Source organism: Pseudomonas sp. AKS31, from assembly GCF_023634765.1.
Lineage (GTDB): Bacteria > Pseudomonadota > Gammaproteobacteria > Pseudomonadales > Pseudomonadaceae > Aquipseudomonas.
The window spans coordinates 378,521-434,379 of record NZ_JAMLFX010000003.1 but is presented as its reverse complement, the minus strand read 5'-3'; the positions used below and the strand labels follow the sequence as shown (position 1 = coordinate 434,379).

Below are 55,859 nucleotides of genomic sequence, written 5' to 3'. Positions count from 1 at the left end.
AACGGCCCATCGGGCAATTCAGCCAGGTGGGTGTCGCCGAACGGCAGCTCGACGCGCACCATCGCGTTGCGCTGCAGCTGTTCAATCAGGCTCAGTGCACTGGCTTCGCGCGCCAGCACATGGATTTCCAGATCACGTCCGCCGTGAGGTGCCGAAGCCATGGAGAACGCCGACTTTTCGCCGTTTTCGCGCTCGATCATCAAATACTGCCCGGCGTGATAGCGCGGTGGCTTGCCCGCCGGTGCACGCAGACGCACGCGCCAGGTGTCGCCACCGACCTCACGACATTCGATGACCTGACACGACAGGCTGCGCACCGGCAGTTCTCCCAGCGCGAGCACGCCATCCCACAGCAGGATGCAGTCTTCCAGCGGCTCGGCTATGCAAGTGTAGAACTCACCGTGGTCATGCACTTTGCCGGCCTGCTCGACGCGACCTTCAACCAGCAGCGCCGCGCACACGTGACAATTGCCGTTGCGGCAGCTTTGCGGGCAGTCGTAGCCCAGGCGCCGCGCGCCGTCGAGAATCCGCTCACCGGGCCGTATCTCAAGCACCGCTCCGGAAGGCTGCAGGGTTACACGCATCAATCTATTCCTAACTGATTCCAGATGGCATCGATCCGCTGGGTGACAGCGTCGTCCTTGACGATCACGCGGCCCCACTCGCGAGTGGTTTCGCCCGGCCACTTGTGGGTGGCATCCAGGCCCATTTTCGAGCCCAGGCCGGACACCGGCGAGGCGAAGTCCAGGTAGTCGATCGGCGTGTTATCGATCATCACCGTGTCGCGCTTGGGGTCCATGCGCGTGGTGATGGCCCAGATCACGTCGTTCCAGTCCCGAGCGTTGATGTCGTCATCAGTGACGATAACGAACTTGGTGTACATGAACTGTCGCAAAAACGACCAGACACCGAGCATCACGCGCTTGGCATGCCCCGGATACGACTTCTTCATCGTCACCACGGCCATGCGATATGAGCAGCCTTCCGGCGGCAGGTAGAAGTCGGTGATTTCCGGGAACTGCTTCTGCAGGATCGGCACAAACACTTCGTTCAGCGCCACGCCGAGGATCGCCGGCTCATCCGGCGGACGGCCGGTGTAGGTGCTGTGGTAGATCGGTTTGATCCGGTGAGTGATGCGCTCGACGGTGAACACCGGGAAGCTGTCGACTTCGTTGTAGTAGCCGGTGTGGTCGCCGTACGGGCCTTCATCGGCCATTTCGCCGGGATGGATCACGCCTTCGAGGATGATTTCGGCGGTGGCCGGCACCTGCAGGTCGTTGCCACGGCACTTGACCAGTTCGGTGCGGTTACCGCGCAGCAGACCGGCGAAAGCGTATTCGGAAAGGCTGTCCGGCACCGGCGTCACCGCGCCGAGAATGGTCGCCGGATCCGCGCCCAGGGCCACGGATACCGGGAACGGCTGGCCCGGATGCTTTTCGCACCACTCGCGGAAATCGAGGGCGCCGCCACGGTGGCTGAGCCAGCGCATGATTACCTTGTTGCGGCCGATCACTTGCTGACGGTAGATGCCGAGGTTCTGGCGGTCCTTGTTCGGGCCTTTGGTGACGGTCAGGCCCCAGGTAATCAGCGGGCCAACGTCGCCGGGCCAGCAGGTCTGCACCGGCAGCATCGCCAGGTCGACATCGTCGCCTTCGATGACCACTTCCTGGCACACCGCGTCTTTGACGACTTTCGGCGCCATCGAGATGATCTTGCGGAAGATCGGCAGCTTCGACCACGCGTCCTTCAAGCCCTTCGGCGGCTCCGGCTCCTTGAGGAAGGCCAGCAGCTTGCCGATTTCGCGCAACTCGCTGACCGACTCGGCGCCCATGCCCATGGCTACCCGCTCAGGGGTGCCGAACAGGTTGCCGAGCACCGGAATGTCATAGCCGGTGGGTTTCTCGAACAGCAGCGCCGGGCCCTTGGCCCGCAGCGTGCGGTCGCACACCTCAGTCATCTCCAGCACCGGCGAGACGGGAATCTGGATGCGTTTCAACTCTCCGCGCTGCTCAAGCTGCTGCACGAAATCCCGAAGATCCTTGAATTTCATTGACGATGGCACCCTCAAAATAGGCGTACATCCTACCTGCTCTGACGGGCAAACAGCAGCCCGTCAGAGCCCGGCATCAATCAATTGTCGCTGGTGCCCAGCATCAACGGCGCAAACAACGGGCTCAGTCTGGCGCTGCCAACGTCGGAAAGATGATCGGCATCCTTGTACTGCGAGTGGCCGTCGACATCGATGGCGCACAAGCCGTCCTTGCACATCAGCGGCGTCGGATCGATGACGTGGATGCCGGAATCAGCGGCGCTCATCGAGCCGAACAGGTTAGTGAAAAACTGCTGGCGCGCCAGATGTTCGTTGAGCGGACGACCGAGCCCTTCTGCCGAACGGCCGATGCGCGCCAGACTGGTCAGACGGTCGATGAAGCTCTTGTGTTGCAGCGGCACTTCCTTGAACAGCCAGACTTGTACACCCGCTTCACGCAGCTCGGCCACTTGCGCCTTGAGGGCGGCGGCCATGCGCTGCTCTGCCTGGCGTGGGTTGTCCTTGCGATCGAGCAGGAACTGTAGATCGCCATCGCCATCTTCACGACCATAAACGTAGAGGCTCCAGTTCGCCGCCAGAACCACGTCCTTGATCCCCAGACTCGTGATACGGTCCATGTTGCGCTGGTTGAAGTCTTTGCACTGAGGGCGCAAGTGGTCATCGATGATCGGCGGGCATCCAGTCAAGCTGTACAACCACACCGGCTGCACGTTGCGCCCGGCATTGCCTTCGATGGCCGGCAGCAATGCAGCGGCGTGACTGTCGCCCCAGAACATTTTTGTCGCCGCAATTTTCTGATCGCCACCCACAAGGCAGGATTTGGTCAGTGCCTTGTCCGTGCTCAGATGCATGCACTTCGACTGCCCGGCATTCCACTCGCGCGATTGCGCATATTCCAGCGCCTTGCCGGTCAGACGCTGTGGTATACCGTCTGCCGAGCGAATCACCGAGCCGGTGATCGCCAGCACGGTGATCGACACCAAACCGCCGACCAACACCGAATTACGACTGGCGAATACACGCTTCTCACGAAACGGCAGTTCGATGTAACGCAGGCTCAGCCAGGCCAGCGCCAACGCGAGTGCCATCCAGCCGATTGCTTCCAGCGGCTGGATGCCGTCGATGGAGATCGCGTTGGCGTACACGTAAACCGGCCAATGCCACAGGTAAAGCGAGTAGGACAGCAAGCCGATCCAGACCAGAGCCCGGACACTCAACAACCGGCCAGCCCACGTCGGGCCCTGGGCACCTGACCAGATCAACGCCGTCGTGCCCAATACCGGCAACAGCGCCGCCCAACCCGGGAACACTGTGGTTTTGTCGAAGGTGAAGATCGCCACCAGTACTGCCGCCAGTCCGGTCAGGCCGACAGACTGACGAAGCCACGGCCGCGCAACATGCTTGGACACGGGCAACACCGCCAGCATGGCCCCGCAGAGCAGTTCCCAAGCGCGGGTCGGCAGCGCAAAAAAGGCGAATTCAGGTCTGCGCTCGATGTAGATGATGTTCAAGCCGAACGACACCAGCAGGACGGCAAACAACATCCAGCGCCAATGGCGGACATACCGCATCAGCAACACCATCATCAACGGGAAGAAGATGTAGTACTGCTCCTCCACCGCCAGCGACCAGGTATGCAGCAACGGCTTGAGTTCCGAGGCGGGCGCAAAGTAGCCGTCTTCACGCATGAACAGGATGTTGGAAATGAACAGCGACTGGTAACGAATCGTCCGCCCCAGTTCGGCCAGGTCTTTGGCCGTCAGCAACAGCCAGCCCAACGCCAGTGTCACCACCACGACCACGGTCAATGCCGGCAAAATGCGCCGGGCACGACGTCCCCAGAAGTCGAGAAAACTGAAACGCTGGGCGCTGATTTCGCGGAACAGGATCGAGGTGATCAGGAAGCCGGAAATGACGAAGAACACATCAACGCCGACAAAACCGCCGCTGAATGTAGTGAATCCGAAATGAAACAGTACGACGGGAATAACCGCCAGTGCCCGTAATCCGTCGATATCACGGCGGTTGCCAAACGTGTGCATGAAAAAACCTTACCTGTTCTGGATACAAAATCCCTTGAAGGCGCGAAGTTATCAGCCGCGCAAACTTCAATCCAGATACAAATAATCCAAGGCAAAAAAAAGCGCCCTTTCGGACGCTTATTTTTTAACAGCTTGCGTATTACTTGCGCTTCATCGACAAGAAGAACTCGTCGTTGGTCTTGGTCGTTTTCAGCTTGTCGACCAGGAACTCGATGGCAGCCACTTCGTCCATCGGGTGCAGCAGCTTGCGCAGGATCCACATACGCTGCAGTTCGTCGTCGGCGGTCAGCAACTCTTCACGACGGGTACCGGAGCGGTTGATGTTGATCGCAGGGAACACGCGCTTCTCGGCGATCTTGCGATCCAGAGGCAGTTCCATGTTGCCGGTACCCTTGAACTCTTCGTAGATCACTTCGTCCATCTTCGAGCCGGTTTCAACCAGCGCGGTGGCGATAATGGTCAGCGAGCCGCCTTCTTCGATGTTACGCGCAGCACCAAAGAAGCGTTTTGGCTTCTCGAGGGCGTGGGCATCGACACCACCGGTCAATACCTTGCCGGAGCTCGGGATCACGGTGTTGTAGGCACGGGCCAGACGGGTGATGGAGTCGAGCAGGATCACCACGTCCTTCTTGTGTTCGACCAGGCGCTTGGCCTTCTCGATCACCATTTCGGCAACCTGCACGTGACGGGTCGGCGGCTCGTCGAAAGTCGAGGCAACCACTTCGCCGCGCACGGTGCGCTGCATTTCGGTCACTTCTTCCGGACGTTCGTCGATCAACAGCACGATCAGGTGAACTTCAGGGTTGTTACGGGCGATGTTCGCTGCGATGTTCTGCAGCATGATCGTTTTACCGGCTTTCGGCGGTGCAACGATCAGACCACGCTGGCCTTTGCCGATCGGGGCGCACAGGTCGATGACACGACCGGTCAAGTCTTCGGTGGAGCCGTTACCGGCTTCCATCTTCATGCGCACGGTCGGGAACAGCGGGGTCAGGTTCTCGAAGAGAATCTTGTTTTTCGCGTTCTCGGGACGATCGAAGTTGATCGTGTCGACCTTGAGCAGGGCGAAATACCGCTCGCCTTCCTTCGGAGGGCGGATCTTGCCAACGATGGTGTCACCGGTGCGCAAGTTGAAGCGGCGGATCTGGCTTGGCGAGACGTAGATATCGTCCGGGCCGGCCAGGTAGGAAGCGTCAGCGGAGCGCAGGAAGCCGAAGCCGTCCTGGAGAATCTCCAGCACGCCATCACCGGAGATTTCCTCGCCGCTTTTCGCGTGCTTTTTGAGCAGGGAGAAAATCACGTCCTGCTTGCGCGAACGGGCCATATTTTCTATGCCCATCTGTTCGGCCAATTCGAGCAGTTCGGTAATCGGCTTTTGCTTGAGTTCAGTCAGATTCATATAGGAATGACGTAATCATTTATGGAGGGGGGGAAATTAAGCTTTTGGCTTAATGAGGCCGCGCCGCAGAGAAGGCGACAGGATCGCGTACTTATTCGAAAAGGAGTGCGTCGGCGACGGCTAGCAGGGGGCAGTGGAGAAACCAGTGCGGGGCCGAATGTACCACCTGAGTTTCAGAGCGTCTAGCCCTGAATACGCAAAAAGCCCCGCTAATTTGCGGGGCTTTTTTTCGGGCACTTTACCGCGACGCTTAGATGTTGGCGTCGAGGAAAGCAGCCAGTTGCGACTTCGACAGGGCGCCGACCTTGGTCGCTTCAACGTTGCCGTTCTTGAACAGCATCAGGGTCGGGATACCACGTACGCCGTGCTTGGCCGGGGTTTCCTGGTTTTCGTCGATGTTCAGTTTGGCAACGGTCAGCTTGCCTTTGTAAGTCTCGGCAATCTCGTCCAGAACCGGAGCGATCATTTTGCAAGGACCGCACCATTCAGCCCAGTAATCGACCAGGACAGCGCCTTCGGCCTTGAGTACGTCGGCTTCGAAGCTAGCGTCGCTAACGTGTTTGATAAGATCGCTGCTCATGGAATTCTCCAGGTTGTAAGCAAAAAAACGTGGCCCATCATAGCCGCCCTTCCCCTGTTCAGGAAGCCGCAGTTGATTGAGTCTTGCTATGGCACTCGATGAGTTTGGGTATAGCTCAAGTCACGCCGTGGCGGGGGCAATGAAGGAAATTCCAGTACGCAGGGCGGCGTTGCGCACATGCTCCTGCATGGCTTTTTGTGCGGCACCGGAGGCCCGCCGCGCGAGGGCCCGGAGGATCTTGCGGTGTTCCTGCCAGGTTTCCATGGCGCGTTCGGCGCGGATGAACGGTAGTTTCTGGCTTTCGAGAAAGATCTCGGCGCTGGCGGTGAGGATGCTCAGCATCGCCTGATTACCGCTGGCCAGCAGGATCCGGCGGTGGAATTCGAAGTCCAGTTTTGCTGCCGCTTCAAAGTCACCGGCGCGCAATTGCTCACGCATCGCGGCGACATTGTCTTCCAGCGCATCCAGATCGAACGTGCTCAACGTGACCGCCGCCAGCCCCGCGGCAAAGCCTTCCAGCGCATAGCGCAATTGAAAGATATCCAGCGGCGAGGCTTGGGCCGCAAATGCCCAGCCCGGCGCCTGTGCGCCACGCGGCAACTCTACCGGCGACTGCACAAACACGCCTTTGCCCGGCTGAATGCTGACCACACCCAGCGCACTCAACGAGGACAACGCCTCCCGCAACGACGCCCGACTGACGCCCAACTGGAGCGCCAGATCCCGTTGCGACGGCAACGCATCGCCCGCACCGAAACCCTGTTCAGTGATCAGTTTGCGGATCGCTTGCAGCGCCACTTCGGGTACCGCACGGGAAATCGAGTTCATGGTTTTTCAGACGCGCCAGGCCAATGTGCGGCTAGTTGTAAAGCTATTCGCCGAGTCCGGCAAGTCGTGCCCCAGCAGGGTTCGGCGAACCACGCCGGTGCGCCATGGCAGTGCGAAAAACAACCTGACTGTTCAGACCAGTAAGACCGAACAAAGCCGCTGAAACTGCGGTCTGCCGGGACGATAGGCACGTATTGGCACGGCCCATGCTCTGTCCGATCGCAGAAATCACTTCCCGCCGATCCGGAGATTGTCCATGACCAAGCGTTACAGCGCCCTCCTCGCCGCTCTGTTTTCCAGCCTGCTGCTCAGCCAGGCCCCCGCTCACGCCGACGGTCTGGACGACGTGGTCAAACGCGGCACGCTGAAAGTCGCCGTACCCCAGGACTTCCCGCCATTCGGCTCGGTCGGCCCGGACATGAAACCTCGCGGTCTGGACATCGACACAGCGAAACTGCTGGCCGATCAACTCAAGGTCAAACTCGAACTGACCCCGGTGAACAGCACCAACCGCATTCCGTTCCTGACCACCGGCAAAGTCGATCTGGTGATTTCCAGCCTCGGCAAAAACCCCGAGCGCGAAAAAGTCATCGACTTCTCCCGCGCCTATGCACCGTTCTACCTCGCCGTGTTCGGCCCGCCAGATGCTGCGATCACCAGCCTCGACGACCTCAAGGGCAAGACCATCAGCGTCACCCGTGGCGCCATCGAAGACATCGAGCTGAGCAAAGTCGCCCCCGAAGGCGTGACCATCAAGCGCTTCGAAGACAACAACTCGACCATCGCCGCCTACCTCGCCGGCCAGGTTGACTTGATCGCCAGCGGTAACGTGGTGATGGTCGCGATCAGCGAAAAGAACCCGAAACGCGTACCGGCACTGAAAGTGAAACTCAAGGATTCCCCGGTCTACGTCGGCGTGAACAAGAACGAAGCGGCGCTGCTGGCCAAGGTCAACGACATCCTGACCACCGCCAAGGCTGACGGCGCCCTGGAAAAGAACTCGCAGACCTGGCTGAAAGAGCCGCTGCCGGCCGATCTCTGATCGACTGCGCGGGAGACCTTCATGGCTTATCAGTTCGATTTCATGCCGGTGGTGGAAAACACCGACCTGTTGCTGCGCGGGGCGCTGTTTACCCTTGAGCTGACGGCCATCGGTGCGCTGCTCGGGGTCGGTGTCGGAGTTGTCGGGGCTTTGGTGCGGGCGTGGAATATCCGCCCGTTCTCGGCAATCTTCGGCGTCTACGTCGAGTTGATCCGCAACACGCCGTTTCTAGTGCAGTTGTTCTTCATCTTCTTCGGTTTGCCGTCGCTGGGCGTGCAGATTTCCGAGTGGCAAGCGGCGGTGCTGGCGATGGTGATCAACCTCGGGGCCTATTCCACGGAGATCATCCGCGCCGGCATTCAGGCGATCCCGCGCGGGCAACTGGAAGCCGCAGCGGCGCTGGCGATGACCCGTTTCGAGGCGTTCCGCCACGTGGTGCTGCTCCCGGCGCTGGGCAAGGTCTGGCCGGCCCTGAGCAGCCAGATCATCATCGTCATGCTCGGCTCGGCGGTGTGTTCGCAAATCGCTACCGAAGAGCTGAGCTTTGCCGCCAACTTCATTCAGTCGCGCAACTTCCGCGCCTTTGAAACCTACGCGCTGACCACCCTGATCTACTTGTGCATGGCGTTGCTGATTCGCCAGTTACTGAACTGGATCGGCCGGCGCTATATCAGTCGAAGCAGGAGCAGCGTATGAGCGATTTCACCTTCTGGGACATCCTGCGCAACCTGCTCACCGGCCTGCAATGGACACTGGCGCTGTCGCTGGTGGCGTTCATTGGCGGCGGGATCGTCGGATTGCTGATCCTGATCATGCGCATCTCGAAAAATCCTGTGTCGAGCAACATCGCCCGCACTTGGATCGAGCTGTTCCAGGGCACGCCACTGTTGATGCAGCTGTTTCTGGTGTTCTTCGGTGTGGCCTTGGCCGGGATCGAAATCTCGCCGTGGATGGCGGCAGCGATTGCCCTGACCTTGTTCACCAGCGCTTATCTGGCGGAGATCTGGCGCGGCTGCGTCGAGTCGATCTCCAATGGCCAGTGGGAGGCCTCGGCGAGTCTGGCGCTCAATCCGCTGGAGCAACTGCGCTACGTGATCCTGCCGCAAGCGCTGCGCATCGCTGTGGCGCCGACCGTGGGCTTTTCGGTGCAAGTGGTCAAGGGCACCGCCGTAACGTCGATCATCGGCTTCACCGAGCTGACCAAGACCGGCGGCATGCTCGCCAACGCCACGTTTGAACCGTTCATGGTCTACGGCCTCGTCGCCCTCGGTTACTTCCTGCTCTGCTACCCCTTGTCCCTCAGTGCGCGCTACCTGGAAAGGAGACTGCATGCCTCTGCTTAGAATTTCCGCCCTGCATAAATACTACGGCGATCACCACGTGCTCAAAGGCATCGACCTCAGCGTCGAGGAAGGCCAGGTGGTGGCGATCATCGGCCGCAGCGGCTCGGGCAAATCCACCCTGCTGCGCACCCTCAATGGTCTGGAATCGATCAACGACGGCGTGATCGAAGTCGACGGCGAATACCTCGACGCCGCCCGCGCCGATCTGCGCAGCCTGCGACAGAAAGTCGGCATGGTCTTTCAGCAGTTCAACCTGTTCCCGCACCTGACCGTGGGCGAAAACGTCATGCTCGCGCCGCAGGTGGTGCAGAAAGTGCCGAAAGCCAAGGCTGCGGAACTGGCGCGTGAGATGTTGGAGCGCGTGGGTCTCGGGGAAAAATTCGATGCCTTCCCGGATCGGCTGTCTGGCGGTCAGCAACAGCGGGTGGCGATTGCCCGGGCGCTGGCGATGTCGCCAAAAGTGTTGCTGTGCGATGAAATCACCTCGGCGCTCGACCCGGAGCTGGTCAATGAAGTGCTCAGCGTCGTGCGGCAACTGGCCAAGGAAGGCATGACGCTGATCATGGTCACCCATGAAATGCGCTTCGCCCGCGAGGTCGGCGACAAACTGGTGTTCATGCACCACGGCAAGGTGCATGAGGTGGGGGATCCGAAGGTGTTGTTTGCCAATCCGCAGACGGCGGAGCTGGCGAACTTTATTGGCACGGTGGAAGCGACAGCCTGAATCTGCCTCATCCTTATCGTTCCCACGCTCCGCGTGGGAACGCAGCCAGGGACGCTCCGCGTCCCAAAAGCGGACGCAAAGCGTCCGGTGAGGCATTCCCACGCAGAGCGTGGGAACGATAACGTTCGGGGTGCGCGCTCCGGCGGTTTGAACCGTGCGCGTTGGCGCCAGCGTTTGATCGTGGCACGATGTCGAGGTTATCGACCGAGACCCCCTGACCATGCCGCAATCCCAAGCCAAGAATCTGTCCCTGATCGCCGCAATCGACCTGGGCTCGAACAGCTTTCACATGGTCGTGGCCAAGGCCCAGAACGGTGAGATCCGCATTCTCGAACGCCTCGGGGAGAAGGTTCAGCTCGCCGCCGGCATCGACGATGAGCGCCATCTCAACGAAGAATCGATGCAACGCGGCCTCGATTGCCTCAAGCGCTTTGCCCAACTGATCAACGGTATGCCACTGGGCGCCGTACGCATCGTCGGCACCAACGCCCTGCGTGAAGCGCGCAACCGCCTCGAGTTCATCCACCGCGCCGAAGAAATCCTCGGCCACCCGGTGGAAGTCATCTCCGGCCGTGAAGAAGCGCGGCTGATTTATCTGGGCGTGTCGCACACCCTCGCCGACACCCCGGGCAAACGGCTGGTCGCCGACATCGGCGGCGGCAGTACCGAATTCATCATTGGTCAGCGTTTCGAGCCGCTGCTGCGCGAAAGCCTGCAAATGGGCTGCGTCAGCTTCACCCAGCGCTATTTCAAGGACGGCAAGATCACCCCGGCCCGTTACGCCCAGGCGTACACGGCGGCGCGGCTGGAGATCATGAGCATCGAACACGCCCTGCATCGCCTGACCTGGGATGAAGCCATCGGCTCCTCGGGCACCATCCGTGCCATCGGCCTGGCGCTGAAGGCTGGCGGTCACGGCACGGGCGAAGTGAATGCCGAAGGCCTGGCGTGGCTCAAGCGGCGCTTGTTCAAGCTCGGTGATGTCGACAAGATCGATTTCGAAGGCATCAAGCCTGATCGCCGGACAATCTTCCCGGCGGGCCTGGCGATTCTCGAAGCGATTTTCGACGCCCTCGAACTGCAACGCATGGATCACTGCGACGGCGCGCTGCGCGAAGGTGTGCTCTACGACCTGCTCGGCCGTCATCATCATGAAGACGTGCGCGAACGCACCCTGACTTCGTTGATGGAGCGTTATCACGTTGACCTCGAACAAGCGGCGCGGGTTGAGCGCAAAGCCTTGCACGCGTTCGATCAGGTCGCGGTGGATTGGGAGCTGGATGACGGCATCTGGCGCGAACTCCTGGGCTGGGCGGCGAAAGTGCACGAAGTCGGCCTCGACATTGCGCACTATCACTACCACAAACACGGCGCTTACCTGATCGAACACTCGGATCTTGCCGGATTCTCCCGCGAAGACCAGCAAATGCTTGCCCTGCTGGTGCGCGGCCATCGCCGCAACATTCCCAAGGACAAGTTTGCTGACTTCGGTGACGACGGCGACAAGCTGATTCGCCTCTGTGTGCTACTGCGCTTTGCGATCCTGTTCCACCACATTCGTGGCACGCAGGCGATGCCGCAGGTGGTGCTGCATGCGAAGGGCAACAACCTCGATGTGGAGTTTCCGGAGAATTGGCTGGATGAGAACCAGCTGACTCAGGCGGATTTCGGGCTTGAGGCGGATTGGCTGACGCGGGTGGGGATTGTGCTTACGGTGCATTGAGTTATTGAGTCAGGCACAAAAAAGGCGATCCATTGGGATCGCCTTTTTATTGGGTTCGACTTGAGTGCAGAGGTGAACCTTCCCCCTCACCCCAGCCCTCTCCCGAGGGAGAGGGAGCCGATCTCCGTTGGCTTCAAAGCCTGAGTTCGACTCGGTAGTTCAGGTCGGCGTATAGCGTAAGACACCTCGGTCAGTCCCCTCTCCCTCTGGGAGAGGGCCAGGGTGAGGGGCTTTTGACCTTCAAGGCCTTAGCTGCTTACCGGAAGGATGGGGCTACCCAAGCGTTCCAGCAACGTCGCCTGCGCACTTCTCGGATTCTGATTTCCGGTTGGCGTGTTGCGGATGTAACGGCCATCCGACTGCAGGCTCCAGCTGTGGGTGTTGTCGGTCAGGTACAGCTCCAGCTCTTTCTTCACCCGGGTCAGCAGTTTTTTGCCTTCGACCGGGAAGCAAGTCTCGACGCGCTTGTCGAGGTTGCGTTCCATCCAGTCGGCACTGGAGAGGAACATCTGCTCGTCGCCGCCATTGAGGAAGTAGAACACGCGCGTGTGCTCAAGGAAGCGGCCGATGATCGAACGCACATGGATGTTGTGCGAAACCCCAGCAATGCCCGGACGCAGGCAGCACATGCCACGTACCACCAGGTCGATGCGCACGCCTGACTGGCTGGCCTTGTACAGCGCGCGGATGATCTTCGGATCGGTCAGCGAGTTGAACTTGGCAATGATGTGCGCCGGTTTGCCTTCGACGGCGAACTGGGTCTCGCGGGCGATCATGTCGAGCATGCCCTTCTTCAGGGTAAACGGCGCATGTAACAGTTTCTTCATGCGCAGGGTTTTACCCATGCCGATCAACTGGCTGAACAGTTTGCCGACGTCTTCGCACAAGGCATCGTCGGACGTCAGCAGGCTGTAGTCGGTGTAGAGACGGGCGTTACCGGCGTGGTAGTTACCCGTGCCGAGATGCGCGTAACGCACGATCTCGCCGGCCTCGCGACGCAGGATCAGCATCATCTTGGCGTGGGTCTTGAAGCCGACCACACCGTAAATCACCACCGCACCGGCCGCTTGCAGACGACTGGCCAGTTGCAGGTTGGACTCTTCGTCGAACCGCGCACGCAGCTCGATGACCGCGGTGACTTCCTTGCCGTTACGCGCGGCATCCACCAGCGCATCGACGATCTCGGAGTTGGCGCCGGAGCGGTACAGCGTCTGGCGCACCGCGAGAACGTGCGGGTCTTTCGCGGCCTGACGCAGCAGGTCAACCACCGGGGTGAACGACTCGAACGGGTGCAGCAGCAGGATGTCCTGTTTGCTGACGACGCTGAAAATGTTTTCGCTGTTCTGCAGCAGTTTCGGGATCTGCGGAGTGAACGGCGTGTATTGCAGCTCCGGATGGCTGTCCAGACCGGTGATGCTGAACAGACGGGTCAGGTTGACCGGGCCGTTGACCTGATACAGCTCGGTCTCGCTCAGGTTGAACTGCTTGAGCAGGTAGTCCGAGAGGTGTTTCGGGCAAGTGTCGGCGACTTCCAGACGTACCGCATCGCCGTAACGACGCGAGAACAACTCGCCACGCAGGGCGCGGGCCAGGTCTTCGACGTCTTCGGAATCGAGTGCCAGGTCGGCGTTTCGGGTCAGACGGAACTGGTAGCAACCCTTGACCTTCATGCCCTGGAACAGGTCATCGGCGTGCGCATGAATCATCGACGACAGGAACACATAGTTGTCGCCAGGACCGCCGACTTCTTCCGGCACCTTGATGATCCGTGGCAGCAGACGCGGCGCCGGGATGATCGCCAGACCGGAATCGCGTCCAAAGGCATCGATACCTTCCAGTTCAACGATGAAGTTCAGGCTCTTGTTCACCAGCAACGGGAACGGGTGCGTCGGGTCGAGGCCGATCGGGGTGATGATCGGCGCGATCTCGTCGCGGAAATAGCGGCGCACCCAGGTTTTGATCTTGGTCGTCCAGTGGCGGCGACGGATGAAGCGCACTTGGTGCTTCTCCAGCTCCGGCAACAGGATGTCGTTGAGGATCGCGTACTGACGATCAACGTGACCGTGCACCAGCTCGCTGATCCGCGCCAGTGCTTGATGTGGCTGCAAGCCGTCAGCACCAGCCTGTTCACGGGCGAAGGTGATTTGCTTCTTCAGGCCGGCGACGCGGATCTCGAAAAATTCGTCGAGGTTGCTGGAGAAGATCAGCAGGAACTTCAAACGCTCCAGCAACGGATAGGACTCGTCCAGCGCCTGTTCCAGCACGCGGATGTTGAATTGCAGTTGCGAAAGCTCACGGTGGATGTACAGGCTGCTGTCATCCAGGCCCGGGATCGCAATCACGGGCGCCGCCGCGACAGGTTCGGCGACTGGCGCCGGTGGCGCAGGCTCCAGTTCCGGCGGGGTCTCGGTGATTTGCTCGACCACCGGTTGAGCTTCTTTTACTGCAACTTCCGTGAGTCCTTCGGTATTCATTGAATGTTCCTGGGAGGGCTATTTCTGCTCTCGTAACAATTGAGCGGCGCGGACAGCAAAGTAAGTCAGGATGCCATCAGCGCCGGCACGTTTAAAGGCGGTCAGAGATTCGAGAATCACCGCCTCGCTCAACCAGCCATTCTGGATCGCCGCCATGTGCATGGCGTATTCGCCGCTAACCTGATAGACGAAGGTCGGCACTTTGAAGGCATCTTTTACCCGGAAAAGAATGTCCAGATACGGCATGCCCGGTTTGACCATGACCATGTCCGCGCCTTCAGACAAGTCGGCGCCGACTTCGTGCAGCGCTTCGTCGCTGTTGGCCGGGTCCATCTGGTAGGAAGCCTTGTTGGCCTTGCCGAGGTTCGACGCCGAACCGACGGCATCGCGGAACGGGCCGTAATAGGCGCTGGCGTACTTGGCCGAATAAGCCATGATCCGCACGTTGACGTGGCCGGCAATCTCCAGCGCTTCACGGATCGCCTGAATGCGACCGTCCATCATGTCCGATGGCGCCACTACCTGCGCACCCGCTTCGGCGTGGGACAGGGCCTGACGGACCAGCGCGTCGACGGTAATGTCGTTCTGTACGTAGCCTTCTTCGTCGAGGATGCCGTCCTGGCCGTGGGTGGTGAACGGATCGAGTGCGACGTCGGTGATCACCCCCAGTTCCGGGAAACGCTCACGCAGCGCGCGGGTGGCGCGCTGGGCGATGCCCTCGGGGTTCCAGGCTTCAGCAGCGTCAAGGGATTTCAATTCGGGCGGAGTGACCGGGAACAGCGCCAGCGCCGGAATCCCCAGCTCGACCCACTTGGCCGCTTCTTCAAGCAGCAGGTCGATGGTCAAGCGCTCTACACCCGGCATCGAGGCCACGGCTTCGCGGCGGTTTTCACCGTCAAGCACGAACACCGGCAGGATCAGGTCATCGACCGTCAGCACATTTTCCCGCACCAGCCGACGCGAAAAATCATCACGACGATTGCGACGCAGGCGGGTTGCAGGGAACAGACGATTGGCAGGGGTAAAGCTCACGGCAGACTCCTGAGCCCGCGCAAACGGGCGAGCGTGACAGTTATAGACGGCCATTATGACGAACAGATGACAGTTGTGTGAGACCTGTGACGCGTAGCCGCATTCCATTCTCAGTGTAGGAATTGTTCACGTCGAGACACATTTGGACACTTTCATGAATGTGTCCGAAGGGTTAGGCTGCGCGTTCATTTCGCCAGCACCCAGACAATGCTCCAACAATTTCTGCATGACTTTGGCTACTTTGCCTTGTTCCTCGGCACGTTCTTCGAAGGCGAAACCATTCTGGTGCTCGCGGGCTTCCTCGCGTTCCGTGGATACATGGACATCAATCTGGTGGTGGTCGTGGCGTTCTGCGGCAGCTATGCCGGCGATCAGCTGTGGTACTTCCTGGGGCGCAAGCACGGGCGCAAATTGCTCGCGCGCAAACCGCGCTGGCAGATGATGGGCGACCGCGCGCTGGAGCACATTCGCAAGCACCCGGACATCTGGGTACTGAGTTTCCGTTTCGTTTACGGATTGCGCACGGTGATGCCGGTGGCGATCGGTCTGTCGGGCTATCCGCCGGGACGTTATCTGCTGCTCAACGGTATCGGCGCGGCAATCTGGGCGACTGCACTGGCCGCTGCGGCTTACCACTTCGGTGCGGTGCTGGAAGGCATGCTCGGCAGCATCAAGAAGTACGAGCTGTGGGTGCTCGGCGCGCTGCTGATTCTTGGCGTTGGCCTGTGGCTGCGTCGCCGCTTCAAGAATGCGCGTCTGGCGAAGAAAATCTACGCCGACGAGCAAGCCGCGCAAGCTGCACTGCTGAATCAAGCCGAAGCGTCCCCTGCCGAACCAAAGTCGCCAGCCGAATAAATCGCTGGCGCTTTGCTACAGCCCGCCGGCATTGAGCGGGCTGGCCGACCCCTTCAGTCAGATACGTCACTTTTACCCTCGCTGCTCTGGTGCATTCAAGTTCTCCAGCGGCGTTCTCACGCCAAAAATCTAGCGCTCGTTACGCAGCAGGCAACCCCAAATAATGAACACCCCGCCGTTGTTGCGATCCATGTAGAAAGCGTTCCTTGCAGGTGCAGCCACCTCTTGAGGCTATGGCAACGCAGGACAATTTAGTGGACATTTAGCGCCATGAATCTGGAGAGAAACCCATGAGCAAAAAAGTTGCAGTGATCCTGTCCGGCAGTGGCGTGTACGACGGCGCCGAAATCCACGAAAGCGTCATCACCCTGCTGCGCCTCGACCAGCGCGGCGCGCAGGTGCAGTGCTTCGCCCCGAACATCGCGCAATTGCACGTGATCAATCACCTGACCGGCGAAGAAATGCCCGAGTCGCGCAACGTTCTGGTGGAATCGGCGCGCATCGCCCGCGGCAACATCAAGGACATCCGCGAAGCCGACGTCGACGATTTTGATGCGTTGATCGTGCCGGGCGGTTTCGGGGCGGCGAAAAACCTGTCCAACTTCGCCGTCGAAGGCGCTGGCTGCAGCGTGCAGCCGCAAGTGCTGGCGCTGGCCGAAGCATTTGCCGAAGCGGGCAAACCGGTCGGCCTGATGTGCATTTCTCCGGCGCTGGCGGCGAAGATCTACGGCCCGGGCGTGACCTGCACCATCGGCAATGACGCCGACACCGCCACGGCGATGAACAAGATGGGCGCCACTCACGAAGACTGTGCGGTGACGGAAATCATCGAAGACAAGGCGCGCAAACTGGTGACGACCCCGGCTTACATGCTGGCGCAGAACATCAGTGAAGCGGCTTCGGGGATTAACAAACTGGTCGACCGCGTGCTCGAACTGACCCACGAAAACGACGCCTGATCTCCAACTGCGTACAAAACCAAAGGTGGGAGCGAGCCTGCTCGCGAAGGCGGTGTGTCATTCAACTCTATATTGTCTGATACAACGCATTCGCGAGCAGGCTCGCTCCCACAGAGGATTTGTGTAGGGCTTAAGGTTTGCGCGTCAGTCGGGTGAGGATCCGGTCCAGCGCATTGGCAAACGCCTGTTTCTCGCGATCCCCGAACGGCGCCGGGCCGCCGCTCATCTGGCCTTGTTCGCGCAGATCAGTGAACAGGTTGCGCACGGCCAGGCGCTCGCCCATGTTCTGCGCGTCAAATTCCTTGCCGCGCGGATCCAGCGCCGCGACTCCCTTCTTCACCAAACGATCGGCCAGCGGGATATCGCTGCAAATCACCAGTTCACCCGGCACCGCGTGCTCGACCAGATAATCGTCTGCCGCATCCGGCCCGCTCGGCACCACGATCAGTTTGACGATGGCCAGCCCCGGCTTGATCTGCGGCTGCCCGGCCACCAGCACCACTTCGAACTGGCGCTTGAGGGCGAACTTCACCACCAGATCCTTCGCCGCCCGTGGGCAGGCGTCGGCATCGATCCAGACACGCATGTTCTTTACCTCTAAAAGCAAAAGATCGCAGCCTGCGGCAGCTCCTACAGGGTGCGCGTCGCGGCGTAACATTGCGACATGCCTTGTCCCTGTGGGAGCTGCCGAAGGCTGCGATCTTTTAGGAGTTACTCAATCAAGCAGCTGAAACCCGCCGCTTCTCCGCCACCCAGCTACGCCCATACAACACCACAATCGCCAGAATCGCCACCGCCTGCGCCGTCAGCGAATAGGCATCGGCATGAATCCCCAGCCAGTCGAATTCAAAGAACGCCACCGGCCGCGTGCCAAAGATCCCGGCTTCCTGCAACGCCTTCACGCCATGCCCGGCGAACACTACCGACAATGCGCACAGCAGCGCCGCGTTGATGCTGAAGAACAACGTCAGCGGCAGTTTCGCCGAACCGCGCAGGATCACCCACGCCAGACCGACCAGCAGCACCAGTGCCGTCGCGCCACCGGCGAGCACCGCGTCATGCCCGGCTGGTCCTGCCTGCAACCACAGGGTTTCGTAAAACAGGATCACCTCGAACAGCTCGCGATACACCGAGAAGAACGCCAGAATCGCGAAGCCGAAACGCCCGCCACCACCAACCAGACTGCTCTTGATGTAATCCTGCCAGGCTGCGGCGTGGCGACGGTCATGCATCCATACGCCCAGCCACAGGACCATGACACTGGCGAACAGTGCCGTCGCGCCTTCCAGCAGTTCACGCTGCGAACCGCTGACATCAATGACGTACGCCGCCAGCGCCCAGGTACCGAGACCGGCCAACAGTGCCAGGCCCCAACCGACGTTGACACTGCGCACCGCCGATTGCTGGCCGGTGTTGCGTAGAAAGGCGAGGATCGCTGCCAGCACCAGAATCGCTTCCAGACCTTCGCGCAGCAGAATCAGCAGACCGGAGATGTAGCTCAGTGACCAGCTCAAGCCGTCGCTGCCTAACAACCCGGCGGATTCCTTGAGCTTGGCCTTGGCGGCGTCCAGGCGCTGCTCGGCCTGCTCGACCGGCAAGCCGTCCTGCAACGATTGCCGATAGGCCATCAGGGATTTTTCGGTGTCCTTGCGCACATTGGCGTCAACGTTATCCAGCGAGCTCTCGACCAGTTCAAAGCCTTCCAGATAAGCCGCCACCGACAGGTCGTAGGCCTGATCGTGTTCGCCTGCACGGTAGGCCGCGAGGCTCTTGTCCAGGGTCGCTGCGGTGTAGTCGAGCAGTTGCGCCGGGCCACGCTTGACCTGCGGCGGTTGCGCACGCTGGGCGCGGAACGTCGCGGCGGCTTGCGGGCCATCGGCGGCCTGCACTTCGGCCGGGGTCTGACGGGCCAGATCGGCGATGTTGTAGGTCTTGTCGGCTTTGGCCGCCGCCGGATCGGCGCTGAAGCCGGCGATGTAAGTCGCCAGATCCCAGCGCTGCCGATCGTCGAGCTGATCGGCAAACGCTGGCATGTCGGTGCCTTCAACGCCCTGACCGAGGGTGTTGTAGATCGCATACAGACTCAGGTGATCCAGCCGCGCCGCATCCCGCAGATTGGCCGGTGCCGGGGTCATGCCGAGGCCCGCCGGGCCGTCACCGGCGCCACTGTCGCCGTGGCACACCGAGCAATTCTGCGCATAGAGCGGCGCACCCCGGGTGGGGTCGGGGGTGATGATCGGCGCTTGGCTGACTTCATACGCCACCGCCAGTTGCGCGCCAAGTTGCCGCGCCTGCCGGGCGACTTCGGCGCCATCCTGCTTTGCGGTGATTGCGGCGTGCAACGCGCTGACACCTTGCTCCAGCGCAGCTTTTTCAGGCTTGGCCGGCATGCCGGCGATCAAGCCTTGCAGCGCCCGTGTGAATTCCAGTTGCTCGCGGTATTCGGAATCATCGACAACCTTGCCCGCCGCTACCGTCGGCGGGTAGTCGGCGCTGATGTAATCGAGCAGGTGCAGCGCTTGCGGTGCGCCTTCCACGTTATCGGCCAGCAGATTGAAGCTGCTCAGGGCAATCAACGGGAACAGCAGCCAGGCCAGAAAACGGGACGAGGCAGTCATGAGTCATTCTCAAATGGAAATGCGAAGTTACATATTGTTCACTTCGAACGCGTTTCCCTCAAGCTTTGTCGACATAACGCCACACATGTCGCGAGCCATCGGTCTACAAAAAACGCCACATCACTTAGCCACTATTGCACCCTATACTGCGCGACCTGTCGCATTTCCCGCTCAAGGATGAACCCCTTTTATGCGCCATCGCTTGCACTTGCCCCTGTTGATCGCCGCCGTTGTGCAACTGAGCGGCTGCGGTGCATATCGCAATTACGACCTGGAACTGCAACAGACCACCGACCCGTTCAAGGCCGGCAACATCAACAGCGCCCTGTCCGTGATCGAAGCGAACAATCCGGGCGCGGAAAAAGACCTGCTCTACTATTTCGAAAAGGGCACCGTACTGAGCGCCGGCGGCGAGTTTGCGCAGAGCCAGACAACCTGGCGCAGCGCCGAGCAGATGATCATCGAGCGCCAGGACACGATCGAAACCACCGGCGACAAGCTGCTCGCCGCGATGGGCGATCACTGGGGCAGCATCATCAATGACAAGCTGCGCCGCTACGATGGCTACGACTACGAAAAAGTCATGCTGACCACGCAAATGGCCCTCAACCAACTGGCCATGAATGATTTTGACGGCGCCCGTGCCGACATCAAGAAAACCCACGAGCGCGAAGCGCTGATCGCCCGACAGCGGGAGCTGGAATACGAGCGTATCGAAGAAGCGGCCAAGGCCCAGGGCGCGCGCGTGCATTACAAGGATCTGCAGGGTTACCCCGTGGTGATGCTCGAATCGCCTGCGGTGATTGCTCTGAAAAACGGTTACCAAAGTGCATTCAGTCACTATCTCGCCGGCTTCACCTACGAAGCGCTGGGCGAGAAAGATCTGGCAGCGCCCGGCTATCGTCAGGCAATTGAACTGCGTCCGGACATGGCGTTTTTCCAACAGGCACTGCGCGATCTCGACAGCCCAGGCCTGAAGGCAGACGAAAGCGATGTGCTGATCATCGTGCAGAGCGGCCTGGCGCCGGCCCGCAGCTCCGTGCGCGTGCCCTACCCGGTGAAGCTCGCGGACGGTCAGGTCATCGTCGCCAATATCTCGTTCCCCATAATGGTGCCCGACACCTCGACGCCTTCATTCAACCAACTGAGCATCGATGGTCGTCAAAAAAAGCTGATTGCGGTCAACAGCATTACCGACATGTCCTTGCGCACCCTGCGTGACGACATGCCGGGCATTATCCAGCGCACAACCTATCGGGCATTTCTGGCAGCCGATGTTCAGGGCAGGGACAATCGACGCGATCCGAGCAAAGCGTCCTACGTCACGCACTGGGACGGTTTCGAGCACGCCGACACACGGACCTGGCGCACCTTGCCCAACCTCACCCAAGTCGTGCGCCTGCGCCTGAAAAAAGGTGAGCACCTGATCAGCCTGCCCAACGCTCCCGGCGCTGCACCGATGAAAGTCCGCATCGACCAGAACCGCCAGGTCATCGGCCTGCGTGCTTTGGGTGATCGAGTATTTGCCAATGGCAGCGCATTCCAGCCCAGCGCAGCGCCGACTCGCAGTGTGGTATCCGATCTGAAATAAGTAATGGCACCAAACTAACGAGTGCGATTAAAAAGCTATTACATAGCCATCACCGCCTGCTTATAATGCCGCGCCCGCGTTATTGCGATCGGGCATAAAGCTCCTCAGGTTATGAGGAATTGGCAGGAGGCCAGCGCCACTGTCGATGGGTCACACCAGCCCGACCAGCATCCGCGGCTGTAGTTACTCCAGGGAAGAAGTACCCCCATGGCATTCCGCGCCCCCACTCTGATTGCGCTCAGCGCCGTCACTCTGCTGTCCGGCTGTTCAGCGTTTCGCAACTACGACTCCGAATTGGCCCAGACCAACCAGCAACTGGCCTCCGGCAACGTCGACGCCGCGCTGACCCTGCTGGAAAAGAACAACACCGGCCCTGACAAAGACCTGCTCTATTATTTCGAAAAAGGTGAGTTGCTGCGCGCCAAGGGCGACCTGTCCGGTAGCCAGAACGCGTGGACCAGCGCCGATCAGGTGGTGGGCAAGTGGGAAGATTCGGTCAAGCTCGACACCGACAAGTACCTGGCCCAGTTCGGCAGTTTCCTGGTCAACGACAAGGTGCGTCGCTACGAAGGTTACGACTACGAAAAAGTCATGCTGACCACGCAGATGGCCCTGAACCTGCTGGCGGTTAACGATTTCGACGGCGCACGCACCGCCATCAAGAAAACGCACGAACGTGAAGCGGTGATTGCCGACCTGCGCGACAAGGAATACCTGAAGAGCGAAGAAGAGGCCGAGAAAGAAGGCATCAAGACCCAGTACAAGGACCTGCAAGGTTATCCGGTCGCCAGTCTCGATGCCCCGGAAGTGGTCGGTCTGAAAAACAGCTACCAGAGTGCGTTCAGTCACTATCTGGCCGGCTTCGTCTACGAAGCCCTGGGCGAGAAAGATCTGGCTGCACCGGGCTACCGCAAGGCCGCCGAGTTGCGCCCGAATACCCCGCTGCTGGAGCAGGCGCTGGTCAACCTCGACAAACCGGGCAAGTCCGACGACAGCGACATCCTGATCGTGGTGCAAAGCGGTCTGGCACCAGCGCGCGACTCGATCCGCGTGCCGCTGCCTTTGCCGATCTCCAACAACGTGGTGATCACGCCGCTGTCGTTCCCGATCATCAAGCCAGACACCTCCACCGCGCCGTTCGCGCAGATCGGTGTCGATGGCCAGCAGGTCGATCTGACCGCGCTCAACAGCACCACCGCCATGTCCCGCCGCGCTCTGCGTGACGACATGCCGGGGATCATTCTGCGCACCACCGTGCGGGCGATCACCAAAGGCGTGGCGCAGAAGCAGATCAACGAAACCAATCCACTGGCCGGTCTGGCCGTCGGCATCTCTTCAGCTGTGCTCGAAGGTGCCGATACCCGTACGTGGCGCACCCTGCCGGACAACACCCAAGTGGTGCGTCTGCGCTTGAAGAAAGGCGAGCACCAAGTCACTCTGCCGAGCGCCGTGGGCGGTTCGGTGGTCAAGGTCACCGTCGATCAGCGTTACCAAGTGATCAGCCTGCGCGCTGTGGGCAACCAGGTGTTCGCCGCCGGTCTCGCCGCTCACGTCATCCCGAGCGCCGGCGCAACCAACGTCGCCAGCCTCAAACAACCTTAAGAACGGAGTCTTTGCATGCGCTTCAAACTCATCGCCGTCGCCGCCCTCGCCTTGCTGGCGAGCGGCTGCGCCACCCCGCCACCGCCAGAGCCGGGCAGCGCCGCGAGCAAAGTCGTGGCCATGGGCCCGCAGAAACACATCGTCGTCGGCGCCATGCGCGTCGCCCGCGAAAACGGCTTCATGACGGTCAACGTGCAGTTGAGCAATACCCTCAACAGCAACAAGATTTTCTACTACCGCTTCGCCTGGCTCGGCGCGGAAGGTTTCCCGATTGCCGAAGAAGAAGTGTGGAAAAGCCAAATGATGTACGGCGCCCAGACCAGCTTCATTCAAGGCATCGCCCCGACCCCGAAAGCCGTGGACTTCCGTCTGGAAATCAAGACGCCGTAAGCCCGCCACCCTATTCCTGTTTTAGAGAGCATTCCCATGTTTGCACGCTTTTCCTGCATCGCCGTTATCGCCCTGCTGGCCTCCGGCTGCGCCAACACTTCGCCGACCCTGGGCAGCAAGAACATCAGCTACGGCGACACCAAAGCGGTTGAAACCGTGACCAATGAATTCGGTTCCACCGACCTGCAGATGATCGCCGAATCGATGACCCGCTCGCTGGCCCAGTCCGGCATCCTGCAGGGCCGTCCGGTGGTTCAGGTCTACGACGTGAAGAACAAGACCAGCGAATACATCGACACCCGCGAAATCACCACCAGCATCAAGACTCAGCTGATGAAGACCGGTGTTGCTCGCTTCGCCAGCGACAACAACGCCATGCAGAGCCAGGTTGACCAGCTCAAGCTGCAAAACCAGAGCGGCCTGTACAAGAAGAGCACTGTGGCCAAGACTGGCAACATGGTTGCCGCCAAGTACCGCATCGAAGGCTCGATCAGCTCGATCGTCAAGCGCAGCAGCGATTACAAGGACGTCTTCTACAAATTCAGCCTGCAACTGATCGACGTTGAAAGCGGTCTGGCCGAGTGGATGGACGAAAAAGAGATCCGCAAAACCACGGAGCGTTAATTGATGCGCGCATGGATTGGCATGATGGCCCTGGCTTGTGCGTTTGGCGCGCAAGCGGCCCCGAAAGTCGCGGTGACGGACCTGGCGTATCAGGAACGTGTGGAGCAATACATCCACATCGTTTCGGCCCAGAGCAATCACCGCGAGGGTTACTACAGCTCCAGCGGCTCTTCGAGCTACAACGAGATCGAAGCGAGCACCAGTTACATCGAGCAAGGCGAGTTGCGCAAATTCACCGGCGACATCAAGGGTGAAATCCTGCGTACCGGCATGTTCCAGCTGGTGCAAGGCACGCCGTACACTGCGTCGTCCAAGGGTGACGTCTACGACGTGATCAAGCGCATCAAGGCCGGCAACTTCAAGGGCGCCGACTATGTGCTGTTCGGCACCGTGTCAGACATCGACTTCACCCAGGACATGAACGAGCTGGCGCACACCGACAGCTATTCGGCGGTACTGGGCCTGACGCTGGTGGCGGATTTCAGCCTGATCAACACCAAGACCTTCGAGATCACCTCGGCCTTCACAGCGATGGGCGAAGCGCAGGACACCAAACTGGTGAACGGCCGCGACATCAAGATCTCGCTGAACCGTCCTCGGGTGGTGCGTGACGTGTCGAAAGCGCTGGGGGAAGACGTGGCCGGGCAACTGAGCATGCAGCTCGGTGGCGGCGGTTACGAGCAGCCGCGTGAGCCGGCGCAACGCAACAACCTGCCGCGCGATACTGCGCCAGTGATCTTGCGCTGACTCTTGGCCTCGCCACAGCCTGACAGGCAATAAAAAAGGCGACCTCCCGAGGTCGCCTTTTTTGTGCCCGTGATGTTTATGCCGCGGCTTTACGCAACGTCGCCATAAACGCCGCCGCGCCAATGAACAGCCCGGCAAACGTGCGGTTCATGCGCTTCTGCTGCTGCGGGGTGCGCAACAGACGCAGCACCTTCGACGCCAGGCCGGTGTAGCCCGCCATCACAATAAGGTCGACAACGATCATCGTCACACCGATCACCACATACTGAATCAGCAGGGGCGCATGCGGGTTGATGAACTGCGGCAGCACCGCGAGCATGAACACCAAGGCCTTGGGGTTGCTGATGTTCACCAGAAACCCGCGGAACACCAGCGCCAGCGGCTTGCCGATCGGCCGTACCGCTGCGTCATCGCTCATGTCCATGGGCAGCGCGCGCCATTGTTTGATGGCCAGGTACACGAGGTAAGCCACGCCGAACCATTTGATCGCGTGGAAAGCCGTGGCCGAAGCCGTCAGGATCGCGCCAACACCGGCGCCGACGATCGCAATCTGGGCCGCCAGGCCGATTTGCAGGCCGAGGGCGTTCCAGTAACCGCGCCAGAAACCGTATTGCAGACCGCTGGACATCGACGCAATGGCGCCAGCACCCGGGGACAGACTGATCACCCAGCAGGCGGCAAAAAACGCCAGCCATGTTTGAAGCTCCATCGCACACCTCGACTCATGCCGTAACAAGTTGTCAAAGCTAATGCGGTTTGAGGCTAAAAGCAAAAGATCGCGGCCTGCGGCAGCTCCTACATTGGAATGCGATCCCTGTAGGAGCTGCCGCAGGCTGCGATCTTTTGATCTGGCTTTAAGACTTACTTCTCAAAGCCACTGGCAGGAAACACATCCGTCCCGCGCCAACGCCGCACCGAACGCTGGAAGAACAAGCTGTTCGGCACCTGCACCATGGCGCTGCCCGTTCCGAGTTCTTCAGCCTCGATCAACGTGGTGTAGAGCAGATTGATCGCCACCACTCGCCCCTTCACGCCAGGCTTGTCCGTGGTGTCCACCAGCTCAACGATATCGCCCAGCCGAAACGGCCCGACCGTGAAGATCAGAATCGCGCAGAGCAAATTCGACAGCACACTCCACATCGCGAAGAACGCGACCGCTGCCACCGCAACGAAGCCCGACAGCGCCGTCCACAACACCGTGGCCGAAACACCGAGACGCTCCAGAACAAAGATCAGCGCGCTGCCCATGATCAACCAGCGCAACACGCCACGCAGCGGCATCAGCAACTGCGGCGGGAACGGATAGCGCTCGCCCAACCGGGTCAGGCCTTTGGCAACGAAGCGCTGGGTCAGGTAACCGGCCAGCAGGATCAGCAGAATCTGCACGCCAAACCAGACCGGCTCGACCCACTCCGCTGGCAGCGGCAGCTTGAACGCTTCCATCAGGACAGCGCCTCCAGCTCCGCCTGCATGCTTTCCAGCACCTCGAGGGCTTCCATCCACGCTTCTTCCAGCTCGCCTTCGCGAACCTTCAACTTGGCCTGTTCAGCGAGCAGATCACGCAACTCGTTCTTGCGGGCCGGCTCGTAGATATCGCTGTCGCCGAGGCTGGCGTCGACCTTGGCCAGTTTCTCGTGGAGCTTGCCCAGTTCGGCTTCGAGCTTGTCGGCTTCACGCTTGTGCGGGGCCAGTTGCTGACGCAACGCAGCAGCCGCCTGACGCTGGGCCTTCTTATCGGTCTTGTCCGGGTTGACCGGAGTGTTGCTGACCGGGGCGTTGCGCTGACGGTATTCCACCAGCCACCGCGCATAGTCTTCGAGGTCGCCATCGAACTCTTCGACCTTGCCGTCAGCGACCAGGTAGAAGTTGTCGGTGGTGCTCTTGAGCAAATGCCGATCGTGGGACACCACCAGCACCGCACCGCTGAATTCCTGCAGTGCCATGGTCAGCGCCAGGCGCATTTCCAGATCGAGGTGGTTGGTCGGTTCGTCGAGCAACAACAGGTTCGGCCGCTCCCAGGCAATCAACGCCAGGGCCAGACGCGCCTTTTCACCACCGGAGAAATTCAGCACCGGCTCATCGATGCGCGCACCACGGAAGTCGAAACCGCCAAGGAAATCACGCAGGGTCTGCTCACGCTCGGTCGGCGCCAGACGCTGCAAATGCAGCAACGGGCTGGCCTTGGCGTCCAGGGAATCGAGCTGATGCTGAGCGAAGTAACCGACCACGGTGTTTTCGCCACGGGTCAGGCGCCCGGCGATCGGTGACAGCTCGCCGGCGAGGTTCTTGATCAGCGTCGACTTACCCGCGCCATTCGGGCCGAGCAGGCCGATCCGCGCACCTGGGGTCAGTTGCAGCTTGACCTTCTCCAGGATGGTTTTGTCGCCGTAACCCAGGCGCGCATCCGACAGGTCGATCAGCGGACTGGAGATCTTGGTCGACTCGCGAAAGACGAAATCGAACGGCGAATCAACATGGGCCGCCGACAGCTCTTCCATCCGCTCCAGCGCCTTGATCCGGCTCTGCGCCTGACGAGCCTTGGTCGCTTGCGCCTTGAAGCGGGCGATGTAGCTTTCCATGTGCGCACGTTGCGCCTGTTGCTTCTCGTAAGCCTGTTGCTGCTGGGCCAGACGCTCGGCGCGGGCGCGTTCGAACGCGGTGTAGCCGCCGCGATACAAAGTGATTTTGCGTTGATCGACGTGGGCCACGTGATCGACGACTTCATCGAGGAAATCACGGTCGTGGGAAATCAGCAGCAAGGTGCCCGGGTAGCTTTTCAGCCACTCTTCGAGCCAGATGATCGCGTCGAGATCCAAGTGGTTGGTCGGTTCGTCGAGCAACAACAGGTCCGACGGGCACATCAATGCCTGCGCCAGATTCAGACGCATCCGCCAGCCACCGGAGAAATCTCCTACCTGGCGATCCATCTGTTCATTGGTGAAACCGAGACCGGCCAGCAATTTGCGCGCTCGTGCATCGGCGGTGTAGCCGTCAGCGCTGTCGAGCTCGGAATGCAGACGGGCCAGGGCGACGCCGTCGTGAGCCGCTTCGGCCACGGCGAGGTCACGTTGCACCTCGCGTAGACGCAGGTCGCCATCGAGCACATAGTCGACCGCCAGGCGTTCGAGGGTGTCGACCTCCTGGCGCATGTGCGCAATACGCCAGTCGGCCGGCAGCAGGCAGTCGCCCGAATCCGGGTGCAACTCGCCGCGCAGCAAGGCAAACAGGCTGGATTTGCCGGCGCCGTTGGCACCGATGAGGCCGGCTTTGTGGCCGGCGTGCAGGGTCAGCTCGGCGTCTTCTAGCAGACGTTGCGGGCCACGCTGTAAAGTCAGGTTCTGAAGTCGGATCATAATGGCGGCGGAGTCTACCAGCTTCGCTCACAACTGGCGCGAGTAGCACGATGTCCTCTGACCTGTGGAGCTTTTCCCTTGCCACCTACGCCCGCCCGGGCGTGGAAGATGCCTGCCTGCAGCTGCAAACGGCGGGCGCCAGTGTCTGCCTGCTGCTGTGTGGTTTATGGCTGGAACAACGCGGGGTGACGTGTGATGAGCAACGCTTGAGCCAGCTTCAGACGCTGACCGAACCGTGGGATATCGACGTGGTGCAGCCACTGCGCGCACTGCGTATGCAATGGAAAGCACCGGCGACCGATGATGCGGTGTTGAAAGGCATGCGCGAGCAGATCAAATCACTTGAGCTCGAAGCTGAGCGAGCGTTGTTGTCACGACTGGAGGGGGTTGCGCAGGAGTGGGGGCAAAACGGCGCAGGCGCGAAGACCTGGCTTGAGGGATTGGCCGGCTCGGCGGCCAGCCCGAACCGCGACGCGCTGCAAGTGCTGCGCGTCGCGGCAACCGGCACTTAGGAAGCGCTGGTCGGGTTGTTGCTGGTGCTCGACACAGCGGCTGGAGACGGCGCAGTCGATGGCGTCGAGGTAGTCGCGGCTGGAGCAACTGCCGATGGCGCAGTCGACGCTGCCGGTGCGGCAGGCTTAGCGGCAGGCGCGGTAGCCGGTTTAGCGGCAGCTGGTTTTGCAGCAGCAGGCTTTTTAACGGCTGGTTTTGCGGCAGGTTTTGCAGCTGGTTTTGCAGCAACAGGCTTGGCAGCAGCAGTCGCTGGTTTGGCAGCAGCGGCCGGTTTAGCGGCTGGCTTGGCTGCTGGTTTGGCAGCAGCTTTTGCTGGTGCTTTTGCAGCAGGTTTGGCGGCAGCTGGTTTAGCGGCAGTCTTGGCAGCTGGTTTTGCAGCAGCAGTTTTAGCAGCCGGTTTGGCTGCGGCGGTTTTCACTGGAGCAGCTTTTGCAGCAGCTGGTTTAGCAGCGGCGGCACGGGTAGCTGGCTTGGCAGCGGCAGTACGCGCAGAAGGTTTTGCCGCCGTGGTTTTAGCCGCTGGTTTTGCAGCGCTCGCCGCAGCAGGTTTCTTCGCTGCAGGTTTTGCGGTTGCTTTGGCAGCTGGTTTTGCAGCGGCTTTCACCGGTGCTTTTGCTACTGGCTTGGCAGCGGTTTTAGCAGCAGCTTTTGCAGCAGGCTTGGCCGCTGCAGTTTTCGCTGGAGCTTTTGCAGCAGCAGGTTTGGCGGCTGCTTTCTTCGCCGGTGCGGCTGCCGGTTTGGCTGCGCGCGAGGACAACACTTTACCCACGGCTTCTTGAACGCGACCCACACCCTGGGCCAGTTTCAGGCTTTCCTGGGCATCGCGCTTGAGTTGCAGAATGTAGCTGCGAGTGTCGGACTGACGATCCTTCAAGGCGTCGAGCAGGTCTTCCAGTTCTTTCACTGCGGCCTTGGCCTTGTTCTGCGCCTTGGCTTTACCGGCAGTGGCCGCGTCCTGCAATTTGGTGCGGGATTTGTGCAGTTTTTCTTGTGCCTTGCCGCGTTGCTTTTCCAGTTTGGCGAGCAGTTTTTCAGCATCAGCCAAGGCTTGGGAGCAAGCGTTTTCCAGATGCTCGAGCAGGCTGCCCGAGAGTTGTTGGAGTAAATGCAACGGAGTGTTTACAGGCTTCTTGGTGGCCGACATGGTTTACCTCCTGGCTGACGTGAGTGCGGCTCATACTAGACCTCTGCAGTTACCGCCGCTAGGGCATCTTGACAGTATCGATTGCGTTGCGTTGCACCGAATCGAAAATGTTCTGCGCGAAGTCAAAAGCAGTTCACCGTAACAGTCGTGCGCGCTGGCATAATCCACCGCATCTCAGGACGGAGAGTGCTCATGTCGCGCTACTTTTTTTTATTCCTCTGCATGGTTTTCTCTGCCGCTCACGCTGACGGAAAATCCACCGCGAACGATGCTCACGATCTGGCCTACAGCCTCGGCGCCAGCCTCGGTGAACGGCTGCGCCAAGAGGTTCCGCAACTGCAGATTCAGGCGCTGGTCGATGGCCTGCAGCAAGCCTATCAAGGCAAGCCACTGGCGCTGAGCGAGGCCCGTATCGAGCAGATTCTGGCCGATCATGAAGCGCAAAATGCAGAACACTCCGCGCTGCCTTCGAGCGACGCGGCAATGGAAAGCGAGCAACGTTTTCTCACCACAGAAAAAGCCAGGCCGGGTGTAAAGGAACTGGCTGACGGCATCCTGCTCACCGAGCTGACACCGGGCACTGGCGCCAAGGCCGGCCCCGATGGAAAAGTGCAGGTGCTGTATGTCGGACGGTTGCCGGACGGCACCGTGTTCGATCAGAACACTCAGCCGCAATGGTTCAATCTCGACAGCGTGATTGCCGGTTGGCGCACCGCGTTGCAGAACATGCCGGTGGGCGCGAAATGGCGACTGGTGATTCCATCGGATCAGGCCTATGGCGCCGACGGTGCAGGAGACCTGATTGCGCCGTTCACACCGCTGGTGTTTGAAGTGGAATTGCGTGGTGCGACGAGTTGATCGGGCAATAAAAACGGTGCGCTTTCGGGCGCACCGTTTTTTTTGATCAGGGTTCGGGATCAGGCCTGGACCGGATCTTCTTCCTTGTGTGCTGTGTGCAGCACTTCAATCAGGCAGTCTTCAAGTTCAAAGCGCTCGTGCAGCAGACCACCTAGCTCTTTGAATTTCTCTGCAACGCATTTGCCTTCATCGCACAGGTCGTTGAAGGCCAGCAGCTTCTCGGTGATGACATCGATGCGCGGATAAATCGTCTCGGCGAGTTCCAGACCACGCTTGTCGTTGAACGCTTTGGCTTCGCCCGTCAGCTGTTCGTAGATTTCGAAGTGCCCGGCCGAAACGTAATCGACCAGCACGCCGCAGAATTCCTGCAAAGGCTTACGGCTCTCGGACAACGATTCAGGCTGCGCACCGAGCTTGTCGTAGGCGCCGATCAGCTCTTCACGCTCTTGCAACCAGCGGTCGATCAGCAGATGAACCCCACCCCAACGTTCCTGAGCATTCTGACAACTTTCGAGCATGGCGATCTCTCTTCCCTTGTGGGTCATGCTGCTCTACACCCGCGCCCCTCTTTTGGTTTTGGCTTGGGGGACGGCCGGGCAGAGCGTCATCGAGCAACATAAATCCAATGACACGTGCGGGCCAGATTATGCCCGCACGCCTATGGCTTCAAGGTACGCAGGAGATAAAGTTCATACAAGTGTTTAATCCCTCAGCGGCACCGGGTGCGACGCTTCGCCGCTGAGCGGGCGTTGCAGAGCCCCCCAGACCAGCCGCAACAATTGATACACCGCCAGAATCGATACCGCGACAAAGAACAGCAGGCTCCACTCCGGGATGCTCAGGTCGAACAGCGTCCAGGAAATTTCCGCACAATCGGCACCGCCGCTAAACATCGTTTGCAAGGCACAGATCCATGGCAGACCACTGAACAAGGCTTCGGGAGCCGGTGAGCAATTGAGCAGGTGCAGCATCGGATCGCTCTGTATCAATACCTGCCGCCAGGCCGCCGTGGTGCCACCCAGGCTAGCGCCCAGGGTCAACAGCCAGTAGAACCACAGACCGACACGTTTGGGGCCGTGCACCGCCGCAAGACCACTGACCCCGCACAGCAGCGTGAGGAACAGACGCTGCACCAGGCACAGACTGCACGGCGTCAGACCGACTGCATATTCAAGATAATAGGAAGCTCCCAGAGCAAAGGCCCCCGCAGTGAAAGCCATGAAAAACAAGGAGCGTGAGCAGGCCAACGACATGGCTTTTCCGTAACAGTAGAGACAGACGGTTACGGTAGAGGAAAGCGTGTCAGCCTTTCAAGGCGAGGCCCTGCCGACAGTTCACCAGAGGTGTAGGGAAAACCCGACAGGTTCGAGAGGAATTGGTGTAGTCCGCTGTAGGACTTTGCCTCGGACGCACACTGAAGTTGAAATTTCAGCCACAAAAGGTAAGCGAGGGAGCGAACTCCCTCGCCACTTCAGGCGTGAGCCGGGACCGGCAACGGCGCGGCCAGCAGGCGTTCATCCAGCAGTCCCAGGCCTTCCTGGAACAACTGATTGCTGCGCTCGGTATCGCCCAACTGGGCGAGCAGACGCGCGAGTTCCGCACAGGCCTCGGGATTGCGCTGCACGCGCAGGCTGCTTTCCAGATAATCCCGCGCCTTGCCCCACAGACTGGTTTGCAGACACAGTCGGCCGAGGGTCAACAGCAAGCTCGGATCATTCGGATGATCCTTCAGCCAGCCTTCGGCGGTTTGCAACTGGCGGGCCGGATCGCTGCCGCGCACCAGACCGTAGAGGCGGGCCAGATGGCTGTCGTACTTGCGTTTGAGGGCAGTGCGCAGCACTTCTTCCGCCTCGACCTGAGCGCCCAGCTGACGCAGCTGTTCGGCGTATGCCAGCACCAGCGGTGGCTCCTGACGTTGCGCCGAGGTGAGTTGCTCCCAGGCGCGCGTGAGCGACTGCAAACCAACGCTGCCATCTTCTTCACGCTGCGCCGCCAGGGACAGGTTTTCACCCCAGGCGCGGCGCTCGAGTTCCGCCAGTTCGGCGCGCGGCAGGACTTTGTCCTTGCGCAACTCCGGCAGCAAACGAATCACCGCCGACCATTCGCCGCGCTGCTGATACAAGCGCTGCAACTGGCGTAACGTCTGCGCATTGTGTGGGTGGCGATCGTGCATCGCTTGCAGGGTCACCAAGGCACCGTCGGTGTCGCCACGGTCAGTCTGCAACTGCGCATGGCTTAAAGCGATCGCCAGCTCCGCCTGGGGCTGACGCTCAAGCGCGCGCTCCAGCAAACGATCGCACTCTTCGTAATGACCTTGCTCATTGGCTGCGCGGGCAGCGCCGAGGTAGTACAGCAAAGGCTGGCGCTCGGCTTCAGCCGCTCGCGACAGGTGACGCTGAGCGCTGGCCCAGCGACCTTCGGCCAGATCCAGTTGACCGTGTTCGATCGCCACCTGCACGCGCCGACTGCGGTTGCGGCGCGACCAAGGGTTGACCACGCCACTCGAGGTCATGACCAGTTCAACCAACGCCTTGATGCCCCAGATCAGCAGCCACAACACCGCGATGACCGCCAGCGTCGCCCACAGGCTGGACTCGTAGCGGAAGTTTTTGTAGGCCACCAGCACGTAACCGGAGTGCTCGGCAATCGCCAGACCCAGCGCCGCTGTTGCAGCGATCACCAGAAACACGATCACATACAGGCGCTTCATGGCGTAGCCCCCTGCGCAGTGTTCGCAGCAGGTTTGGCGAAAGGTTTCACCGACTCTTCGGCATTGACGTTGCGCCGCTCAAGATAGGCTTGCACCGCACTCAGCGTGCCGGCCAGATCCGGCGTGGTGACCGTGACGGGTTCCTTGCTCAACTCACCGACCTGTTCGAGCATCACTTTGCTTTGCGGATTGTCCGGGTTGAAATTGCCCTTGAGCACATCGCGCGCCTCGGCCAGCGCCTGGGTGTAGACCGCCGCCTGACCGTTGAGCGCGGCCCACTGCGCCTGCTCCAGGGCCAGGCTCAGGGCCAGCCGCACCTGACTCAGGCTCTGCCCGGCCAGCAGCGGCCGCACGTTCTTGTCGGCATTGAAATCGATACGGATATAGCGCGAGACCTGATCCCACCACTGTGCCCAACGACTGGCGCCGTCGCCGTCGGCGGTCAGGCCCAGCAGTGATTCGCCGCGATCCTTGTACTCCGGCGCCAGCTCGGTGAGGTCGATGACCTGGTCACGCAGTGCGCCGAGTCGCAGGAACAGACCGGTGCGATCCGGCTGCGCCGTACTGCGCAACGCGACGAGGGTTTTTGCCACTTGCTCACGGGCCGCGAATGAGCCCGGATCGTTTTGCTCACGAAGGATTTCGTCGGCACCCTGCACCAGCGCCTGAGCGCTGCTGATGTCTTGCAACGCCGACAGCCGCAGGCTGGCCAGACGCAGCAGATGCTCGGCCTCGGCCAGACGCCAGTCCTTGCGGCTGGCACCCAGCACTGTTTCCAGACGTTGATTGAGGCGCTGTTGATCGCCCTGAAGCTGCGTCACCAGACGCTGGCGCTCGGCGAGTTCGTCGGCACCCGGCAACTGCGCGAGGCGCTCGGTCAGACGCTGTTCATTGAGCTTCAGGCTCTGCGCCTGATCGTTCAATGCCTGCACCTGACCCGACTGTTGTTGCGTATTGGTCTGCAGGTGACGGACCTGCCAGACACCCCAGCCGCCGACCGCAACACCGGCGGCACCGAGCAACAGGGCGACGATGGCCAGTCCATTGCCTCGGCGCGGCTCTGTGGCCGGCGGTGGAGTTTCAACCTGAGGTTCAATCACAGGCTGGACGTCATCTTTTGGCAAGGCTGTTTCGCTCACGTATCCATCCTTTGCATTAGGAAACGGGTTCGGGATGCTCCCGCAACGCCGTCAGCAAAGCCGCGGCACTCGCGCCGCGGCAATCCACAACTGTTTGAGCCCCGGCGGCACGTGCCAGCTCGGCGACCCTCGGGCTTGGTACAAACAACGGCATCGGCGCAATGGTCGGCCAGGCATCGCCGGCCATTTGGCGCAGGTGCTCGAAACCCTGTCCACTGCTGACCACCAGCCCGTTCAAGCGTTCCGCTTTGATCCGCCGTAGCAGTTCATCCGGGGCATAGGCCGGCAGGTCGCGTCGATACAATTCCAGATACTCGACACTAGCACCTAGCTCGCGCAGACGCTCGGCGAGCAGTTCACGCCCACCCTCCCCGCGCAGGATCAACACCTGCGCACCGGGCTGGCTGACCGCCGTACGCAGGCGCGGCAATTGCAGCAACGCTTCGCTGTCATCGCCGACGGCCGGGAAGCTCGCATCCAGACCGCCATCCAGCAAAATCTGCGCAGTCGCCGCACCGACACTGAACCACGGCATCGTCAGCGATGACGTGCCGTCGAGCAGATCCAGCGCAATACGCGCCGCCGGCTTACTGACGACAATCACCGCGCTGCAACGTGGCAACTGCGCAATAGCTCGACGTATTTTGGCAGAGACCGGCAGCGGGGCAATTTCCAAAAGCGGCAGGCAACTGCTGAAAATCCCCTGCGCGGCCAACGTTTCGGCCAGCGCCGCACAGTCATCCGCAGGACGCGTCAGCAGCAGGCGCCAGTCCGTCACTCGTGACCTGCCTCGCCGTAAACCGCTTTGAGAATGTCGTCGGCGCCCTGGCTGAGCAGGTCTTCGGCAACCTTCACGCCCAGTGCTTCGGCGTCCGCGCGTGGCGCACGTGCCTCGGCGCTGAGCAGCTTGCCACCACTCGGCTCACCGACCAGACCCCGCAGCCACAACTGCTCGCCTTCGAGCACGGCGTAGCAGGCGATCGGCACTTGGCAGCCGCCATTCAAATGTTTGTTGAGGGCACGTTCGGCGGTGACGCGCGACGAGGTGTCGGCGTGATGCAGCGGTGCGAGCAAGGCGTGGATTTCGGTGTCAGCGCTACGGCATTCGATGCCCACCGCGCCCTGGCCACCGGCCGGCAGGCTGTCATCAACGCTGATCGCCGAGGTGATGCGCTCTTCAAAACCGAGACGGATCAGACCGGCCGCGGCAAGGATGATCGCGTCATACTCACCGGCATCGAGCTTGGCCAGACGAGTGTTGACGTTGCCACGCAGAAAACGGATCTGCAGGTCCGGACGACGGGTCAGCAACTGTGCCTGACGACGCAGACTCGACGTGCCGACAATGCTGCCCGCAGGCAATGCCTCCAGACTTGCATAGGTATTGGAAACGAAGGCGTCGCGCGGGTCTTCACGCTCGCAGATGCAGAACAGACCAAGGCCTTCCGGGAAGTCCATCGGCACGTCTTTCATCGAGTGGACGGCGATGTCGGCTTCGTTTTCCAGCAGCGCAGTTTCCAGCTCTTTGACGAACAGACCCTTGCCGCCGATCTTCGACAGTGGCGAATCGAGCAGCTTGTCGCCGCGACTGACCATGGGCACCAGCGTCACCAGCAGCCCCGGATGGGCCGCTTCCAGACGGGCTTTTACGTATTCGGCCTGCCAGAGGGCCAGCGCACTTTTACGGGTGGCGATGCGGATTTCGCGAGAGGACATGGATCAATCCGTACTGAATAGATACGGCGGATAATAACAGCTCAGCCAAATCCACTTTGACTTGAATCAGAGTCGGCGCGGCCTCCCTGGCCCGCAATGCCCGGTAAACAGGAAACTGGAGCCGTCCGGAGTGACCGGATTACAGACCCTGCATCATCTTGCGCACACCGGCCACATGCCGGCGGCTGACGATCAACGCATCACCATTGAGACCTTTGAGAAACAGCTGGAAATGCCCCAGCGGCGTACGTTGCAGACGTTCGATGCGATCACGGGCGACCAGCGCATTGCGGTGGATACGCACGAAGCGCTCGCCGAATTCGTCTTCGAGGGCCTTGAGCGGCTCGTCCAGCAACACTTCACCGGCCTCGTGGCGCAGGGTCACGTATTTGTGATCGGCGATAAAGTAGACCACCTGATCCAGCGGTATCAGTTCAATGCCTTTGCGGGTGCGGGCGCTGATATGGCTGCGTGGTCCGCTGCCGCTTTCAGCAGCAGGACGGGTCAGGGCCGAGAGTTGCGCCCGATTGGGACGTTCAGCCCGTTTCAGGGCGTCATGCAGATGTTCGGTTCGCACGGGTTTCACCACATAGCCCACGGCGCTGGCCTGCAGGGCTTCCACGGCAAATTCATCGGGGCTGGTGCAAAACACCACGGCCGGCGGCGTTTCGCGTTCGCACAGACGGGCAGCAACCTGCAGGCCATCGAGGCCCGGCATGCGGATATCGAGCAGCACGATATCCGGCTTGTGGCTGTCGATCAGTGCCAACGCCTCTTCGCCATTCGTGGCGCCGGGCTCCAGAACTGTATAACCCTCGAGCTCGCTCACCATTCGGCTGAGGCGCTCGCGAGCCAGTGGTTCGTCATCAACGATCAGGACATTCATATTGCGCTGGATTCCTGCGTGAGTCTCGCACAAGGATAGCGTAGACAGGTGAAGTGACGTCCGTCACCGCGATCCACGCTAAGACTAGCCCGAGCGCCAAAAAGTGCCGTACGTCGGCCAGCAATATTTGCCAGTGTCCGGGTCGTACTGCTCGAAGCCCGCTGTTTCCTGCGTTTCTCACGGGGTTTGCCGAAGGACAAAACACCCACCCCCTCTTCTTATAGTCGGCGGCCAGACCTTTGCGCGATCTGACTTGTGCCGGCCCTTATGTCCAACTGTAGACGCTCGTCGGGCCGATATTGCTCAATCGAAAAATATCCTTGCGTAAAACGCCCGGGGCCAATGCTGACTATGGCGTACACAATGAGAAAAAAACGTATCGACCAGTGTCAGCGACAGGATTGGCAACCCTGTTATTATCCGCGCCAGCGTTTCACGCCTTCTTTCTTCAAGCCGATACGAGCGAATTCATGAGCACTGACAAGACCAATCAGTCCTGGGGCGGCCGCTTCAGTGAACCCGTCGACGCCTTCGTCGCCCGCTTCACCGCCTCCGTCACTTTCGACCAGCGCCTGTATCGCCACGACATCATGGGCTCGATCGCCCACGCCACCATGCTGGCCAAGGTCGGCGTGCTGACCGATGCCGAGCGCGACAGCATCATCGACGGCCTGAAGACCATTCAGCGCGAAATCGAGGCCGGCCAGTTCGACTGGCGCGTTGACCTCGAAGACGTGCACATGAACATCGAAGCACGCCTGACCGACCGCATCGGCGTCACCGGTAAAAAGCTGCACACCGGCCGTAGCCGTAACGACCAGGTCGCGACCGACATCCGCCTGTGGCTGCGTGACGAAATCGACCTGATCCTCGCCGAGATCACCCGCCTGCAAAAAGGCCTGCTGGAGCAAGCCGAGCGTGAAGCGGCGAGCATCATGCCGGGCTTCACCCACCTGCAGACCGCGCAGCCAGTGACCTTCGGGCACCACATGCTGGCCTGGTTCGAAATGCTCAGCCGCGATTACGAACGTCTGGTCGACTGCCGCAAGCGCACCAACCGCATGCCACTGGGCAGCGCCGCGCTGGCCGGCACCACCTACCCGATCGACCGCGAATACACCGCGCAACTGCTGGGCTTCGACGCCGTGGGCGGCAACTCGCTGGACAACGTGTCCGATCGCGACTTCGCCATCGAATTCTGCTCGGCCGCGAGCATCGCGATGATGCACCTGTCGCGCTTCTCCGAAGAACTGGTGCTGTGGACCAGCGCACAGTTCCAGTTCATCGATCTGCCAGACCGCTTCTGCACCGGCAGTTCGATCATGCCGCAAAAGAAAAACCCCGACGTGCCGGAGCTGGTACGCGGCAAGACCGGCCGTGTGTTCGGTGCGCTGATGGGCCTGCTGACCCTGATGAAGGGCCAGCCGCTTGCCTACAACAAGGACAACCAGGAAGACAAAGAGCCGCTGTTCGACGCCGCCGACACCCTGCGCGATTCGCTGCGTGCGTTTGCCGACATGATCCCGGCGATCAAGCCCAAGCACGCGATCATGCGTGAAGCGGCGCTGCGCGGTTTCTCCACCGCGACCGACCTGGCCGACTACCTGGTACGCCGTGGCCTGCCGTTCCGTGACTGCCACGAAATCGTTGGCCACGCCGTGAAGTACGGCGTCGACACCGGCAAGGATCTGGCCGAGATGAGCCTGGAAGAACTGCGTCAGTTCAGCGATCAGATCGAGCAGGACGTGTTTGCCGTGCTGACCCTGGAAGGCTCGGTGAATGCCCGTGACCATATCGGCGGCACTGCGCCGGCGCAGGTCAAGGCTGCCGTCGTTCGCGGTCAGGCCCTGATCGCCAACCGCTAAAAGCATCGCTGGCAAGCCAGCTCCCACAGGTTCTGCGTCGAACACACATGTTTGTGTCACAACAAAACCTTGTGGGAGCTGGCTTGCCAGCGATGACTGACTTCAAAACGCTGCAAAACCCTATTTCTTGGCAGCGATCATCGCCAAAAACGCCGGCATCGCCGCCTCCTTGTCCGCCGCAATCTTCTGCACATGCGGATTCTGCTCAAATCGCTCCAGCAGCGCCTTGGCCTGCGGCATCTCAGCCAGCAAATCGATCCCGAACAGTTTCTGCCCGACCGCACAGGCCAGCGGCACGCTGTAGAGGAAATACAAATCGGCAATGCTCAGACGGTCGCCCGCCACATACGGGGCAAATTTGCCGTGCCGACCCAGCGCCGCAAAACCCAGCAGCAACTCAGTCCTGGTTTTTTCCTTGATCGCCTCCGGTAGGGCCATGCCGAAAAACGCTTCACCGTAACAGGCACGCCCCGGCAGTTCGATGTACAGCTCGATTTCCTTGGCAATCGCCAGCACCTGCGCGCGCTCGAACGGATCGCTCGGCAGCAGCGGCGTGCCCTTCTGGGTCTGTTCCAGGTATTCGAGAATGATCGCGGTTTCGTTGATAAAACCGGCGTCAACACCGAGCACCGGCACTTTGCCGCGCGGGCTGATGGCCAGCGATTCCGCGGTTTGCGCCGGATAGAACGTGACCTCTTCGAACGGCAGGCCTTTTTCCAGCAGCGCCAGTTTGACCATGTTGTAGTAGTTGCTGACTGAGAATCCGTAGAGCTTGAGCATCACATAGCCTCCAGGCCGTGCGGGGTGGGCAGTGCCTGTTTATAGATCGCCAAGACGAATCACGCCAGCAGCATCACCCCGCTGAATGCGGGTAAACTGGCGCCTTTCCTTGAGGAGCCTGCCATGAGCGAGCCGACAGACATCGACAACGACGAAGAAGAGTTCACCGAGGCTACGTTGATCGAAGCCATCGAGAACCAGATCGAAAGCGACAACCCGCCAGCGGCCAAAGCGACCTTCAACAAGCTGACCTTGGTGGGCGTTGAGCGCGAAGAGATCCTCAATCTGATGGCGCACGTGCTGGCCTACGAGATTGACGCAATGCTTGATGAAGACCGCGCGTTCAATACCGAATGGTACGAAGCGGCGCTGCGCGCATTGCCGGAATTACCGCCAGAAAAGCAGTAAGCCAAACACAATCCCCTGTGGGAGCGAGCCTGTTCGCGAATGCCGTGTATCAGCAAAAAAAACGCTAAATGACACACCGCTTTCGCGAGCAGGCTCGCTCCCACACAATTTGTCACCCATCCATCCAGCCAACTCCCGGGCCCCGACTACACTGGAATCCGCCTCAAGACAAAATCCCTGATCTGAGCACTGGACATGCCGCAAAAGCGGGTTCACCTTAGGGACGCTGTCGTCCAATTCCTAGAAAGTCTGGAGTCCTTATGTCGCTTACCCCTGAGTTGGTTGCCGAACTGGAAGTCCTCGCACTCTTCAACCTGGACAGTTCCCAGGAAGGTCTGAAAATTCATCAGACCGCTGCCCCGAAACACATTGCCGCCGCCAAACGCCTCTTTGAAAAAGAACTGACCGACCAGCCCGATGGCGGGTATCTGACCAGCCTCGGTCGCGACGCTGCACAAAATGTGCAAACCGTGCTGACGATTCTGAGAGAGCAAGAAACCGCCTGATCCCCCTGACTTTGCCCACGGGAACTCCTGCCACGGGATTTCCGCGGGCTTGCCCTGCCGCCCGCGATAGAAATCTGACGTCAAAAAACAAATTCAGCTAAAAGTCCCGCTGTGCTAAGGCTAAACTGCCTCCCATTCCGAGACCCTCTACGTCCGAGCCTGCGAGCCGGTTTGAGCTGACATGACGCGCACCCACGAAATCCGCCCCGACCTGGACGAAGGCATCGACCGCAAGGTACTCAGCCAGCTGCGCGCGCGTTTTCTCAAACTCAATGAAGGCCGCCTCGGCCGCGCCCTCGAAGGCCTGTCGACCCGCCAGCAGAGCGTGTTGACGCTGTTGCCACTGTTCTTCCACGTCAATCATCCACTGCTGCCGGGCTATGTCTCGGGCAGTACGCCGGCCGGCCTGTCGAATTACGAGCCAGACGCCAACACCCTCGCCGAGGCGCAACGCCTGACGCGTTCGTTCTCGTACAAGCCGCGCCACGGCAGCAATCCGCCACGACCGATTCACGGCCTGTTCCTGATGGGCAGCCTCGGCACCCTGGCGCAGGCCGACCAGAGCGACATGGACGTGTGGGTCTGCCACGCGCCGGATCTGAGCGAAAGCGAACTCGCCGAGCTGAGCAAGAAGTGCCAGTTACTGGAAGCCTGGGCGGCGAGCCAGGGCGCTGAAGCGCACTTCTTCCTGATCGACCCGGAGCGCTTCGTCAAAGGCGAACGCGACTCCCAGCTCAGTTCGGAAAACTGCGGCACCACCCAGCACTATCTGCTGCTCGACGAGTTTTATCGCACCGCAATCTGGCTGGCCGGGCGCACGCCGATCTGGTGGCTGGTGCCGGTTTACGAAGAAACCGCCTATGACCTTTACACCCATACCCTGCTGTCCAAGCGCTTCATCCGCGCCGACGAAACCCTCGACCTTGGTCATCTGGCGCGGATTCCGCCGGGCGAGTTCATCGGCGCCGGATTGTGGCAGTTGTTCAAGGGCATCGAGTCACCCTACAAATCGGTGCTCAAACTGCTGCTGACCGAGGTCTACGCCAGCGAACACCCGCAAGTGCAGTGTCTGAGCCTGCGCTTCAAAAAAGCCGTGTTCGCCAACCAGCTGGATCTGGATGAACTGGATCCGTACATGGTCGTGTACCGGCGCATCGAGGAATACCTCACCGCGCGCAACGAGCCGGAACGGCTGGAGCTGGTGCGTCGTGCGCTGTACCTGAAGGTCAACCGCAAGCTCACCGGCAACAGCCGCACCCAGAGCTGGCAACGCTCGTTGCTGGAACGGCTGGCCAGTGAATGGCATTGGGATCAGCGGCAACTGACGCTGCTCGACAGCCGCAGCCAGTGGAAAGTCCGCCAGGTCAGCGCCGAACGCCGCGCGCTGGTCAATGAGCTGAACTACAGCTATCGCTTCCTGACCCAGTTCGCCCGCACCGAGCAGACCGTCAGCCTGATCAACAAACGCGACCTCAATGTGCTGGGGCGCCGGCTCTATGCAGCCTTCGAACGCAAGGCTGACAAGGTCGAGTTCATCAACCCCGGCATCGCCCCGGACCTGGCCGAAGACACCCTGACCCTGGTGCAGTCGCGCAACAAAAAGGAACCGGGCCAAACCCAGTGGGGCCTGTATAACGGCAGCCTCACAGCACTGGAATGGGAGCACTTCGCGCCGATCAAGCGCAGCCGCGAATTGCTTGAATTGCTGACCTGGTGCCACCGCAACGGCGTGATCGACAGCAGTACTCGTCTCGCTCTGCATCCCGGCACCAGCGACTTGAGCGAGTTCGAGCTGTTCAACCTGCTCGGCAGCCTGCAACAGTGCATCGCCCTGCCCTTGCCTACGGTGGCCGAAGAGCCGCTGCTGCGCGCCGCCGTGCCGAGCGAAGTGCTGATGCTGGTCAACGTCGGCATTGATCCACTCAAGCATCACCGCGACCTGAACATCCTGATGACCACCGAGCGCACCGACTCGCTGAGTTACGCCGGGGTGCGTGAAAACCTCGTGCTGACCCTGGATCAGGTCACGCTGAACAGCTGGAATGAAGTGCTGGTCAACCGCTTCGACGGCCCGCATGCCCTGCTCGATTGCCTGCGCGATTACCTCAACAACCTGCCGCGCGGGCCATTGCAGCCGTCGCTGAAGGTGCGTTGCTTCTGCCACAACCGCGCGCAGTTCATTGCCCGCCGCGTCGAGGAAATCGTCGACACCGCGCAGAATCTGTTGCTCAGCGAACTGAACCATCGCTACCTGATTCAGGTGCAGCAGCACTATCACGTGCTGGAATTGGTGCCGGGCCAAGTCAACCACGTCGCCCTCGCCACCCTTCCGGCCCTGCTCGATTATCTCGGTGAGGAACAGCCGCGCTACAGCCCGCTGCACCTGGACCCGATGGCGTTGGAAGATCACGACCTCGCGCTGATCCTGCCGATGGGCCAGCCGGAGTGCATTCAGGTCTTCTACCGGATCACCGAGCAGCAGGCAGAGCTGTACGTGCTGGATGAGTTCAACGCGCTGTGGCAGCAACATTTGCCCTATCACGATGAGCAAAGTCTGTTGGTGCCATTGCAGCGTTTCCTGCAATCGATACTGTTCCGCCGCGAAGCCGTGCTGCCGATGGACGCCGGCCCGGATGCCCGCCTCGAAACTTTGTATTACCAGTTATTGCCGTCGGGCCCGGGACGCGTGCGCCGGGTCGAAGCGCGGCCGGCACCGCAGACGCCAGTGAACAAGCCGTTCTACGACGTGCAGGCGATCGTCGGCAAAGCCGCACCAGGCGAAGTGCAGGTCACCCTGTATTGCAATCAACGGGAATTCAGCGAGCTGGAACATGGCGACCAGCTGTTCAGCGTGGTCGCCCGGGAGATCGTTGAGCAACGCCGCGAGAGCGAACGCTATCGCTGCTACATCACCGACCTCGACCTCTCGGGCCTGCTCGGTGACGGGCAGAGTTCAAGCAATCTGTATCTGCGCTACAAGGCTGACCTGGAGCGCGCCCTGAACGAGGCGCTCGAACAGGTCTGAGACGGGTTTACTCGCGGAAATCACCGCCGTTGGCCGGCTGCGATTCAACTTCCAGCAAAGTCAGTTTCAGGGTCTTGCCACCCGGGGCCGGCCAGTCGATGTGCTGACCGACTTTAAGGCCCAGCAACGCACTGCCGACTGGCGCCAGAATGGAAATCTTGCCTTCGTCGGCATTGGCATCCTTGGGATAGACCAGCGTCAGGTGATAGTCCTTGCCACTGCCTTCTTCGCGGCAATGCACACGGGAATTCATCGTCACGACATCGGCGGGCACTTCATCGTGACCGACCAGCGTATCGGCGCGGTCCAGTTCGGTTTGCAGCGCGATCACGCCCGGTGCAGCCTGGTCTTTATCGTTCAGGCTGTCGATCAAGCGCTCCAGACGTTGCACGTCCAGACGGGTAAGGGTGATGGAAGGTGCGGTCATGATCCGGGCAGACTCCTTTCTTCTGCACACAAAAAAAGCAAAACCCCGCCAAAAAAGACGGGGTTTTCACCAAGCCTCGATGGGTTGAGGCGTGTTCGGACACTATCACAGCTCAAAAAATATACAAGTCACGCCCCGGTGCACTGTTTGCGCTGCGACGCCTGCGCGCAAATCACGCGCCGCCGCTCGTCGTCCGCCGAACGCCATTCGCGAATGTCCTCGACATGGCGGAAGCAGCCGAGACAAACCTTCTGTTCATCAAGCCGGCACACGCCGCTGCACGGCGAAGGCACGGCCGGACTGATGTTGCTGTAGAGCGGTTTGGGCGGACGAACAGGAGCGGTGTCAGTCACGGAATCACAGACCTTCGAAGTCGAATTCAGCGCCAGCCTGTTGCTTGACGATGCGCTCGAGCATTTCGCCCAGTTGCTCTTCGCTCTTGTCGCACATCCAGCGCTCGCTCTCTTCGTCGTAATCGAAGTGGAAACCACCGGACACCGCCGCCAGCCACAACTGACGCAGCGGCTCCTGGCGGCTGAAGATCAGTTGCGAGCCGTTTTCGAACTTGACGGTCAAGACACCTGCCGAGCTCTCCAGGTCGATATCCAGGTCGCTGTCATCAAAGATATCTTCCAGCGTCTGCTGGGTAGCATCGACCAGATCATGGAAACGGGCTTCGGACAAACTCATTGCGGCAACCTCAAAAAATGTCTGATCAGGCTCAAGCGCCGAAAGATACGGACGCTGCCGGCCGATTGCAAAGATTAACGACCAAGCACCGTTTCCCATCCCGCACTGCCCCCTGTGGGAGCGAGCTTGCTCGCGAAGGCGCCAGAAAATTCAACATCAATGGCGACTGACATACCGCTTTCGCGAGCAAGCTCGCTCCCACAGGGTTACCAGTGCTCACGGACGAGCCCCGCCGGACGGGAACCCCCTCGCATAGGCAAGCTGCCGGGTGGCCGGTATACTCCGGCGCAATTAACGCATTTTCAAGGATTTCGCCATGAAGCGCCTGATCTCTTCCCTTGCTGCGCTCGTCGCGGTTGCCTGCCTCGTTTCGGCCTGTGGTCAAAAAGGCCCGCTGTACCTGCCGGATGACGATCAGGACCCGGCCGAGCAAGCCCAGTCTTCGCAGAAGCAGCCGTCCAAAGCACACAAGCACGACGTTTACCAATAAGGGATCGCCATGGACGCTTTTAACTACCGTGGCGGGGAGCTGTTCGCGGAAGGTGTGGCGCTGTCCGCCATCGCCGACCGTTTCGGCACGCCCACCTATGTTTACTCCCGCGCGCATATCGAAGCCCAATATCTGGCCTACGCCGATGCGCTGGCCGGCATGCCGCACCTGGTCTGCTTTGCCGTCAAAGCCAACTCCAACCTCGGCGTACTGGATGTCCTGGCCCGTCTCGGCGCCGGTTTCGACATCGTCTCCCGTGGTGAACTGGAGCGTGTGCTGGCCGCTGGCGGCAGCGCTGACAAGATCGTCTTCTCCGGTGTCGGCAAGACCCGTGACGACATGCGTCGCGCCCTCGAAGTCGGCGTGCACTGCTTCAACGTCGAATCCACCGACGAGCTCGAACGCCTGCAAGTAGTTGCCGCCGAGCTGGGTGTCCGCGCCCCGGTTTCGCTGCGCGTGAACCCGGACGTCGATGCCGGCACCCACCCGTACATTTCCACCGGTCTCAAAGAGAACAAGTTCGGCATCGCCATTGCCGACGCCGAAGACGTGTATGTGCGCGCCGCGCATCTGCCGAACCTGGAAGTGGTCGGCGTTGACTGCCACATCGGTTCGCAACTCACCACCCTGCCGCCGTTCATTGACGCGCTGGATCGCCTGCTCGATCTGGTCGATCGCCTCGGCGATTGCGGCATTCACCTGCGCCACATCGACCTCGGTGGTGGCTTGGGCGTGCGTTATCGCGATGAAGAGCCGCCATTGGCTGCCGATTACATCAAGGCTGTGCGCGAGCGCTTGAACGGGCGTGATCTGGCGCTGGTGTTCGAGCCGGGCCGCTTCATCGTCGCCAACGGCGGCGTACTGCTGACCCAGGTCGAATACCTCAAGCACACCGAACACAAAGACTTCGCCATCGTCGATGCGGCGATGAACGACCTGATCCGCCCGGCGCTGTATCAGGCATGGATGGACGTCACGGCGGTCAAACCGCGTGGCACCGCTGCGCGCAAATACGACATCGTCGGGCCGATCTGCGAAACCGGTGATTTCCTCGCCAAGGACCGTGAACTGGCGCTGGAAGAAGGCGACTTGCTGGCCGTGCACTCGGCCGGGGCCTACGGTTTTGTGATGAGTTCCAACTACAACACCCGCGGCCGTGCTGCCGAGGTGCTGGTAGACGGTGATCAGGTTTTTGAAGTGCGCCGCCGCGAAACCGTGGCCGAGCTGTTTGCCGGCGAAAGCCTGCTGCCGGAGTAACCCATGCTGCTGCGTTTTACCAAAATGCACGGCCTGGGCAATGACTTCATGGTTCTCGACCTGGTCAGCCAGCACGCGCATATTCAGCCCAAGCACGCCAAGCAATGGGGCGACCGGCACACCGGCATCGGTTTCGACCAGTTGCTGATTGTTGAAGCGCCGAGCAATCCGGACGTGGACTTCCGTTACCGGATCTTCAATTCCGATGGTTCGGAAGTCGAGCAGTGCGGCAACGGTGCACGCTGCTTCGCGCGCTTCGTGCTCGACAAGCGTCTGACCGCCAAACGGCAGATCCGCGTCGAAACCAAGGGTGGCATCATCGAGCTGGACGTGCGTAACGACGGCCAGATCGGCGTGAACATGGGCGCCCCGCGTCTGGTGCCGGCGGACATTCCGTTCGAAGCGCCGGCGCAGGCCAGCAGCTATCAGCTGGAAGTCGACGGCACCACGGTCGAACTCGCCGCCGTGTCGATGGGCAACCCCCACGCGGTGTTGCGCGTACAGGACATCAACAGTGCACCGGTGCATGAGCTGGGGCCGAAAATCGAACACCATCCGCGCTTCCCGGCGCGGGTCAATGTCGGTTTTCTCCAGGTCATCGACCGCAACCGCGCGCAGCTGCGCGTGTGGGAACGTGGCGCTGGGGAAACCCAGGCCTGCGGCACCGGCGCGTGTGCAGCGGCTGTCGCTGCAATCAGCCAGGGGTGGATGGATTCGCCGCTATTGATCGACCTGCCCGGCGGGCGTCTGTCCATTGAATGGGCTGGCCCTGGCCAACCGGTGCTGATGACCGGTCCGGCAGTGCGTGTATACGAAGGACAAGTACGTCTTTGAGTGAGCAGAAACCATGACCGATAAGCCTCAGGTACCCGCCCGACAGTCCGACGAATCAGCGTCCGAGAGCCTGGAGGCGGCAGCGGTTGCCGCATACCTGGAGGCTCATCCGGACTTCTTCGTCGAGCACGAAGAACTGCTGCCCGCCCTGCGTATTCCCCACCGACGCGGTGACACCGTGTCCTTGGTCGAGCGGCAAATGACCATCCTGCGCGACCGCAACATCGAGATGCGCCATCGCCTCTCGCAGTTGATGGATGTCGCCCGCGACAACGATCGCCTGTTCGACAAGACTCGCCGGCTCATTCTGTCCCTGATGGACGCCGCCAGCCTCGAGGACGTGGTGATCAGCGTCGAAGACAGTCTGCGTCAGGATTTTCAGGTGCCCTTCGTCAGCCTGATCCTGCTCGGTGACAACCCGGCGCCGGTCGGTCGTTGGGTCAGCCACGCCGACGCACAAGTCGCCATCGGCGGTTTGCTCACCGAAGGCAAAAGCGTCAGCGGCAGCTTGCGCGAGCATGAGCTGGACTTCCTGTTTGGCGAAGATCAGCGCAAGCAGATCGGTTCCACCGCCGTGGTCGCGGTCAGCCATCAAGGCATCCACGGCATTCTGGCGATCGCCAGCCGTGATCCGCAGCACTACAAGAGTTCGGTGGGTACGCTGTTCCTCAGCTACATAGCCGAAGTCATGGGCCGCGTGCTGCCACGGGTCAACAGCTCCCTGCGCTCGGTACGCTGAGCATGGAACGGCAACTGGACGCTTACTGCGAACACCTGCGCAGTGAGCGACAGGTGTCGCCGCACACGCTGTCGGCCTACCGCCGCGACCTCGATAAAGTCCTCGGCTGGTGCGTGAAGCAAAACATCGGCAGTTGGGCGGCGCTGGACATTCAGCGCCTGCGCAGCCTGATCGCCCGCCTGCATGCGCAAGGCCAATCCTCGCGCAGCCTCGCCCGCCTACTCTCGGCAGTACGCGGGCTTTACCACTATCTCAATCGCGAAGGCCTTTGCGACCACGATCCGGCGACCGGTCTGGCACCGCCGAAGGGCGAACGGCGCCTGCCGAAAACCCTCGATACCGACCGCGCACTGCAACTGCTTGAAGGGGCAGTCGAGGATGATTTTCTTGCGCGGCGCGATCAGGCGATTCTGGAGTTGTTCTACTCCTCCGGCCTGCGCCTTTCCGAACTGACCGGGCTCAATCTTGATCAACTCGACCTCGCCGACGGCATGGTCCAAGTGCTCGGCAAGGGCAGTAAAACCCGCCTGCTACCGGTGGGTAAAAAGGCCCGCGAAGCACTGGAACAGTGGCTGCCGTTACGGGCGATGACCAATCCGGCGGATGACGCCGTGTTCGTCAGCCAGCAAGGCCGGCGCCTCGGCCCACGAGCGATTCAGGTACGAGTGAAACTGGCCGGCGAACGCGAACTGGGGCAGAACCTGCACCCGCACATGCTGCGGCACTCCTTTGCCAGCCACCTGCTGGAGTCTTCGCAGGATCTGCGCGCGGTGCAGGAATTGCTCGGCCACTCCGACATCAAGACCACGCAGATCTACACCCACCTGGACTTCCAGCACCTGGCGGCGGTCTACGACAGCGCCCACCCACGGGCCAAACGCATGAAAGGCGACGATTCATGAGCATCCAGTTGATCACCTTCGACCTCGACGACACCTTGTGGGACACCGCGCCGGTGATCGTCAGCGCCGAAGCGGTATTGCGCGAATGGCTGAGCGAACACGCGCCGAATCTGGGCGCGGTGCCGGTGGAGCATTTGTGGGCAATTCGTGAGCGCGTGCTGGCTAATGAGCCGGGGCTGAAACACCGCATCAGCGCACTACGTCGGCGGGTGTTGTTCCATGCGATGGAGGACGCCGGCTATGCCCATGGCGAAGCAACCGACCTGGCAGACAAGGGTTTTGAAGTATTTCTGCATGCGCGGCATCAGATCGAAGTGTTTCCTGAAGTCGAGCCAGTGCTGGAGATCCTCGCCAATCACTATGCGCTTGGCGTGGTCACCAATGGCAATGCCGATGTGCGCCGTTTGGGTCTGGCGGATTACTTCAAGTTTGCGCTGTGCGCGGAAGATATCGGCATCGCCAAACCGGATGCGCGACTGTTTCATGAGGCGTTGCAGCGCGGTGGCGCTACGGCCGAAACCGCCGTGCATATCGGTGATCATCCGGGCGATGACATTGCCGGCGCACAGCAGGCCGGGTTGCGGGCGATCTGGTTCAACCCGACGGGGAAAGCCTGGGAAGCGGATCGCCTGCCGGATGCCGAGATTCGTAGCCTGAGCGATTTGCCAGCGGTGCTTGCCCGCTGGAATGCCACTTCCACCTGACACCTGAAAACCTGTGGGAGCTGGCTTGCCAGCGATGAGGCCGGCACATTCAACGTCAATGTGACTGATCCGACCCCATCGCGGGCAAGCCCGCTCCCACAGGGTTTATGTTTCACTTCAGGTATTTTATTTCACCCATGAAAAAGCCCGCAGCGACGGCGGGCTTTTTCAGTAAGCCAGCGGCACGCCTCAGATAGGGCGGCTGCCGTACTTGTTGTCCGGCTTCTTCGGCGGATCGGCGACCACATTGGCCTCCACTTCCTGCACTTTTCCGCCACGCGACAGGAACTCTTCCATGGCCTTGGCCAGGGCGTCGCGCTCCTTGTTCTTGGCTTCGATGCTCGGCAATTCGTCTACCGACACCGCAGCCTTGGCTTTGCCTTTGGCAGCCGGGGCCGGCGTATCGTCACCGCCATCGTCGTCAGCAACGTCTTCCGCTGCTGCTTCCAGGCCTTCCTCGGCCTCGTCTTCGTCGCCTACTTCGAGGTCGTCGTTTTCCAGATCATCGTCGCTCATGTTCTACCTCATGACTTGCGAAAAGCAGATTAGTTATAGACCAGCTTTGGCGACTGTCGAAAGTCGCCGTTAAAAAATCAGTAACCATTGGTGACCAACGGTTTATGCCCCTTCACCGTGCAAGGTGGCGAGGACTTTTCGGGCACCGCCATGATCACGGTGCTCGCCCAGATAAACGCCTTGCCAGGTTCCCAGTGCCAGGCGACCTGCCGAAACCGGCAGACTGATCTGGCAGCCAAGCACGCTGGCCTTGAAGTGCGCCGGGAGGTCGTCCAGGCCTTCGTCGTTATGCTCATAGCCGTCTGTTCCTTGTGGGATCAGACGATTGAAAAATCGTTCGAAGTCGCGACGTACCGCCGGATCGGCGTTCTCGTTGATGGTCAACGACGCCGAGGTATGCTGCAGCCACAAATGCAACAGACCGACCCGGCATGCCTTGAGTTCAGGCAGCCCGGCGAGCAACTCGTCCGTTACCAGATGAAAGCCCCGGGGCCGTGCCCGCAGGGTTATCAGAGTCTGTTGCCACATACAGTTCTCCGCACGTTCGGGGCGCATTCTAGCGCGCTCTGGGAAAAAACAAAGGCCCTAATAATCCTGCAATGATGTAAGCCATTGCCCGCAGAAAAACGCCCGTCGTAAACACGACCAAAGACGTACGAAAAATCCTTTCAGCTGCTCTCTCTGCGACAAACTCCAGACAAAAAAATGCCCGGCGAACCGGGCAAGTTTTTTGCTGCGCGTACTTACAGGTTGTAGCCGCGTTCGTTGTGTTGTGCCAGATCGAGGCCTACCGATTCTTCTTCCTCGGTCACACGCAGACCCATCACAGCGTCCAGGACCTTGAGGATGATGAAGGTGACGATCGCAGTGTAGATCACCGTGAAACCAACGCCTTTGATCTGAATCCAGACCTGCGCGCCGATATCGGTAACGGTGCCGAAGCCACCCAGAGCCGGCGCAGCGAATACGCCGGTAAGGATCGCGCCGAGGATACCGCCGATACCGTGTACGCCGAACGCGTCCAGGGAATCGTCATAACCGAGTTTGCGTTTCAGGGTGGTGGCGCAGAAGAAGCACACCACGCCCGCCGCCAGACCGATCACCAGGGCGCCCATCGGGCCCACGGTGCCAGCAGCCGGAGTAATTGCCACCAGACCGGCAACCACACCCGAGGCGATGCCCAGTGCACTTGGCTTGCCGTGGGTGATCCACTCGGCAAACATCCAGCCCAGTGCGGCGGCAGCGGTAGCGATCTGAGTGACCAGCATCGCCATGCCAGCGGTGCCGTTGGCCGCAGCAGCGGAACCGGCGTTAAAGCCGAACCAGCCGACCCACAGCATGGCCGCGCCCATCAGGGTGTAACCGAGATTGTGCGGGGCCATCGGGGTGGTCGGGAAGCCTTTGCGCTTGCCCAGTACCAGGCAGGCAATCAGACCGGCCACACCGGCATTGATGTGCACCACGGTGCCGCCCGCGAAGTCGAGCACGCCCCAGTCCCACATCAGGCCGCCGTTGCCGGACCAGACCATGTGCGCGATCGGTGCATAAACCAGGGTGAACCAGATGCCCATGAAGATCAGCATCGCGGAGAACTTCATCCGCTCAGCGAACGCACCGACGATCAGCGCCGGGGTGATGATCGCGAAGGTCATCTGGAAGGTGATGAACACCGCTTCAGGGAACAGCGCCGCAGGGCCGGTCAGGCTTGAAGGCGTGACACCGGCGAGGAACGCCTTGCCCATGCCGCCGAAGAACGAGTTGAAATTGACGACGCCCTGCTCCATGCCGGTGGTGTCGAACGCAATGCTGTAGCCATAAATGACCCACAGGATGCTGATCAGACCGGTAATGGCGAAGCACTGCATCATCACGGAAAGAATGTTTTTGGAGCGAACCATGCCGCCGTAGAACAGCGCCAGGCCGGGGATGGTCATGAACAGCACGAGGGCTGTCGAGGTGAGCATCCAGGCAGTATCGCCGGAATTGAGGACTGGGGCCGCCACTTCGTCTGCCGCCATAGCGAGGCTGGGCATTACGATGGACAACAGGGCTCCTAGCCCTGCGAATTTACGCAGAGTCATATTGTTTTCTCCTGGGGCGTTGGGGTTTGTGGCGGCTTTTAAATCGCGTCGGTATCGGTTTCGCCGGTACGGATGCGGATCGCCTGTTCCAGATTGACCACGAAGATCTTGCCGTCACCGATCTTGCCGGTGTTGGCCGCCTTGGTGATCGCCTCGATCACCCGATCCAGATCCTTGTCGTCGATGGCCACGTCGATTTTCACCTTGGGCAGAAAATCGACCACATATTCCGCGCCGCGATACAGCTCGGTGTGACCCTTCTGCCGGCCGAAGCCTTTGACTTCAGTAACGGTAATGCCCTGCACGCCGATTTCGGACAGCGACTCGCGCACGTCGTCCAACTTGAACGGCTTGATGATGGCAGTGACTAGCTTCATGAAACTCTCTCCCGAATTGGTGGACTTGCCCCAGGAAAACAAACCCGACTCAAGTCTAAGCGCAGTGCCTGGCTTTGTAACGCATCGTCGGCCTTACCTGCCCGACTGACGCCAGCTAACCGCTGCTGACGAAACTCCCCGCTCCGTCTGCCGCACTGCATTCGTCACAGCGACTGCATCAGTGCATGGGTCGAAGGTGACTAAGCAGAAACCTTGCCATCTCGCCAAAATCCCCTGATTTCAATCCCTTGGCCGCTGCCGCAAGCCATCCCGTGCAAAACGCCATCCGGATACGCACAACAACGGTGCGTCGCCGTCCGTCCGCCTGCGCGAAAAGCGTGCATCCCTGACCACAGGATTGACTATAGACACTGCGTGATACACTGCCGGCCATTGTTTCCAGGACATCCACCATGCTCGCGCCCAAAGACTTCCTCGACGCCCTGAGCGGCACCGCCTCCCGCCTGTTCAGCGGCGACACCCCGCTGCCGAAAGCCGAAATCGAAAGCCAGTTCAAGATGCTGCTACAGAGTGCCTTCAGCAAACTCGATCTGGTCAGCCGCGAAGAATTTGATAGTCAGATGGTCGTTCTGGCCCGCACTCGCGCTCGCCTCGAAAGCCTCGAAGCCAAAGTCGCCGAGATGGAAGCCAAGCTGACACCGCCCGCGGAATAATCCGCGCCCCCTGTAGGAGCTGCCGAAGGCTGCGATCTTTTGATCTCCAGCCCTTCAACCATCCCGGCAACGTCCTACAACCTGCACCACCGCCGTCCGATTGCGCCGAAAAGCCCAGGTTTCTAAGCTCACCCGATACTGAATGTTCAGCACCGGGTTTGGCGACCTGGATCGAATTTGACGCAATGCAACTAAACTCACAGAGAGGTTTTTTCTCTCAACGAGTTATGGCGGCTTTGCGTGGGAGACCTCAGGGTCTGCCGGTTTCGAATTCACCGGTTCGCCAACCCGCGCATAGCTGCCACCCTTTTCGTTTGGCGACGAACAGAAGCAGTTTTCTTCACTTGAATTCGAGAACTGAACCATGGACGAAAACTACCTGACACCTAGCATCTTCACCCGCCACAAACTCCCCCTCCACGCCCTTCTCATCCAGAACCAACCCTGGTTCTGCGCCCGAGACCTGAGTCGCCTGCTGCACATCTACCTCAACGAACGCATGCTGCGAAAACTCGACCCCGACCAATACCAAACCCGCAAAACCCTGATCCACAACCAGATCGAAAATACCCTGCTGATCAGCGAATCCGGCATCTACGCCCTCCTCGTCTACCACTACTGCCCCGAATACCGCGCGCTGCGCGAATGGCTCACCCACCAGGTCATCCCCACCCTGCGCGACGCCCAACACCCCACCACAAGCGAACGCCCGCACCTGAGCCTGCTCAGTTGGCCGGACATGACGTTGAGTTTGTTGCATTGGAATAATCAGCCGTGGATACGGTTGCAAGATGTGCCGCTGATGGTGGTGGAACGGGAACAGACCAAGCGCCCAATGACGGGGCCATGGTGGAAAAGGGCTTCGCGGATGCTGCAATCGCTATAACCCCGCATGCCGGAGCTGGGCCCTGCGCAAATCGTAAGTCGACTGAAGATTCATCCAGAACTCAGGCGTAGTGTTGAGATGAGTGGCAAGGCTGATTGCCAGATCGGCGCAGATCCTGAGCTGGCATTTCACAAGCTTTTCGATCTCACTTTCGGGCCAGTTCGTGGGCATGGCCAGATCCATGACAGTCATGCCCAACGGCTCCATGAGTTACTTACTCAGAACCTCGCCCGGATGAATCGGGCGCATACCATTGCGGTTCATTTCTAGTCTCCAGAGGCTGCATTGAGCGGCCAAACTGGAGCATCCGACTCCGCGATACAAGACCGTCGAAACCCTTTCGCCGGCGTCCTACAACTATTAGGGCATAGCCCTACAAACATCAGCGTCTGCGCCCAGTTACGCAGCCCTTACGCATGTCATTACATTGGCAAACGAAATACGCCCATCAAGATGGAGGTATCTGTGAAGAATAAGAAGAGGAAGGAAAAGCTATTTCAGATTGTTGATTTGCACCTCGAAGCACTCCGTTTGGCTGGGAATATGTCAGCCAACCAACGGCGATTTATTGAAGTTGCTGTTACATGTGGGCCAGCGCTTGAGCCAAGCGGCGCGCTGGCCGGTAGAAGGTCCTGAGTGAAAAATAAAAAAGGCGTCCATAGGACGCCTTTTTTGTGTTTGGAGGAGTAGTCGCAGCGATTCTTTAGCTCCTGGCTTTGCAACCTTGGGTTCAGAATCCGACGAGCTGGCCCGTCGTCACCACTTCAGAGAAACCAGCGTTCTCTGCTGCCAAAAATGCGGGGGAGCTTTTACTGGTGCCCAGTCCCGACGAATGCGCAGTTGCAGTCCTCGAGCGGGAGGATCCGTCAATGCCGGGCGAGAGTCAACGCTCCAATTCAGGCAAGCAGTGACAGCCCATCGGGTCTTGATACGTCTTGTAAACCTCTATTTCAGCACTGAAACCCGGCTCAACTACCCTTCAAAAACCCGCAGGAAGCGGCCCCCGATTCAGCTCAAGGAACGACCATGTCCCTCTCCATCGTCCACAGCCGCGCCCAGATTGGCGTGGAAGCCCCCGCTGTCACCGTCGAAGTTCATCTGGCCAACGGTCTGCCGTCGCTGACCATGGTCGGGCTGCCCGAGGCGGCGGTGAAGGAGAGCAAGGATCGCGTGCGCAGCGCGATCATCAATTCCGGGCTGCAGTTTCCGGCACGGCGGATCACCTTGAATCTGGCCCCGGCAGATCTGCCCAAGGACGGTGGGCGGTTTGATCTGGCGATTGCCTTGGGGATTCTGTCGGCGAGTGTGCAGGTGCCGTGTCTGACGCTGGATGATGTGGAATGTCTGGGTGAGTTGGCGTTGTCCGGCGCGGTACGAGCGGTGCGCGGGGTGTTGCCGGCAGCATTGGCGGCGCGCAAGGCGGGTCGTGCGTTGGTGGTGCCGCGAGCGAATGCCGAGGAGGCGTGTCTGGCTTCGGGGTTGAAGGTGTTTGCGGTGGATCATTTGCTTGAGGCTGTGGCGCATTTCAATGGGCATACGCCGGTTGAGCCCTATGTCTCCGACGGCTTGATGCATGCCAGCAAGCCTTATCCCGACTTGAATGAAGTGCAAGGACAACTGGCGGCGAAACGCGCGCTGCTGATTGCCGCTGCGGGTGCCCATAACCTGCTGTTCAGTGGGCCGCCGGGAACGGGTAAGACATTGCTGGCCAGTCGGTTGCCAGGGCTGCTGCCACCCTTGGCCGAGAGCGAAGCAC

The 55,859-nt window shown here is 60.4% G+C and carries 57 protein-coding genes (2 of these 57 running past the window's edge); 27 read left to right on the top strand and 30 right to left on the bottom strand.

The window, feature by feature from the left end:
* The 6 genes from M9827_RS12965 to M9827_RS12940 all read right to left on the bottom strand — a co-directional run.
* Positions 1-584, bottom strand: the 5' portion of a protein-coding gene (locus M9827_RS12965) for a CDP-6-deoxy-delta-3,4-glucoseen reductase (protein ID WP_250605730.1). 385 nt of this gene lie to the left of the window's left edge; only the first 584 of its 969 coding nucleotides appear in the window; the start codon lies at positions 582-584; the stop codon falls past the left edge of the window.
* On the bottom strand, positions 584-2,050 hold the full coding sequence (gene ubiD / locus M9827_RS12960; RefSeq protein WP_003229330.1) for a 4-hydroxy-3-polyprenylbenzoate decarboxylase: 1,467 nt from the start codon (positions 2,048-2,050) through the stop codon (positions 584-586). The genes M9827_RS12965 and ubiD overlap by 1 nt, the downstream gene beginning before the upstream one ends.
* A gap of 80 nt (positions 2,051-2,130) precedes the next feature.
* Positions 2,131-4,092 (bottom strand): acyltransferase family protein, encoded by a 1,962-nt coding sequence (locus tag M9827_RS12955; protein WP_250605729.1) that lies wholly within the window; start codon positions 4,090-4,092, stop codon positions 2,131-2,133.
* A 139-nt stretch (positions 4,093-4,231) separates the two neighbouring features.
* Positions 4,232-5,491 carry a transcription termination factor Rho gene (gene rho, locus M9827_RS12950; RefSeq protein ID WP_003229334.1) on the bottom strand — a complete coding sequence of 420 codons (1,260 nt, stop codon included), beginning with the start codon at positions 5,489-5,491 and terminating at the stop codon, positions 4,232-4,234.
* 250 nt (positions 5,492-5,741) lie between these two features.
* Positions 5,742-6,071, bottom strand: a complete 330-nt coding sequence (gene trxA, locus M9827_RS12945; RefSeq protein ID WP_003206727.1) for a thioredoxin TrxA — start codon at positions 6,069-6,071, stop codon at positions 5,742-5,744.
* Between the two features lie 120 nt (positions 6,072-6,191).
* Positions 6,192-6,899: a FadR/GntR family transcriptional regulator gene (locus M9827_RS12940; RefSeq protein WP_250605728.1), complete on the bottom strand. Its 708-nt coding sequence runs from the start codon at positions 6,897-6,899 to the stop codon at positions 6,192-6,194.
* A gap of 256 nt (positions 6,900-7,155) precedes the next feature.
* On the opposite strand from M9827_RS12940, the gene M9827_RS12935 reads away from it, so the two are divergent.
* The 5 genes from M9827_RS12935 (at position 7,156) to ppx (ending at position 11,731) form a co-directional block, all read left to right on the top strand.
* Positions 7,156-7,941, top strand: a complete 786-nt coding sequence (locus M9827_RS12935; RefSeq protein WP_250605727.1) for a transporter substrate-binding domain-containing protein — start codon at positions 7,156-7,158, stop codon at positions 7,939-7,941.
* A 21-nt stretch (positions 7,942-7,962) separates the two neighbouring features.
* Entirely contained in the window at positions 7,963-8,637 is a 675-nt protein-coding gene (locus M9827_RS12930) for an amino acid ABC transporter permease (protein ID WP_250605726.1), read from the top strand.
* Positions 8,634-9,284, top strand: coding sequence for an amino acid ABC transporter permease (locus tag M9827_RS12925; RefSeq protein WP_250605725.1), 651 nt, complete (start codon positions 8,634-8,636; stop codon positions 9,282-9,284). Before M9827_RS12930 ends, M9827_RS12925 begins: the two co-directional genes overlap by 4 nt.
* Entirely contained in the window at positions 9,271-10,008 is a 738-nt protein-coding gene (locus M9827_RS12920) for an amino acid ABC transporter ATP-binding protein (RefSeq protein WP_007911148.1), read from the top strand. Before M9827_RS12925 ends, M9827_RS12920 begins: the two co-directional genes overlap by 14 nt.
* A gap of 220 nt (positions 10,009-10,228) precedes the next feature.
* Positions 10,229-11,731 (top strand): exopolyphosphatase, encoded by a 1,503-nt coding sequence (gene ppx / locus M9827_RS12915; RefSeq protein ID WP_250605724.1) that lies wholly within the window; start codon positions 10,229-10,231, stop codon positions 11,729-11,731.
* 248 nt (positions 11,732-11,979) lie between these two features.
* Here ppx and ppk1 read toward each other — a convergent pair whose 3' ends face one another.
* Together ppk1 and hemB are read right to left on the bottom strand one after the other, a co-directional pair.
* Positions 11,980-14,205 carry a polyphosphate kinase 1 gene (gene ppk1, locus M9827_RS12910; protein WP_250605723.1) on the bottom strand — a complete coding sequence of 742 codons (2,226 nt, stop codon included), beginning with the start codon at positions 14,203-14,205 and terminating at the stop codon, positions 11,980-11,982.
* Positions 14,206-14,223: 18 nt separating this feature from the next.
* Complete coding sequence (hemB, locus tag M9827_RS12905) at positions 14,224-15,237, bottom strand: porphobilinogen synthase (RefSeq protein WP_008084506.1); 1,014 nt, start codon at positions 15,235-15,237, stop codon at positions 14,224-14,226.
* A 207-nt stretch (positions 15,238-15,444) separates the two neighbouring features.
* On the opposite strand from hemB, the gene M9827_RS12900 reads away from it, so the two are divergent.
* A complete protein-coding gene (locus tag M9827_RS12900) occupies positions 15,445-16,092 on the top strand; it encodes a DedA family protein (protein WP_250605722.1) in 648 nt (215 codons plus the stop codon).
* A 290-nt stretch (positions 16,093-16,382) separates the two neighbouring features.
* On the top strand, positions 16,383-17,051 hold the full coding sequence (gene elbB, locus M9827_RS12895) for an isoprenoid biosynthesis glyoxalase ElbB (protein ID WP_250605721.1): 669 nt from the start codon (positions 16,383-16,385) through the stop codon (positions 17,049-17,051).
* Between the two features lie 130 nt (positions 17,052-17,181).
* On the opposite strand, the gene M9827_RS12890 is transcribed toward elbB, so the two are convergent.
* A complete protein-coding gene (locus tag M9827_RS12890) occupies positions 17,182-17,637 on the bottom strand; it encodes a YaiI/YqxD family protein (RefSeq protein ID WP_007911138.1) in 456 nt (151 codons plus the stop codon).
* A 133-nt stretch (positions 17,638-17,770) separates the two neighbouring features.
* Entirely contained in the window at positions 17,771-19,669 is a 1,899-nt protein-coding gene (locus M9827_RS12885) for an FTR1 family protein (protein WP_250605720.1), read from the bottom strand.
* Positions 19,670-19,859: 190 nt separating this feature from the next.
* Between M9827_RS12885 and M9827_RS12880 the strand changes: the two genes are divergently transcribed.
* The 5 genes from M9827_RS12880 (at position 19,860) to M9827_RS12860 (ending at position 24,623) form a co-directional block, all read left to right on the top strand.
* Positions 19,860-21,260, top strand: coding sequence for a COG3014 family protein (locus M9827_RS12880; protein WP_250605719.1), 1,401 nt, complete (start codon positions 19,860-19,862; stop codon positions 21,258-21,260).
* A gap of 207 nt (positions 21,261-21,467) precedes the next feature.
* Entirely contained in the window at positions 21,468-22,862 is a 1,395-nt protein-coding gene (locus M9827_RS12875) for a COG3014 family protein (protein ID WP_250605718.1), read from the top strand.
* A 15-nt stretch (positions 22,863-22,877) separates the two neighbouring features.
* Complete coding sequence (locus M9827_RS12870) at positions 22,878-23,252, top strand: YcfL family putative periplasmic lipoprotein (RefSeq protein WP_007911131.1); 375 nt, start codon at positions 22,878-22,880, stop codon at positions 23,250-23,252.
* A 36-nt stretch (positions 23,253-23,288) separates the two neighbouring features.
* Positions 23,289-23,876: a penicillin-binding protein activator LpoB gene (lpoB, locus tag M9827_RS12865; RefSeq protein ID WP_016772610.1), complete on the top strand. Its 588-nt coding sequence runs from the start codon at positions 23,289-23,291 to the stop codon at positions 23,874-23,876.
* A gap of 3 nt (positions 23,877-23,879) precedes the next feature.
* Entirely contained in the window at positions 23,880-24,623 is a 744-nt protein-coding gene (locus tag M9827_RS12860) for a penicillin-binding protein activator LpoB (RefSeq protein WP_250605717.1), read from the top strand.
* Positions 24,624-24,699: 76 nt separating this feature from the next.
* Here M9827_RS12860 and M9827_RS12855 read toward each other — a convergent pair whose 3' ends face one another.
* The 3 genes from M9827_RS12855 to M9827_RS12845 all read right to left on the bottom strand — a co-directional run bounded on the left by M9827_RS12855 (position 24,700) and on the right by M9827_RS12845 (position 27,976).
* Positions 24,700-25,332: a LysE family transporter gene (locus M9827_RS12855; RefSeq protein ID WP_250605716.1), complete on the bottom strand. Its 633-nt coding sequence runs from the start codon at positions 25,330-25,332 to the stop codon at positions 24,700-24,702.
* A gap of 152 nt (positions 25,333-25,484) precedes the next feature.
* Entirely contained in the window at positions 25,485-26,066 is a 582-nt protein-coding gene (locus M9827_RS12850; protein WP_250605715.1) for a mechanosensitive ion channel family protein, read from the bottom strand.
* On the bottom strand, positions 26,066-27,976 hold the full coding sequence (locus M9827_RS12845; RefSeq protein ID WP_250605714.1) for an ATP-binding cassette domain-containing protein: 1,911 nt from the start codon (positions 27,974-27,976) through the stop codon (positions 26,066-26,068). Before M9827_RS12845 ends, M9827_RS12850 begins: the two co-directional genes overlap by 1 nt.
* 50 nt (positions 27,977-28,026) lie before the next feature.
* On the opposite strand from M9827_RS12845, the gene M9827_RS12840 reads away from it, so the two are divergent.
* Complete coding sequence (locus tag M9827_RS12840; RefSeq protein ID WP_250605713.1) at positions 28,027-28,488, top strand: TIGR02444 family protein; 462 nt, start codon at positions 28,027-28,029, stop codon at positions 28,486-28,488.
* Here the strand turns inward: M9827_RS12840 and M9827_RS12835 are convergent.
* Positions 28,485-29,633 carry an AlgP family protein gene (locus tag M9827_RS12835; RefSeq protein WP_250605712.1) on the bottom strand — a complete coding sequence of 383 codons (1,149 nt, stop codon included), beginning with the start codon at positions 29,631-29,633 and terminating at the stop codon, positions 28,485-28,487. The genes M9827_RS12840 and M9827_RS12835 overlap by 4 nt on opposite strands.
* A gap of 192 nt (positions 29,634-29,825) precedes the next feature.
* Between M9827_RS12835 and M9827_RS12830 the strand changes: the two genes are divergently transcribed.
* The gene (locus M9827_RS12830; protein WP_250605711.1) at positions 29,826-30,491 is read left to right on the top strand and encodes an FKBP-type peptidyl-prolyl cis-trans isomerase; all 666 of its coding nucleotides are present in this window, start codon (positions 29,826-29,828) and stop codon (positions 30,489-30,491) included.
* Between the two features lie 59 nt (positions 30,492-30,550).
* On the opposite strand, the gene M9827_RS12825 is transcribed toward M9827_RS12830, so the two are convergent.
* From M9827_RS12825 to M9827_RS12795, 7 genes are all read right to left on the bottom strand, one after another.
* Positions 30,551-31,009: an Rsd/AlgQ family anti-sigma factor gene (locus M9827_RS12825; protein WP_016985889.1), complete on the bottom strand. Its 459-nt coding sequence runs from the start codon at positions 31,007-31,009 to the stop codon at positions 30,551-30,553.
* 183 nt (positions 31,010-31,192) lie between these two features.
* Positions 31,193-31,744 (bottom strand): disulfide bond formation protein B, encoded by a 552-nt coding sequence (locus tag M9827_RS12820; RefSeq protein ID WP_250605710.1) that lies wholly within the window; start codon positions 31,742-31,744, stop codon positions 31,193-31,195.
* Positions 31,745-31,962: 218 nt separating this feature from the next.
* Positions 31,963-33,201: a heme biosynthesis protein HemY gene (locus tag M9827_RS12815; protein ID WP_250605709.1), complete on the bottom strand. Its 1,239-nt coding sequence runs from the start codon at positions 33,199-33,201 to the stop codon at positions 31,963-31,965.
* Positions 33,198-34,340 (bottom strand): uroporphyrinogen-III C-methyltransferase, encoded by a 1,143-nt coding sequence (locus M9827_RS12810; RefSeq protein ID WP_250605708.1) that lies wholly within the window; start codon positions 34,338-34,340, stop codon positions 33,198-33,200. The genes M9827_RS12815 and M9827_RS12810 overlap by 4 nt, the downstream gene beginning before the upstream one ends.
* Positions 34,341-34,356: 16 nt before the next feature.
* The gene (locus tag M9827_RS12805; protein ID WP_250605707.1) at positions 34,357-35,118 is read right to left on the bottom strand and encodes a uroporphyrinogen-III synthase; all 762 of its coding nucleotides are present in this window, start codon (positions 35,116-35,118) and stop codon (positions 34,357-34,359) included.
* A complete protein-coding gene (hemC, locus tag M9827_RS12800; RefSeq protein WP_250605706.1) occupies positions 35,115-36,056 on the bottom strand; it encodes a hydroxymethylbilane synthase in 942 nt (313 codons plus the stop codon). Before hemC ends, M9827_RS12805 begins: the two co-directional genes overlap by 4 nt.
* Positions 36,057-36,195: 139 nt before the next feature.
* The gene (locus tag M9827_RS12795) at positions 36,196-36,942 is read right to left on the bottom strand and encodes a LytR/AlgR family response regulator transcription factor (RefSeq protein ID WP_194936451.1); all 747 of its coding nucleotides are present in this window, start codon (positions 36,940-36,942) and stop codon (positions 36,196-36,198) included.
* A 470-nt stretch (positions 36,943-37,412) separates the two neighbouring features.
* Here M9827_RS12795 and argH point away from each other — a divergent pair, with 470 nt between their 5' ends.
* On the top strand, positions 37,413-38,807 hold the full coding sequence (argH, locus tag M9827_RS12790; protein ID WP_250605705.1) for an argininosuccinate lyase: 1,395 nt from the start codon (positions 37,413-37,415) through the stop codon (positions 38,805-38,807).
* 120 nt (positions 38,808-38,927) lie between these two features.
* On the opposite strand, the gene M9827_RS12785 is transcribed toward argH, so the two are convergent.
* Complete coding sequence (locus tag M9827_RS12785; RefSeq protein ID WP_250605704.1) at positions 38,928-39,587, bottom strand: glutathione S-transferase family protein; 660 nt, start codon at positions 39,585-39,587, stop codon at positions 38,928-38,930.
* A gap of 123 nt (positions 39,588-39,710) precedes the next feature.
* Between M9827_RS12785 and M9827_RS12780 the strand changes: the two genes are divergently transcribed.
* The 3 genes from M9827_RS12780 to M9827_RS12770 all read left to right on the top strand — a co-directional run bounded on the left by M9827_RS12780 (position 39,711) and on the right by M9827_RS12770 (position 43,526).
* On the top strand, positions 39,711-39,995 hold the full coding sequence (locus M9827_RS12780; protein ID WP_007911108.1) for a hypothetical protein: 285 nt from the start codon (positions 39,711-39,713) through the stop codon (positions 39,993-39,995).
* A 260-nt stretch (positions 39,996-40,255) separates the two neighbouring features.
* Entirely contained in the window at positions 40,256-40,501 is a 246-nt protein-coding gene (locus tag M9827_RS12775) for a TIGR02647 family protein (protein ID WP_003229392.1), read from the top strand.
* 181 nt (positions 40,502-40,682) lie between these two features.
* Positions 40,683-43,526, top strand: a complete 2,844-nt coding sequence (locus M9827_RS12770) for a class I adenylate cyclase (RefSeq protein WP_250605703.1) — start codon at positions 40,683-40,685, stop codon at positions 43,524-43,526.
* A gap of 7 nt (positions 43,527-43,533) precedes the next feature.
* Here M9827_RS12770 and rnk read toward each other — a convergent pair whose 3' ends face one another.
* The 3 genes from rnk to cyaY all read right to left on the bottom strand — a co-directional run bounded on the left by rnk (position 43,534) and on the right by cyaY (position 44,643).
* Complete coding sequence (gene rnk, locus M9827_RS12765; RefSeq protein WP_250605702.1) at positions 43,534-43,953, bottom strand: nucleoside diphosphate kinase regulator; 420 nt, start codon at positions 43,951-43,953, stop codon at positions 43,534-43,536.
* 128 nt (positions 43,954-44,081) lie between these two features.
* Positions 44,082-44,306, bottom strand: coding sequence for a DUF1289 domain-containing protein (locus tag M9827_RS12760; protein WP_250605701.1), 225 nt, complete (start codon positions 44,304-44,306; stop codon positions 44,082-44,084).
* A 4-nt stretch (positions 44,307-44,310) separates the two neighbouring features.
* Positions 44,311-44,643 (bottom strand): iron donor protein CyaY, encoded by a 333-nt coding sequence (gene cyaY, locus M9827_RS12755; RefSeq protein ID WP_123454569.1) that lies wholly within the window; start codon positions 44,641-44,643, stop codon positions 44,311-44,313.
* A 316-nt stretch (positions 44,644-44,959) separates the two neighbouring features.
* Between cyaY and lptM the strand changes: the two genes are divergently transcribed.
* The 6 genes from lptM to M9827_RS12725 are packed head-to-tail and all read left to right on the top strand — an operon-like array spanning position 44,960 to position 49,569.
* Entirely contained in the window at positions 44,960-45,133 is a 174-nt protein-coding gene (lptM, locus tag M9827_RS12750; protein WP_007911098.1) for an LPS translocon maturation chaperone LptM, read from the top strand.
* Between the two features lie 9 nt (positions 45,134-45,142).
* Positions 45,143-46,390, top strand: a complete 1,248-nt coding sequence (gene lysA / locus M9827_RS12745; RefSeq protein ID WP_250605700.1) for a diaminopimelate decarboxylase — start codon at positions 45,143-45,145, stop codon at positions 46,388-46,390.
* Between the two features lie 3 nt (positions 46,391-46,393).
* On the top strand, positions 46,394-47,224 hold the full coding sequence (gene dapF / locus M9827_RS12740) for a diaminopimelate epimerase (RefSeq protein ID WP_095119833.1): 831 nt from the start codon (positions 46,394-46,396) through the stop codon (positions 47,222-47,224).
* Positions 47,225-47,237: 13 nt separating this feature from the next.
* Entirely contained in the window at positions 47,238-47,963 is a 726-nt protein-coding gene (locus M9827_RS12735) for a DUF484 family protein (RefSeq protein ID WP_250605699.1), read from the top strand.
* Positions 47,964-47,965: 2 nt separating this feature from the next.
* Positions 47,966-48,865, top strand: a complete 900-nt coding sequence (xerC, locus tag M9827_RS12730; protein ID WP_007950060.1) for a tyrosine recombinase XerC — start codon at positions 47,966-47,968, stop codon at positions 48,863-48,865.
* Positions 48,862-49,569 carry an HAD family hydrolase gene (locus tag M9827_RS12725; RefSeq protein ID WP_250605698.1) on the top strand — a complete coding sequence of 236 codons (708 nt, stop codon included), beginning with the start codon at positions 48,862-48,864 and terminating at the stop codon, positions 49,567-49,569. The genes xerC and M9827_RS12725 overlap by 4 nt, the downstream gene beginning before the upstream one ends.
* Before the next feature lie 189 nt (positions 49,570-49,758).
* On the opposite strand, the gene sutA is transcribed toward M9827_RS12725, so the two are convergent.
* The 4 genes from sutA to glnK form a co-directional block, all read right to left on the bottom strand.
* Positions 49,759-50,085 (bottom strand): dormancy-specific transcriptional regulator SutA, encoded by a 327-nt coding sequence (gene sutA, locus M9827_RS12720; RefSeq protein ID WP_007920420.1) that lies wholly within the window; start codon positions 50,083-50,085, stop codon positions 49,759-49,761.
* A 102-nt stretch (positions 50,086-50,187) separates the two neighbouring features.
* Positions 50,188-50,613: a secondary thiamine-phosphate synthase enzyme YjbQ gene (locus tag M9827_RS12715; RefSeq protein WP_003229414.1), complete on the bottom strand. Its 426-nt coding sequence runs from the start codon at positions 50,611-50,613 to the stop codon at positions 50,188-50,190.
* A gap of 215 nt (positions 50,614-50,828) precedes the next feature.
* Entirely contained in the window at positions 50,829-52,166 is a 1,338-nt protein-coding gene (locus M9827_RS12710; RefSeq protein ID WP_123454580.1) for an ammonium transporter, read from the bottom strand.
* A gap of 38 nt (positions 52,167-52,204) precedes the next feature.
* Positions 52,205-52,543, bottom strand: coding sequence for a P-II family nitrogen regulator (gene glnK / locus M9827_RS12705; protein WP_002555808.1), 339 nt, complete (start codon positions 52,541-52,543; stop codon positions 52,205-52,207).
* A gap of 413 nt (positions 52,544-52,956) precedes the next feature.
* Between glnK and M9827_RS12700 the strand changes: the two genes are divergently transcribed.
* The gene (locus tag M9827_RS12700) at positions 52,957-53,217 is read left to right on the top strand and encodes an accessory factor UbiK family protein (protein WP_007920416.1); all 261 of its coding nucleotides are present in this window, start codon (positions 52,957-52,959) and stop codon (positions 53,215-53,217) included.
* Positions 53,218-53,581: 364 nt separating this feature from the next.
* A complete protein-coding gene (locus M9827_RS12695) occupies positions 53,582-54,103 on the top strand; it encodes a BRO-N domain-containing protein (RefSeq protein ID WP_250605697.1) in 522 nt (173 codons plus the stop codon).
* Here M9827_RS12695 and M9827_RS12690 read toward each other — a convergent pair.
* Complete coding sequence (locus tag M9827_RS12690; RefSeq protein ID WP_256588389.1) at positions 54,098-54,310, bottom strand: HigA family addiction module antitoxin; 213 nt, start codon at positions 54,308-54,310, stop codon at positions 54,098-54,100. The two genes, M9827_RS12695 and M9827_RS12690, sit on opposite strands and share 6 nt — an antisense overlap.
* Before the next feature lie 819 nt (positions 54,311-55,129).
* Here M9827_RS12690 and M9827_RS12685 point away from each other — a divergent pair.
* Positions 55,130-55,859, top strand: the beginning of a protein-coding gene (locus M9827_RS12685) for a YifB family Mg chelatase-like AAA ATPase (protein WP_250605695.1). Its footprint extends 764 nt past the window's final position; the window shows 730 of its 1,494 coding nt (coding positions 1-730); it begins with the start codon at positions 55,130-55,132; the stop codon falls past the right edge of the window.

Coding starts and splice junctions, on each gene's coding strand:
- M9827_RS12835 (WP_250605712.1), bottom strand. CDS start 29,633: ATGTCGGCCACCAAGAAGCCTGTAAACACTCCGTTGCATTTACTCCAA.
- cyaY (WP_123454569.1), bottom strand. CDS start 44,643: ATGAGTTTGTCCGAAGCCCGTTTCCATGATCTGGTCGATGCTACCCAG.
- hemC (WP_250605706.1), bottom strand. CDS start 36,056: ATGTCCTCTCGCGAAATCCGCATCGCCACCCGTAAAAGTGCGCTGGCC.
- M9827_RS12845 (WP_250605714.1), bottom strand. CDS start 27,976: ATGATCCGACTTCAGAACCTGACTTTACAGCGTGGCCCGCAACGTCTG.
- ppx (WP_250605724.1), top strand. CDS start 10,229: ATGCCGCAATCCCAAGCCAAGAATCTGTCCCTGATCGCCGCAATCGAC.
- M9827_RS12890 (WP_007911138.1), bottom strand. CDS start 17,637: ATGCGTGTCTGGATCGATGCCGACGCCTGCCCACGGGCGGCGAAGGAT.
- dapF (WP_095119833.1), top strand. CDS start 46,394: ATGCTGCTGCGTTTTACCAAAATGCACGGCCTGGGCAATGACTTCATG.
- M9827_RS12840 (WP_250605713.1), top strand. CDS start 28,027: ATGTCCTCTGACCTGTGGAGCTTTTCCCTTGCCACCTACGCCCGCCCG.
- elbB (WP_250605721.1), top strand. CDS start 16,383: ATGAGCAAAAAAGTTGCAGTGATCCTGTCCGGCAGTGGCGTGTACGAC.
- ppk1 (WP_250605723.1), bottom strand. CDS start 14,205: ATGAATACCGAAGGACTCACGGAAGTTGCAGTAAAAGAAGCTCAACCG.
- rho (WP_003229334.1), bottom strand. CDS start 5,491: ATGAATCTGACTGAACTCAAGCAAAAGCCGATTACCGAACTGCTCGAA.
- M9827_RS12930 (WP_250605726.1), top strand. CDS start 7,963: ATGGCTTATCAGTTCGATTTCATGCCGGTGGTGGAAAACACCGACCTG.
- M9827_RS12700 (WP_007920416.1), top strand. CDS start 52,957: ATGCTCGCGCCCAAAGACTTCCTCGACGCCCTGAGCGGCACCGCCTCC.
- M9827_RS12815 (WP_250605709.1), bottom strand. CDS start 33,201: ATGAAGCGCCTGTATGTGATCGTGTTTCTGGTGATCGCTGCAACAGCG.
- M9827_RS12725 (WP_250605698.1), top strand. CDS start 48,862: ATGAGCATCCAGTTGATCACCTTCGACCTCGACGACACCTTGTGGGAC.
- ubiD (WP_003229330.1), bottom strand. CDS start 2,050: ATGAAATTCAAGGATCTTCGGGATTTCGTGCAGCAGCTTGAGCAGCGC.
- M9827_RS12880 (WP_250605719.1), top strand. CDS start 19,860: ATGCGCCATCGCTTGCACTTGCCCCTGTTGATCGCCGCCGTTGTGCAA.
- M9827_RS12955 (WP_250605729.1), bottom strand. CDS start 4,092: ATGCACACGTTTGGCAACCGCCGTGATATCGACGGATTACGGGCACTG.
- M9827_RS12850 (WP_250605715.1), bottom strand. CDS start 26,066: ATGGAAGCGTTCAAGCTGCCGCTGCCAGCGGAGTGGGTCGAGCCGGTC.
- M9827_RS12860 (WP_250605717.1), top strand. CDS start 23,880: ATGCGCGCATGGATTGGCATGATGGCCCTGGCTTGTGCGTTTGGCGCG.
- glnK (WP_002555808.1), bottom strand. CDS start 52,543: ATGAAGCTAGTCACTGCCATCATCAAGCCGTTCAAGTTGGACGACGTG.
- M9827_RS12900 (WP_250605722.1), top strand. CDS start 15,445: ATGCTCCAACAATTTCTGCATGACTTTGGCTACTTTGCCTTGTTCCTC.
- M9827_RS12875 (WP_250605718.1), top strand. CDS start 21,468: ATGGCATTCCGCGCCCCCACTCTGATTGCGCTCAGCGCCGTCACTCTG.
- M9827_RS12940 (WP_250605728.1), bottom strand. CDS start 6,899: ATGAACTCGATTTCCCGTGCGGTACCCGAAGTGGCGCTGCAAGCGATC.
- M9827_RS12885 (WP_250605720.1), bottom strand. CDS start 19,669: ATGACTGCCTCGTCCCGTTTTCTGGCCTGGCTGCTGTTCCCGTTGATT.
- M9827_RS12710 (WP_123454580.1), bottom strand. CDS start 52,166: ATGACTCTGCGTAAATTCGCAGGGCTAGGAGCCCTGTTGTCCATCGTA.
- M9827_RS12775 (WP_003229392.1), top strand. CDS start 40,256: ATGTCGCTTACCCCTGAGTTGGTTGCCGAACTGGAAGTCCTCGCACTC.
- lysA (WP_250605700.1), top strand. CDS start 45,143: ATGGACGCTTTTAACTACCGTGGCGGGGAGCTGTTCGCGGAAGGTGTG.
- M9827_RS12695 (WP_250605697.1), top strand. CDS start 53,582: ATGGACGAAAACTACCTGACACCTAGCATCTTCACCCGCCACAAACTC.
- M9827_RS12690 (WP_256588389.1), bottom strand. CDS start 54,310: ATGGAGCCGTTGGGCATGACTGTCATGGATCTGGCCATGCCCACGAAC.
- M9827_RS12855 (WP_250605716.1), bottom strand. CDS start 25,332: ATGGAGCTTCAAACATGGCTGGCGTTTTTTGCCGCCTGCTGGGTGATC.
- M9827_RS12870 (WP_007911131.1), top strand. CDS start 22,878: ATGCGCTTCAAACTCATCGCCGTCGCCGCCCTCGCCTTGCTGGCGAGC.
- M9827_RS12825 (WP_016985889.1), bottom strand. CDS start 31,009: ATGCTCGAAAGTTGTCAGAATGCTCAGGAACGTTGGGGTGGGGTTCAT.
- sutA (WP_007920420.1), bottom strand. CDS start 50,085: ATGAGCGACGATGATCTGGAAAACGACGACCTCGAAGTAGGCGACGAA.
- trxA (WP_003206727.1), bottom strand. CDS start 6,071: ATGAGCAGCGATCTTATCAAACACGTTAGCGACGCTAGCTTCGAAGCC.
- M9827_RS12820 (WP_250605710.1), bottom strand. CDS start 31,744: ATGTCGTTGGCCTGCTCACGCTCCTTGTTTTTCATGGCTTTCACTGCG.
- xerC (WP_007950060.1), top strand. CDS start 47,966: ATGGAACGGCAACTGGACGCTTACTGCGAACACCTGCGCAGTGAGCGA.
- M9827_RS12935 (WP_250605727.1), top strand. CDS start 7,156: ATGACCAAGCGTTACAGCGCCCTCCTCGCCGCTCTGTTTTCCAGCCTG.
- M9827_RS12920 (WP_007911148.1), top strand. CDS start 9,271: ATGCCTCTGCTTAGAATTTCCGCCCTGCATAAATACTACGGCGATCAC.
- M9827_RS12715 (WP_003229414.1), bottom strand. CDS start 50,613: ATGTGGCAACAGACTCTGATAACCCTGCGGGCACGGCCCCGGGGCTTT.
- M9827_RS12925 (WP_250605725.1), top strand. CDS start 8,634: ATGAGCGATTTCACCTTCTGGGACATCCTGCGCAACCTGCTCACCGGC.
- M9827_RS12770 (WP_250605703.1), top strand. CDS start 40,683: ATGACGCGCACCCACGAAATCCGCCCCGACCTGGACGAAGGCATCGAC.
- argH (WP_250605705.1), top strand. CDS start 37,413: ATGAGCACTGACAAGACCAATCAGTCCTGGGGCGGCCGCTTCAGTGAA.
- rnk (WP_250605702.1), bottom strand. CDS start 43,953: ATGACCGCACCTTCCATCACCCTTACCCGTCTGGACGTGCAACGTCTG.
- M9827_RS12795 (WP_194936451.1), bottom strand. CDS start 36,942: ATGAATGTCCTGATCGTTGATGACGAACCACTGGCTCGCGAGCGCCTC.
- M9827_RS12785 (WP_250605704.1), bottom strand. CDS start 39,587: ATGCTCAAGCTCTACGGATTCTCAGTCAGCAACTACTACAACATGGTC.
- lptM (WP_007911098.1), top strand. CDS start 44,960: ATGAAGCGCCTGATCTCTTCCCTTGCTGCGCTCGTCGCGGTTGCCTGC.
- M9827_RS12830 (WP_250605711.1), top strand. CDS start 29,826: ATGTCGCGCTACTTTTTTTTATTCCTCTGCATGGTTTTCTCTGCCGCT.
- M9827_RS12780 (WP_007911108.1), top strand. CDS start 39,711: ATGAGCGAGCCGACAGACATCGACAACGACGAAGAAGAGTTCACCGAG.
- lpoB (WP_016772610.1), top strand. CDS start 23,289: ATGTTTGCACGCTTTTCCTGCATCGCCGTTATCGCCCTGCTGGCCTCC.
- M9827_RS12735 (WP_250605699.1), top strand. CDS start 47,238: ATGACCGATAAGCCTCAGGTACCCGCCCGACAGTCCGACGAATCAGCG.